The 57,671-nt window shown below is 68.8% G+C and carries 38 protein-coding genes and 2 pseudogenes (1 of these 40 running past the window's edge); 26 read left to right on the plus strand and 14 right to left on the minus strand.

Features of this window, described 5'->3' with window-relative positions:
• The 3 genes and pseudogenes from R5H19_RS16830 to R5H19_RS16840 all read left to right on the plus strand — a co-directional run.
• A pseudogene (locus R5H19_RS16830) lies at positions 1–303 on the plus strand (AAA family ATPase); the annotation flags it as partial.
• Positions 303–1,610 carry a DUF58 domain-containing protein gene (locus tag R5H19_RS16835; RefSeq protein WP_318160215.1) on the plus strand — a complete coding sequence of 436 codons (1,308 nt, stop codon included), beginning with the start codon at positions 303–305 and terminating at the stop codon, positions 1,608–1,610. The pseudogene R5H19_RS16830 and the gene R5H19_RS16835, both read left to right, overlap by 1 nt.
• Positions 1,611–1,866: 256 nt before the next feature.
• A complete protein-coding gene (locus R5H19_RS16840; protein WP_318160216.1) occupies positions 1,867–2,919 on the plus strand; it encodes a RelA/SpoT domain-containing protein in 1,053 nt (350 codons plus the stop codon).
• Between the two features lie 692 nt (positions 2,920–3,611).
• Here the strand turns inward: R5H19_RS16840 and R5H19_RS16845 are convergent.
• Both R5H19_RS16845 and fusA read right to left on the minus strand, forming a co-directional pair.
• Entirely contained in the window at positions 3,612–4,166 is a 555-nt protein-coding gene (locus R5H19_RS16845) for a DUF6438 domain-containing protein (protein WP_318160217.1), read from the minus strand.
• Positions 4,167–4,213: 47 nt separating this feature from the next.
• Positions 4,214–6,253: an elongation factor G gene (fusA, locus tag R5H19_RS16850; protein ID WP_318160218.1), complete on the minus strand. Its 2,040-nt coding sequence runs from the start codon at positions 6,251–6,253 to the stop codon at positions 4,214–4,216.
• 279 nt (positions 6,254–6,532) lie between these two features.
• Here fusA and R5H19_RS16855 point away from each other — a divergent pair, with 279 nt between their 5' ends.
• The 4 genes from R5H19_RS16855 (at position 6,533) to R5H19_RS16870 (ending at position 11,152) form a co-directional block, all read left to right on the plus strand.
• Positions 6,533–7,549, plus strand: coding sequence for a hypothetical protein (locus tag R5H19_RS16855; protein WP_318160219.1), 1,017 nt, complete (start codon positions 6,533–6,535; stop codon positions 7,547–7,549).
• A 41-nt stretch (positions 7,550–7,590) separates the two neighbouring features.
• The gene (locus R5H19_RS16860; protein WP_318160220.1) at positions 7,591–9,555 is read left to right on the plus strand and encodes a hypothetical protein; all 1,965 of its coding nucleotides are present in this window, start codon (positions 7,591–7,593) and stop codon (positions 9,553–9,555) included.
• A gap of 99 nt (positions 9,556–9,654) precedes the next feature.
• Positions 9,655–10,485 (plus strand): hypothetical protein, encoded by an 831-nt coding sequence (locus R5H19_RS16865; RefSeq protein ID WP_318160221.1) that lies wholly within the window; start codon positions 9,655–9,657, stop codon positions 10,483–10,485.
• A 241-nt stretch (positions 10,486–10,726) separates the two neighbouring features.
• Entirely contained in the window at positions 10,727–11,152 is a 426-nt protein-coding gene (locus R5H19_RS16870) for an MAPEG family protein (RefSeq protein WP_318160222.1), read from the plus strand.
• A 129-nt stretch (positions 11,153–11,281) separates the two neighbouring features.
• Here R5H19_RS16870 and R5H19_RS16875 read toward each other — a convergent pair whose 3' ends face one another.
• The 5 genes from R5H19_RS16875 to R5H19_RS16895 form a co-directional block, all read right to left on the minus strand.
• Entirely contained in the window at positions 11,282–13,534 is a 2,253-nt protein-coding gene (locus R5H19_RS16875; RefSeq protein ID WP_318160223.1) for a molybdopterin cofactor-binding domain-containing protein, read from the minus strand.
• Entirely contained in the window at positions 13,531–14,067 is a 537-nt protein-coding gene (locus tag R5H19_RS16880) for a (2Fe-2S)-binding protein (protein ID WP_318160224.1), read from the minus strand. Before R5H19_RS16880 ends, R5H19_RS16875 begins: the two co-directional genes overlap by 4 nt.
• Before the next feature lie 51 nt (positions 14,068–14,118).
• Positions 14,119–15,438 carry an amino acid permease gene (locus R5H19_RS16885; RefSeq protein WP_318160225.1) on the minus strand — a complete coding sequence of 440 codons (1,320 nt, stop codon included), beginning with the start codon at positions 15,436–15,438 and terminating at the stop codon, positions 14,119–14,121.
• An 82-nt stretch (positions 15,439–15,520) separates the two neighbouring features.
• Entirely contained in the window at positions 15,521–16,402 is an 882-nt protein-coding gene (locus R5H19_RS16890; protein WP_318160226.1) for a PhzF family phenazine biosynthesis protein, read from the minus strand.
• 165 nt (positions 16,403–16,567) lie between these two features.
• Entirely contained in the window at positions 16,568–18,472 is a 1,905-nt protein-coding gene (locus R5H19_RS16895; protein ID WP_318160227.1) for a S53 family peptidase, read from the minus strand.
• Between the two features lie 382 nt (positions 18,473–18,854).
• Here R5H19_RS16895 and R5H19_RS16900 point away from each other — a divergent pair, with 382 nt between their 5' ends.
• The 7 genes and pseudogenes from R5H19_RS16900 to R5H19_RS16930 form a co-directional block, all read left to right on the plus strand.
• A complete protein-coding gene (locus R5H19_RS16900; RefSeq protein WP_318160228.1) occupies positions 18,855–20,372 on the plus strand; it encodes a fumarate hydratase in 1,518 nt (505 codons plus the stop codon).
• Positions 20,373–20,993: 621 nt separating this feature from the next.
• Positions 20,994–23,609 (plus strand): bifunctional aspartate kinase/diaminopimelate decarboxylase, encoded by a 2,616-nt coding sequence (locus tag R5H19_RS16905; RefSeq protein WP_318160229.1) that lies wholly within the window; start codon positions 20,994–20,996, stop codon positions 23,607–23,609.
• A 110-nt stretch (positions 23,610–23,719) separates the two neighbouring features.
• The gene (murL, locus tag R5H19_RS16910) at positions 23,720–25,063 is read left to right on the plus strand and encodes a UDP-N-acetyl-alpha-D-muramoyl-L-alanyl-L-glutamate epimerase (RefSeq protein ID WP_318160230.1); all 1,344 of its coding nucleotides are present in this window, start codon (positions 23,720–23,722) and stop codon (positions 25,061–25,063) included.
• Between the two features lie 105 nt (positions 25,064–25,168).
• A complete protein-coding gene (gene murD / locus R5H19_RS16915; RefSeq protein ID WP_318160231.1) occupies positions 25,169–26,524 on the plus strand; it encodes a UDP-N-acetylmuramoyl-L-alanine--D-glutamate ligase in 1,356 nt (451 codons plus the stop codon).
• 164 nt (positions 26,525–26,688) lie between these two features.
• Positions 26,689–27,210, plus strand: coding sequence for a DUF6795 domain-containing protein (locus R5H19_RS16920; protein WP_318160233.1), 522 nt, complete (start codon positions 26,689–26,691; stop codon positions 27,208–27,210).
• Positions 27,211–27,231: 21 nt separating this feature from the next.
• Entirely contained in the window at positions 27,232–28,401 is a 1,170-nt protein-coding gene (locus tag R5H19_RS16925) for a lipase family protein (RefSeq protein ID WP_318160234.1), read from the plus strand.
• A gap of 167 nt (positions 28,402–28,568) precedes the next feature.
• Positions 28,569–28,829, plus strand: a pseudogene (locus R5H19_RS16930) (class I SAM-dependent methyltransferase); the annotation flags it as partial.
• A gap of 246 nt (positions 28,830–29,075) precedes the next feature.
• Here the strand turns inward: R5H19_RS16930 and R5H19_RS16935 are convergent.
• Both R5H19_RS16935 and R5H19_RS16940 read right to left on the minus strand, forming a co-directional pair.
• Positions 29,076–29,504 carry a type II toxin-antitoxin system death-on-curing family toxin gene (locus tag R5H19_RS16935; protein ID WP_318160235.1) on the minus strand — a complete coding sequence of 143 codons (429 nt, stop codon included), beginning with the start codon at positions 29,502–29,504 and terminating at the stop codon, positions 29,076–29,078.
• A gap of 9 nt (positions 29,505–29,513) precedes the next feature.
• On the minus strand, positions 29,514–29,735 hold the full coding sequence (locus R5H19_RS16940; RefSeq protein ID WP_056390071.1) for an AbrB/MazE/SpoVT family DNA-binding domain-containing protein: 222 nt from the start codon (positions 29,733–29,735) through the stop codon (positions 29,514–29,516).
• Positions 29,736–29,861: 126 nt separating this feature from the next.
• Here R5H19_RS16940 and R5H19_RS16945 point away from each other — a divergent pair, with 126 nt between their 5' ends.
• A complete protein-coding gene (locus R5H19_RS16945) occupies positions 29,862–30,293 on the plus strand; it encodes a DUF1801 domain-containing protein (RefSeq protein ID WP_318160236.1) in 432 nt (143 codons plus the stop codon).
• A 104-nt stretch (positions 30,294–30,397) separates the two neighbouring features.
• Here R5H19_RS16945 and R5H19_RS16950 read toward each other — a convergent pair whose 3' ends face one another.
• From R5H19_RS16950 to R5H19_RS16965, 4 genes are all read right to left on the minus strand, one after another.
• Complete coding sequence (locus R5H19_RS16950; protein WP_318160237.1) at positions 30,398–32,449, minus strand: M13 family metallopeptidase; 2,052 nt, start codon at positions 32,447–32,449, stop codon at positions 30,398–30,400.
• A 90-nt stretch (positions 32,450–32,539) separates the two neighbouring features.
• Positions 32,540–36,289 (minus strand): translocation/assembly module TamB domain-containing protein, encoded by a 3,750-nt coding sequence (locus tag R5H19_RS16955; RefSeq protein ID WP_318160238.1) that lies wholly within the window; start codon positions 36,287–36,289, stop codon positions 32,540–32,542.
• A 129-nt stretch (positions 36,290–36,418) separates the two neighbouring features.
• Positions 36,419–38,191, minus strand: a complete 1,773-nt coding sequence (locus R5H19_RS16960) for an autotransporter assembly complex family protein (RefSeq protein WP_318160239.1) — start codon at positions 38,189–38,191, stop codon at positions 36,419–36,421.
• A 100-nt stretch (positions 38,192–38,291) separates the two neighbouring features.
• The gene (locus tag R5H19_RS16965) at positions 38,292–40,892 is read right to left on the minus strand and encodes a glycosyltransferase family 2 protein (RefSeq protein ID WP_318160240.1); all 2,601 of its coding nucleotides are present in this window, start codon (positions 40,890–40,892) and stop codon (positions 38,292–38,294) included.
• 486 nt (positions 40,893–41,378) lie between these two features.
• Here R5H19_RS16965 and R5H19_RS16970 point away from each other — a divergent pair, with 486 nt between their 5' ends.
• The 6 genes from R5H19_RS16970 to R5H19_RS16995 all read left to right on the plus strand — a co-directional run bounded on the left by R5H19_RS16970 (position 41,379) and on the right by R5H19_RS16995 (position 46,859).
• On the plus strand, positions 41,379–42,653 hold the full coding sequence (locus R5H19_RS16970; protein WP_318160241.1) for an HlyD family efflux transporter periplasmic adaptor subunit: 1,275 nt from the start codon (positions 41,379–41,381) through the stop codon (positions 42,651–42,653).
• On the plus strand, positions 42,646–44,829 hold the full coding sequence (locus R5H19_RS16975; RefSeq protein ID WP_318160242.1) for a peptidase domain-containing ABC transporter: 2,184 nt from the start codon (positions 42,646–42,648) through the stop codon (positions 44,827–44,829). The genes R5H19_RS16970 and R5H19_RS16975 overlap by 8 nt, the downstream gene beginning before the upstream one ends.
• A gap of 354 nt (positions 44,830–45,183) precedes the next feature.
• The gene (locus R5H19_RS16980; protein WP_318160243.1) at positions 45,184–45,375 is read left to right on the plus strand and encodes a hypothetical protein; all 192 of its coding nucleotides are present in this window, start codon (positions 45,184–45,186) and stop codon (positions 45,373–45,375) included.
• A 76-nt stretch (positions 45,376–45,451) separates the two neighbouring features.
• Entirely contained in the window at positions 45,452–45,622 is a 171-nt protein-coding gene (locus R5H19_RS16985) for a hypothetical protein (RefSeq protein ID WP_318160244.1), read from the plus strand.
• Between the two features lie 92 nt (positions 45,623–45,714).
• The gene (locus tag R5H19_RS16990) at positions 45,715–46,560 is read left to right on the plus strand and encodes a hypothetical protein (protein WP_318160245.1); all 846 of its coding nucleotides are present in this window, start codon (positions 45,715–45,717) and stop codon (positions 46,558–46,560) included.
• Positions 46,557–46,859, plus strand: a complete 303-nt coding sequence (locus R5H19_RS16995) for a hypothetical protein (protein WP_318160246.1) — start codon at positions 46,557–46,559, stop codon at positions 46,857–46,859. Before R5H19_RS16990 ends, R5H19_RS16995 begins: the two co-directional genes overlap by 4 nt.
• 171 nt (positions 46,860–47,030) lie before the next feature.
• On the opposite strand, the gene R5H19_RS17000 is transcribed toward R5H19_RS16995, so the two are convergent.
• Positions 47,031–47,498: a Dps family protein gene (locus tag R5H19_RS17000; protein WP_318160247.1), complete on the minus strand. Its 468-nt coding sequence runs from the start codon at positions 47,496–47,498 to the stop codon at positions 47,031–47,033.
• A gap of 138 nt (positions 47,499–47,636) precedes the next feature.
• On the opposite strand from R5H19_RS17000, the gene hrpA reads away from it, so the two are divergent.
• From hrpA to mrcB, 5 genes are all read left to right on the plus strand, one after another.
• Positions 47,637–51,797 carry an ATP-dependent RNA helicase HrpA gene (hrpA, locus tag R5H19_RS17005; protein ID WP_318160248.1) on the plus strand — a complete coding sequence of 1,387 codons (4,161 nt, stop codon included), beginning with the start codon at positions 47,637–47,639 and terminating at the stop codon, positions 51,795–51,797.
• Between the two features lie 67 nt (positions 51,798–51,864).
• Entirely contained in the window at positions 51,865–53,997 is a 2,133-nt protein-coding gene (locus R5H19_RS17010) for a bifunctional (p)ppGpp synthetase/guanosine-3',5'-bis(diphosphate) 3'-pyrophosphohydrolase (protein WP_318160249.1), read from the plus strand.
• 86 nt (positions 53,998–54,083) lie between these two features.
• The gene (locus R5H19_RS17015) at positions 54,084–55,775 is read left to right on the plus strand and encodes a tetratricopeptide repeat protein (RefSeq protein ID WP_318160250.1); all 1,692 of its coding nucleotides are present in this window, start codon (positions 54,084–54,086) and stop codon (positions 55,773–55,775) included.
• Positions 55,776–55,782: 7 nt separating this feature from the next.
• Positions 55,783–56,622: an NAD-dependent epimerase/dehydratase family protein gene (locus tag R5H19_RS17020; protein WP_318160251.1), complete on the plus strand. Its 840-nt coding sequence runs from the start codon at positions 55,783–55,785 to the stop codon at positions 56,620–56,622.
• A 108-nt stretch (positions 56,623–56,730) separates the two neighbouring features.
• Positions 56,731–57,671, plus strand: partial view of a penicillin-binding protein 1B gene (mrcB, locus tag R5H19_RS17025; protein WP_318160252.1) — the start only. The gene runs 1,393 nt beyond the window's last position; 941 of the gene's 2,334 nt are visible here — the first part of the coding sequence; the start codon lies at positions 56,731–56,733; the stop codon falls past the right edge of the window.

Raw genomic sequence — 57,671 nt, forward strand, 5'->3', positions numbered from 1 at the left:
CGGCGATCCGCATGGACGCGGCAGTGATCGACTACGCCGTGCGCATCGCGCGCACCACGCGCGAGTGGCCGGGCGTGATCGGCGGCGCCGGCCCGCGCGGCGGCCTGGCGCTGGCGCGGCTGGCGCGCGCGCAGGCCGCGGTTGACGGCCGCGACTTCGTCACCCCCCGACGACGTGCGCGCGGTCGCGCTGCCGGCGCTGCGCCATCGCCTGCTGCTGGCGCCGGAGGCGCTGCTCGAACGCCAGCATCCCGACGACGTGCTCAAGGCGCTGCTGCACAAGGTGCCGGCGCCGCGCCAGTGATGCGACCCGCGCCCGCGCTGCTGTGGCTGCTGCTCGGCTGGAGCGCGCTCGGCGTGCTGGCCAGCCTCGGTCGGCTGCCGCTCGCGGTGTGGCTGGCCGGCGGCGGCGCGATCGCGCTGCTGGCGCTGCTCGACAGCTGGCGCCTGCGCCGACTGCCGTCGCCCACCGTGCAGCGCGAGCTGGCGCCGGTGCTGCCGCTGGGCCCGGAGGCGCGCGTGGGCCTGCGCCTGCGCGCCGCCGCGCGGCGGCCGCAGCGGCTGCGCCTGCATGACCTGCATCCCGGCGGCTGGGCGGTGCGCGGCATGCCGCGCCGGCTGACGCTGCCGCCGGGCGGCGAGCTGACGCTCGACTACGCGGTCACCCCCGACGCGCGCGGCCAGTTCACGTTCGACGGCTGCCACGTGCAGTTGCGTTCGCCGTGGCATTGCTGGACCGCGCGCCGCGTGCTCGGCGGCGTCTCCACGGTGAAGGTGTACCCGAACTTCGCCGCGCTGGCCGAGCTGGCCGGGCTCAGCGTGGAACTGGCCTCGCGCAGCGTGGGCGCGCGCCTGCAGCGCCGCCGCGGCGAAGGCACCGAGTTCCAGGAACTGCGCGACTACCGCCTCGGCGACAGCCTGCGCAAGGTCGACTGGAAGGCCACCGCGCGCAGCAGCCGGCTGATCTCGCGCGAGTACCGCGACGAGCGCAACCAGCAGGTGGTGCTGATGCTCGACTGCGGCCGCCGCCTCCTGGCGCAGGACGACCAGCTGGCCCACTTCGACCACGTGCTGAACGCCTCGCTGGCGCTGGCCAGCATCGCGCTGCGCCAGGGCGACGCGGTCGGCCTGCTCGCCTGCACCGGCCAGCAGCAGCGCTGGCTGCCGCCGCAGCAGGGCAGCGGCGGCATGGACATGCTGCTCGGCGCCGGCTACGACCTGCAGCCGATGCCGCTGGCCACCGACTACCTCGCCGCCGCCAGCGCGCTGCAGGCGCGCCAGCGGCGCCGCGCACTGGTGGTGCTGGTCACCAACGTGCGCGACGAGGACGACGCCGAACTGCGCGCCGCAGTGAACCTGTTGTCGAAGCGCCACCTGGTGATGCTGGTCAGCCTGCGCGAGCTGGCGCTCGACCGCGCCGCTGCCGAACCCGGCGACGAACTGGAAGGCAGCATCCGCAGTGCCGCCGCGCTGCACTACCTGGCCGAACGCGAGCGCGTGCACGAGGCGCTGCGGCGGGAAGGCGTGAACACGCTCGACGTGCGCTGCAGCGAGTTGTCCGGCGCGCTGATCGAGCGGTATCTGGCGATCAAGCGGGGGAGTCGGTTATAGCGCAGGTGGGTTGGCGCGAGGACGCGGCAGTCCGTGCTTGCCGCTGCGGACCCTGGGTGGGAGGATCGCCGTTGGGGTTGGCGCCAGCGGGAAAGACTGCGGGATTAGACGGCGGGATCAGGCGGCACGATTTGGGGGACTCGTTGATTCGGATGGAAGGCTCCCGTTGATCGCACCCCGATTTGTCGGGTTAGGCTGCGCGATTAGGCTTCATTCAACAACCGAATTTAAGTTGGACAACTCTGAGGAAGCGCAGGTGAGCGACGTCACTTTTCCCGGCGGGTCGAAGTCACGCGTAACGAAGGCGGGGGAACGCATACGGGATGAGTGCGCAACGGCCGAGGATCTGGAGGTGGTGGAGGAGTGGCGCGCTGCGCACCGCGGAGTCCTGAACACCTTCCAAGCTATTCTGCGGAACCGGACCCGCGGGACGAAGGTTACGGTTGCCCAGCGGCACAAGCGTAAGCTAACCATCTTCGACAAGCTCAAGCGCTTGCCGAAGATGAAGCTTGCGCGAATGGATGATGTAGCGGGATGTCGGCTGATCTTTCGTTCGGTCAAGGATCTCTATGCATTCCGGGCGAAGTTTCACGGGGCGCGCTTCAATCACACCCTGCGCAACGAGCCAGGTAAATACGACTACATCAAACACCCGAAGCCGACGGGCTACCGAGGCATACACGACGTTTACGAGTACAACGTCAACTCTGAAGCGGGCAAGGCGCTTCAAGGACTCTACATCGAGATTCAGTACCGCACCTTGGTGCAACATGCGTGGGCGACAGCTGTTGAAGTTGTGGGATTCATTACGCAAAGCCAGCCCAAGTTTCAGCGTGGCGACAATCGGTATGAGAAGGCCATGGCCCTCGCGAGCGAGCTATTGGCAAGAGCGCATGAGCAGCTCAAGGGCCCCTTCCCTGAACTATCGGACCAGGAAGTGCTCGACCAGTTTCTCGCCATGGACAAAGAGCTTCATCTGCTGCAGACACTGCGTGGGCTGAACAGCGCAAAGAGCGATCTGACTGACAAGCGGAACACCATCCTGATCTTTAGCAAAGAGGGCAACCTTCAAGCGCGCAATTTTCGGGACGCTACCGACGCCCTTCGGGCCCTGTTCGAGCTTGAGAAGGAAATGCCAGACCAAGACATCGTTCTGGTACGAGCGGATACAAGCGAGGACGTCCGACTTGCGTTCAGAAATTACTTCACGGACGCGCGGGAGTTCGTACGGCTGGTTGATGGTGCGTGCACAAAGCTCAGCGGCCGGCGTGTCCTGCACAGGCAGTCACCTCGGAGACTTCCTGGGTGAGTCGTCCAACTATGCGTTCAAGCCGACCGCTGGGGAGGCACTTAAAGGCACTTACTTACAGCTCCGTAAAGGGGACGGAGGTAATTAGGTAAAGGGGACGGAGATAATTAAATCTGGATAATTACCTCCGTCCCCTTTGTGCACAAAGCAATCATGGAGAAATGGAATGAAGATTTGCGCAGTGGCTGTTTGTCTCGTCTTCCTTGCGGGCTGTGGCAGCTCTGGATCGGACCAAGGAACTGCATCAGCGAGTGCTCCGCCAAGCACTGACTATACGGATGCGACGAAGCTCTGTGACGCGATGATACAAAGTGGTGCGTCAAGTTGTGAGCCAAAGGCCTTCTCTTTGTCAATCGACGCAACAATTCGCACCGATGTGGACAACGCGAAGCAAATTTGCGCGGGAGTCTCATCGCAAATCGCTAAGTATGCTCACTTCGATAAACTTAAGACGTTGAACATCTACTATCCAAATACGACAAATCCTATGGCCTCATGTCGCCTCCCATAGCAAATCATCCGGGTGCGCCACCTCTGACGGCTGCTCAAAATGCATACCGTAAAGGGGACGGAGGTAATTAAATCGGGATCATTACCTCCGTTCCCTTTGTGTGCCTTACCGTGAAGCGCAGCAGCCGGCCGTAGCGGACACTCCCGGTGCGCGCCCGCGGGAGGCCGCCTTTGGTACGGATTCAACGATCGGCTCTTTCGACCGCGCCCGGTGCGGTCGGCTGGCCGATCCAGCGTGTGGTATCCAGTTGCCGGTCGATGCTCCTGGCCAGCGCTTCGATCCGCTGGCGCACCGCGTCGGTGGTGGCGCCGCTGCAGCCGAGGTAGAAGTCCACCGTCTTGCTGCCGCTGCTGTCGGTGACGGTGATGGTGATGCCGGGCTGGTCGCTCAGCACCATGTCGCAGCCATCGTCGCGCGAGACGTAGCTGTCGCGCATCGAGCGCAGCCCGGCCTGCTCCAGCGCTGCGGCGATCGCCGCGAGCTGGGCCGGCGTGGCCTGGCCGCTGGCCTGGCGAGTCTGCACGTGGGCGTGGCCGGTGAAGCTGATCCGGCCGTCCGCGGCGACCGTCACGACATAGGCCGGGCAGTTGCCGAAACAGGTGCTGCGTTGCAGGGTGATGGTGGCGTCGTGACGCAGCCGGTCCGGCGCGGCATCGGCACGCACCGCGCAGGCGCCGAGCAGCAGCACGCCGCCGGCGAACAGGCCACGGGCGAGCATGATGCGTACTGGATTCATCGGGGTGTTCCGGGGTGGGCAACGAGGGCTTGCAGCATATCGCGGCCTCAGTCCTCCTCCGCATGCGGTTTCCACGCCGCGCTGAGCTGCCTCTGCACGGCGGGCGGCACGGCTTCGTAGTGGCTGAGGTCGAGGCTGTAGCGGCCGCGGCCGCCGGTCATGGACTTCAGTTCGGTGGGGTAGTCGGTCAGTTCGGCCAGCGGGGCCTGCGCCTTGATCACCAGCTCGCCGCCGCGCTGGGTGTCGGTGCCCAGGATGCGCGCGCGCTTGCCGGCAAGGCCGCCGGTGACGTCGCCCACGCTGCTCTCGGGGATCGCCACCTCGACGTTGACGATCGGCTCCAGCACGATCGGCTGCGCCTTGCCGACGGCATCGAGGAAGGCCTTCTTGCCGGCGCTAATGAAGGCGACTTCCTTCGAGTCGACCGGGTGGTACTTGCCGTCGTAGACGGTCACGCGCAGATCCTGCAACGGGTAGCCGGCCACCGCGCCGCGCTCCATCGCCTGGTGCACGCCCTTCTCGATCGCGGGCAGGAACTGGCCGGGGATCACGCCGCCCTTCACCGCGTCGACGAACTCGAAGCCGGCGCCGCGCTCCAGCGGCTCCACGCGCAGGAACACCTCGCCGAACTGGCCGGCGCCGCCGGTCTGCTTCTTGTGCCGGTGGTGGCCCTCGGCCTGGCCGGCGATGGTCTCGCGGTAGGCGATCCGCGGCGGATGCGCTTCCACCTCGACGCCGTAGCGCTCGCGCATGCGTTCCAGCATCACCTTCAGGTGCAGGTCGGACAGCCCGCGCACCACCGTCTCATTGAGTTCCTTGTGGTGCTCGACGCGCAGGCACGGGTCTTCCTCGGCCAGCCGCGCCAGCGCGTTGGAGAGCTTCTGCTCCTGGCCCTTGTGTTTCGGTTCCAGCGCCAGGCCGAACATTGGCGCGGGGAAGGCCGGCGGTGCCAGCGCGATCAGGTCCTCGTCGTGCGAGTCGTGCAGCACGGCGTCGAAATGGATCTCCTCGATCTTGGACACGGCGGCGAGGTCGCCGGGGATTGCCGTCTCGATTTCCACGTAGTTGCGGCCCTGCGGGCGCAGCAGGTGGCCGACCTTGAACGGCTTGCGGCCGTCGTCGACCAGCAGCTGGCCGTCGCGGCTTACCGTGCCCTGCCACACGCGGAACACGCCGAGCTTGCCCACGAACGGGTCGTTGACGATCTTGAACACGTCGGCGATCACGTGGGCGGCGGGGTCGGGGCGCACTTCCAGCGGCGTGCCGTCGCCGCGCACGAACGGCGGCGGGTTGCCCTCGGCCGGGTTCGGCAGCAACCGCGCCGCCACGTCCAGCAGTTCGGCCACGCCCGCGCCGGTGCGTGCGCTGGCGAAACAGATCGGCACCAGGTGGCCTTCGCGCAGGCACTGCTCGAAGGCGTCGTGCAGTTGCTGCGGGGTCAGCGCGCCTTCGCCGGCGTCGAGGTAGGTGTCCATCAGCTTCTCGCTGACTTCCACCACCTGGTCGAGGATGCGCTGGTGCGCCTCGGCCAGCGAGGAGAAATCGGTGGCGCCGTCGGCGTGGAAGAAGCAGTCCAGCACGCGGCTGCCGCGCCCGGCCGGCAGGTTCACCGGCAGGCATTCGGGGCCGAATTCCTCGCGCAATGCGTCCACCAGCGCGGCCAGCTTGGCGCCGTCGTAGTCGATCTTGTTGATCACCAGCATGCGCGCCAGGCCGCGCGCCTTGGCATGCGCCATCATGCGGCGGGTACCGTGCTCGATGCCGTTGACCGCGTTGACCACCACCGCCACGGTCTCCACCGCGGCCAGTGCCGACAGCGTGCCACCGCGGAAGTCGGCGTAGCCGGCGGTGTCGATCAGGTTGATGTGGCAGCCGGCGTGCTCGACGCCGGCGATGCAGCTGTCGATGGAGTGGACGCGCGCCTTCTCCTGGCTGTCGCTGTCCGAGACCGTGTTGCCGCGCTCGACCGAGCCGATCGCCTGGATCGCGCCGCCGGCGTGCAGCAGCGCTTCGAACAGCGTGGTCTTGCCCACGCCGGCGTGTCCGGCGAGCGCGATGTTGCGGATGCTTTCCGTGGTGTGCGACACGAGGCGACCCTCCCATGCAGGGCACGGCCTCGCGGCATGAACGGCGCCGCACGAGGCTGCGCGTTGGCGGCTGACGATGGCGGGCCGTCATGGTCGTCTTGCACTTGTGCAGCGCGTGGCGTGCACCGGGCAAGGGCGGTCATGGCGGAGAGACGGCGCGTGGCGCCGTCCGGCTAGCCTTGAGCGAACCGCCGGCACGGTCAAGCTGCAGTGCGGGGAACCGGCGCCGCGCCGCGGCGGTCTACTCTGCCGCCGTGGCGCCGCCGGCCGCCGTCCGGCGTGGGTTCAAGCGCCATCGGCCATGCTGTCGGCCGTCATCACCCGCGAGGCACCATCATCGTCCGTTCACAGCAGCTTGCCCGGCATTGCCCGCCGCCGGACCCGACGCCCGACCGGCCGCCAGGTCGTGGGCTGGTCCCGCTGGCTGGCACGGCGCAGGCACGGCTGCAGCAACGGCGCTGGCGCGAGCCGCGGCGCGAGCGTGGCCAACGCTGGCTGGCGCTGGCGGTGGCCGGCCTGCTGCACGTGCTGTTCGCGCTGGCGGTCTGGCAGCAGATGCAGGCGCCGATCATCCGCCGCATGGCGCCCGCGACGCCGGTCGACGTGCTGAAGGTGCGTTTCATCATGCGCATGGCGAGTGTCGCTCCCGTGCCGCATCCACCGGCCGCCCCGGTGTCGCCGCGGCGGCGCACGCCACCGCGCGTGCACGAGCCGCCGGCGCCGGGCGCGATGACCCTGCAGGCGCCATCGCCGGCAGCGGCCGCGCCGCGCCTGTACGACGAACAGGGCCAGCCGCTGTTGCCGGCGGCCGCGGCCAGCGCACCCGTGCCCGACTACGTGCAGCGCCTGCCGCAGGGCGACCCGGGAATCATGCAGCACCGCAGCCCGGTCACCTATCGGGCCACCCGCTTCGAGAAGGACTGGAACAGCAACGCCAACGCGATCGACAGCGCGCTGCAGAAGCTGGTGGACAAGACCACGCTGAAGAAGACCGTCCGCCTGCCTGGCGGCGTGCGTATCCATTGCGGCGTTTCGCTGGCCATGCTGGCCGGCGGCTGCGGCGGCGAACCGCCGCCACCGCCATCGGCGAAGAGCGGCGACGAGCGCCTCAACATGGCACCGGCAAAGCCGCTGGCCGGCGACGCGCATGCGCCGCCGAAACCCAGCGAGCAGGCGTGCATCGCGATGTACCGTGCCGGCAAACCGCTGGCCTGGGGTTGCCCGGTCGATACGCCGAATCGTTCGGTCGACGCCGAGCTGCGCGAGCGCGCCGCGGAAGCCGCCAGGCAACACTGAGCGTCATGCGGGTGCGAGGCCGTGCCGGCTACACTGGCCGCATGCCCCTGCCACCCCCGGATCAACCCGTTGCCGGCCGCCCCGTCAATCCTGCGCGGGTGATGCTGAGTTCGCCGCTGGCGGCAGCCACCCGGGCCAGGATCTATCACCAGCGTACCCGTCCGCGCCCGCGCGAACGCGGCCTGCGCATCTTCGCCATGGTCGGCACGTTGCTGGTGCATCTGGTGTTCCTGTTCGGCTTCGTGCTCGGCCCGGCGTTCCCGGTGGTGCCGCCGCCGGAGCCGCGGCAGCAACTCCTGCAGGTGCGCCTGATCGAGCCGCCCGAACCGCCGCCGCCACCACCGGTACGCGGCACCCCGCCGAAGGAACGTGGCCCGCGCCACCAGGGGCGCAGCAGCCGGCCCGCACCGAGCAGCGAGCGCAGCGCGAACACCACCGCGGTGGCGGCGGAAAAGCCGGCGGCCACCGCGCCGCCGGTGATCGCGCAGGCCGCGAAGCCGCGCGCGCCGGCGCCGAAGCCGGCCGCGGCACCGCCGGCACCGGTGAGCCTGCCGCAACCGGCGCCGACGCCGGAGCTGCAGCCGATTCCGCTGGCCGGCGAGCCACCGACGGTGAGCCTGCCGACGCCAGTCGTGCAGGCGCCGGTGCCGCCGAAGTTCCAGCCCGAAGCGGTGCGCAAACCGCAGCTGGAGGGCAACCGCCCGCTGCCGCCACCGCCGTCGCTGGCGCTGCCCGAGCTGCCGCCGCAGGCGGCGCCGCCGATCACCGTATCCAGCATCGCGCTGACTGCCGAAGTGCCGAAATCCACCGCGCCCGCCAGCGTGACGCCGGCCCGCGCGCAGCTTCCCGCCGCGCCGCCGGTGCCCGAACTGCAGCCCGTGCCGCTGCCCGCGCAACCTGCGCCGAGCGTGAACGTGCAGGTGCAGCTGAGCGTGCCGACGCCGACCGTGCCGAACGAGAAGCCGCAGCTGCAGGCACCGTCAATCGAGGTGGCCGAGGCGCAGCTCGAAGCGGTGCCGCTGGCGCCGACAGCGCCGGCGCAGATCGCGCCGCCGGTGCCGAGCGCGAAGATCGAGGTGGCCGAGGCGGCGCAGCCGACGGCTGTCCAGCCGTCCATCGAGCGGCCGCAGTTGAGCGTGTCGCCCGCGGTCGTTGCCGCCGCCACGCCGGCCCCGCCAGCCACCAGTCCGCCGGCGGCCGCGCCGTCGCCCGCGACCGCCGAACAGATCCCGTCCAGCACGGCGGAAAGCAGCAGCGGGCGCGACGTCAGCCGTGCCCCGGACGCCACGCCGCAGGGCAGCGACCTGGCTACGCCGGGCACGCCCGAAGGCGTGGTCGCTGCGCCGGAAAGCACCAGCACCGCCACCGTGACGCCTGCGCCGCGCCAGGGCAGCGGGCAGGGTCGCAGCGGCCCGTCGCCGGGTAAAGGCCAGCCTGGCGGCAACCAGCCCGGTGCGGACGAGGGCAAGCCGCAGGGTGCGCTGAGCAGCTACGTGCAGCTGAAGCCGCGCGGCGACACCGAGATCATGGGCCACGGCACGCCGAACATCGGCTACCGGCCGACCCGCTTCGAAAAGGACTGGGCGCCCGAAGGCGAAAGCTCGATCGACACCGCATTGCGTCGCGCGGTGGAGAAGACCACGGTCAACCACACCTTCCACCTGCCGCGCGGCGTGCGCGTGGAGTGCTCGATCAAGCCGCTGCTGCCGATCGCCCTGCTCGGCTGCGCCAACCCCGACCCGCCCGCGAAGCCGGTCGACGACAAAGTCTACGAACGTCTGCGCCTGGCGCCGGCCAACCCGGTGGCAACGCCTGCCCCGGCGGCCAGCAGCGTTGCCCCCGCGCCGATGGTCAAGTTCGACAACAGCGCCGAATGCGCCGCCGCCCGCGTCGCCGGCGGGCCGCCGCCGCCCGGCTGCGAGGGCATCACGCTGCCGGTGAAGCCTGCCGTGCCGGCGCCGGCGTCGTCCACCTCGTGGGTGCCGGCGAGCGATCAGTTTCACTAGCTTCAGCGCGGCTGGCGGCGGCGTTGCAGGCCATCGGCAAAAACGCGATGCTTGCCGTTCGCCAACGCGTGGGTCGGAGTGACCCGGGAGAGCGCAGTGATGCCTGAGCATCTGGATACCTGGACGGCAGCGGACCTTCTTTCCTACGAGAAGTACATCGAGTCCAGCAGCGGACTCGAACGCTTGAGCCGGGTCGCAACCGCGAACGAGGAGTGGGTCGTCAGCGACTGGGACGGCGAGCTCTACACCATCCGCTTCGACAAGAACTTCTCGAAGAAGCACCTGGCCACTTTCTCCAAGGATCGCGAACGCACCGAGAAGGAGGCTTATTTCGAGTGGCTGAACTCGGGCAAGACCCGCGATGCCGGGGAGAACTGGCAGCGCGCCGAGCACAAGTTCATGAACGAGAAGATGAAGACGACCGCGGACAACCGAAATGTCGCCAACGCCTGCGGATGCGGCCATCTCTTCAACCGCCACCCCGGCGGCAATGCCTGCAACCAGCCCGGCTGTGGCTGCGCGAAATTCGTCACCACTTTCGCCGCCAGTCGGATCGCCGCCGGCAAGCCCACCGAGGACCCGCTGGCCGGGATGAAGACGGCGAGAACCACCTTCATCGTGCTGAACTGGGTGCCGAAGGCCGAGTTCGAAAGCGTGGTGGTGCAGTCGATCCAGGCGCACGAGAAGCCGACGGGCTGGAAGCGCGGCGACCCGTTGGCCAAGGCGGTCAACGACGAAGCCGTGCTGAAGTGGGACTTCGGCGCTGCCCGCCTCGGTGCCGTGGTGCAGGCCCAGGCCGGCACCGATCCCGCCACCTGGACCAGGAAGCAGGGTTGCTACATCAAGGCGAAGAAGATCGCCACCGACTGGGGGCGGCAGACCTGGCAGGTCTTCCACATGGAGAGTAGCCCGCCGCACGCGGCGTTCTGAACCATGCCCGGCGGCGTTTCCGGTCGCCAGGAGAGTGGCCGGAAGCGAGGGGGGAAGAATCGACTTCCCGGCGCTTTGCATGCACGAGAGTGCGCGCCGCCTCTTGCTTCTCGGCTCCACCCCGGGGCACATCGGTGTGCCCCGGGCGCCATTCCGATCTCCCTTGTTCGCGTGAGGGCATTGCAGCAAGATCGGCGGGAGTTTTTTCCACTGCCTCGTTCAGATGGCAAAAGGGGAGTTCATGAGTCCGGCACAACATCTCGTTGCGGCTTGCACGACGTTGGTGGCGCTCACCTTCGTTGTTGGCCTGCGCATGTTCTTCGTCCGCATCTCGGAGATGCGGGCCAAGCGGATCCATCCGCAATCCGTCGCACTTTCGGCTCAGCGATCACAAAAGCTGGAAGACGCCCGTGCATCGGACAACTACAACCATCTGTTCGAGCTTCCGGTCGTCTTCTATGTCCTTTGTGTTGTGGCAATTGCCGCAAGCCACATTCCGGCCTGGCTACCGGCGCTCGCCTGGCTGTTCGTCGCCTTGCGCATTGTCCACAGCGCGATCCAGTGCACCTATAACAAGGTAGTGCACCGGTTTTCGGTTTTCCTGGCGGGTTTCTTTCTGGTGTTCGCCATGTGGGCGGCGTATGCCATTTCATATGTTGCCGCCTGACTGTTCCACACGGGCAACCAGGCTGGTCGAGCCGCGGTATTGACCGTTGCCGCACGCAGTACCCCGGGTTCCAGGCCGCGTCGCCACTCAAGGCAGGGCTGTTGCATGAAAGCCGCTCGAGCCCGGCGATCACAGCAACCGCAGCAGCTCCTTCATCAGCGGCAGCCGGCGCACGCGCACGGCGCTGGCGCGGAACACCGCGTTGGCCAGCGCCGGGGCGGCGGTGGGCATGGCGAGGAAACTGGCGCCGGCCGGCGCGCGGTCGTCGGCGACGGTGATCACTTCGACGTCGTTCGGCAGCTGCGCCATGCCGGCCAGCGGGTAGTCCTTGTAGCTGCGCTGCTGCACCTTGCCGCCCTTGATGGTGATCGCCGCGTTCAGCGCGATGGACAGCGCGTCCAGCGTGGCGCCGGCCACCTGGCCCTGCAGCCCCAGCGGGTTGATCACGCGGCCGACGTCGACCGCGCAGACGACGCGCTCGATGACCAGCGTCTCGCCCTGCATCGCCGCCTCCACCGCGTGGGCCACGTAGGCGCCGTCGACGTGCCAGCAGGCGATGCCGAGGCCGTTGACGGTGCGCAGCCAGTTCTTCCACTCGATGCGCTCGGCGACCAGCTTGAGCACGTTGGCCAGGCGACCGGTGTCCAGCGTGGCGCCGCTGCCTAGCGGCAGCTGGCGCGGTTCGCCGAGGATGCGCAGGCGGGTCTTCAGCGGGTCCTCGCGCATCTGGTGCGCGATCTCGTCGATGAAGCTTTCCACCGCGAACGCGTTGGCGAGATGCGGCATGCCGCGCATCGGGCCGCGCGGCGTCGTCGACTCCAACGCGTACCAGTCGCTGCGGTAGTTCGGCACCAGCGCGGCGGGCAACTGGTCGGCCTGCAGTTCGGAGCTCCACAGGCGGTCGCCCGGCGCGCCGCGGCGCACGAGGGCGGAGGGACTGGCCATGCGCTGGTGCCAGGCCAGCAGTTGGCGCTTGTGGTCGACGATCGCGCTGATCCGGTGCACGCTGCCGGCGCGGTAGTAGTCGTGGGTGAAATCCTCGTCGCGCGTCCACAGCAGGCGTACCGGCTTGTTGACGGCCTTGGCCAGCAGCACCGCCTCGGCGACGAAATCGTGGTCGAGCCGGCGGCCGTAGCCGCCGCCGACGCGCGGCACGCGGATCTCGATGCGGTCGGGCGCCAGGCCGGTCAGGCGCTGCACCACGGCCCAGGCCTTCTGCGGCGCCTGGGTCGGCACGACCAGGCTGGCGCGGTCCTTGTCCAGCCGCACCAGGCAGTTCATCGGCTCGGCGGTGGCGTGCGCCAGCCACGGCTGCACGTAGGTGGCGTCGAGGCGGCGCGCGGCCTTCTTGCCGGCGGCGACGACGTCGCCGTCGTTGCGCACGCGGCTGGTGGGTTCGGTGTCGCCGGCGAGCCGGTCCAGCGCCTGCTGCTCCAGTGCGGCGCTGTTTTCGCCGGCGCTGGCGCCGGGTTTCCAGTCGAGCTTGAGCTTGCTGCGGCCCTGCAGCGCGGCCCAGGTGTCATCGGCCAGCACCGCCACGGCCGGGGCGATCACCGTGTTGCCCAGCGGCTGGCCGGACTCGGGTTTCAGCTGCACCACTTTCCGTACGCCCGGCACGGCGAGCGTGTCGGTGGTGTCGATGCGCGCCAGCGTGCCGTCCGGCCACGGGCAGTGCGCCAGCACGGCGACCAGGGCGTCGCCGTAGTGGTGGTCGATGGCGTAGCGGGCCTGGCCGGTGACGATGGCGCGCGCGTCGACGTCGCCGGTGCTCTGGCCGATCAGCTTGTAGTCGGTCGCGCTTTTCAGCGGCGGCAGGTTGGCGGGCAGGGCGATCTTGCTGGCGTCCGCAGCCAGGCTGCCGTAGCCGAAGCGGCGGCCGTCCGGCGCGATCACCGTGCCGGCGTCGCAACGCAGGCGGCTGGCCGGTACGCCAAGCCGGCGTGCCGCCGCCTGCAGGAGCAGCCAGCGCGCCACCGCGCCGGCCTGGCGCAGGTCGTTCCAGGCGGCGGGGATCGAGCCGCCGCTGCCGCCGAGCTGGCGGCCGTAGGTCCAGCGGGGCTGGCCCTTGTTGTCCTCCACGCCGAGGCCGAGCGCGACCACTTCGACGCTCTTCCAGTCGGCATCGAGTTCGTCGGCGATGATGCGCGGCAGCGCGGTGGCCACGCCGGTGCCGGAGTCCGGGTCGCGTGCGCCGATCAGCACCTTGCCGTCGGTGTCGATGCGCACGTAGGCGCCAAGGTGGTAGAAATTGTCGCCGAACAGGGCCGGCGGCAGCGGCGCGTCGACGGCCTCGGCGGTGCGGATACCGACGACCAGCGCGCCGGCCGTGCCGGCCAGCACCTGCAGGAAGCGTCGGCGCGAGAGCCGGATGCCGCCGCTCACGGCTGCCCCGCCTTGCCGGCGGCGGCGCGCTTGATCGCGCGGCGCACGCGGCTCTGGCAGCCGCAGCGGCACAGGTTGGGCAGCTGGTCGATGTCGCCGTCGTCGGGGTGGGGCTTGCGCCTGAGCAGGTCGACCCCGGCGATCAGCCAGCCCGGCGTGCAGTAGCCGCAGCCGATCGCGTCCTCGTCGATGAAGGCCTGCTGCAGCGGGTGCAGGCTGCCGTCGGCGGCGGCCAGCCCTTCGACGGTGACCACCGCCTTGCCGGCCAGCTTCGCCATCGGCGTGTCGATCGCGGGGCTCGCCTTGCCGTCGAGCAACACCAGGTCGGCGCCGTTGCCGCCGTGCTCGTCGCCGTACTTGGTGCCGGTCAGCCGCAGCACGTCGCGCAGGTACCACAGCAGCGGCATCTGCGGGTCGCCGGTGTGGCGGTAGTGCTCGCCGTTGACCTCGAGCTCGATGCCGTCGCGCACCTTCTCGGCCGCGATGCCGCTTTCCGGGCCGGTCGGCAGGGCCTGGGCTTGCACGGGCGCCATCCATCATCTCCTTGAGGTCGATCCGCACATTGTGGCATTGCTGCCGCCCGCTTAGGGCAGCGTGCGGCTGAACAGGCGGCGCCAGACCGCGTACACCGGCACACCGGCGGCCATGATCAGCAGGCCGATGCCGGTGTTGCGCGGGTTGTCGCGCAGCGACAGCAGCACCACCACGGTCACCGCGGCGATGAACAGCAGCGGCAGCCACGGGTAGCCGGGCACGCGGAAGCCGCCGGAGGTGTGGTCGTGGCGGCGGTACCAGAACAGCGTGCCCACGCCGATCGCGCAGGCCAGCCAGTCGCCGAAGGTGGCGTAGTCCAGCAACTGGCCGTAGCTGCCCGACAGCGCCAGCACGATCGCCCAGCCGGAGAGCAGCAACAGCGCGGTATTCGGCGTGCGCCAGCGCGGGTGCAGCCGTGCCACCGCGCGGAAGAACAGCCCGTCCTCGCCCATCACCTGCAGCACCCGCGCACCGGCGACCAGGGTGATGTTGCAGAAGCCGAGGGTGGAGATCGCCACGCCGAGCGCGATCACCTTCGCGCCGACCGGGCCGGCCACTTGCTGCATCACGTCCGCCGCCGGCGCGCTGCTGGCGGCCAGTCCGGTGTGGCCGAGCACGGCCAGGTAAGCCACGTTGACCAGCAGGTAGGCGGCGATCACCAGCGCCATGCCCAGGGTCAGCGCGCGCGGCAGCGTGCGCTGTGGGTCGCGCACCTCGCCGGCCAGGTTGTTGAGGTAGGTGAAGCCGGAGTACGCGAACAGCACCGGCAGCGCCGCGCCCATGAAGCCGACCCCGTGGCGTGCCGGGTCGGCGGCCAGCACCTGGCCGTGGCCGGCGCCGGCGAGGAACAGCCCGCACACCACCAGCACCGCCACCGCCAGCAGCTTGAGCAGGGCGAACAGGTTCTGGATCTGCGCACCGAGACGGATGCCGGACAGGTTGATGCCGCCGACGAAGACCAGTGCGCCGACGGTCAGCGGCAGCGCCCAGCCCGGCGACAACCCGAACAGCGAAGTGGCGTAGCTGGCGAAGATCGTCGCCACCGCCGCGCTGGAGCCGGAGTAGATCACCAGCAGCATGGTCCAGCCGAACAGGAAACCGGCCAGCGGCCCGAACGCCTCGCGCAGGTAGACGTAGCTGCCGCCGGCGCGCGGCCGTCGCGCGCCGAGCTCGGCGTAGCACAGCGCGCCGACCAGGGTGAGCAGCCCCGCGCCCACCCACATCAGCAGCAGCGCCAGCCCCGACTCGGTGCGCTGCGCCACGATGCCGGGGTTGAGGAAGATGCCGCCGCCGATGATGCCGCCGACCACGATCAGGGCGGCGTCCCACGGGCGCAGGCTGCGCACGTAGCCGGGAGAGGTGTCGTTCATGCAGGGGAGGTCGCTGGCGGAAGGAGCCGTAGCTTGGCGGGCGTCGCCTGGACGGGCAAGCGTTCGGAGACGCCAGGTTCTCTCAGCCCAGCTGAAGCTCGCCGCGGATGCCCACGGCGCAGGCGCCGCCGATGCTGATGCTGCCGTCCAGCGCGTCGCGCACCACCTCGACGCAGCCGTCGCGGCCCACCTCGCGCCCCTGGCTGGCGCGATAGCGCAGGCCGTAACCGTCTGGGTCGCCGATGTCGGCTAGGAAGGCCATGATCGCGGCGTTGGCACTGCCGGTGACCGGATCCTCGGGAATGCCGTCGGCCGGGCAGAACGCGCGCACCGCCATGCTCGCCTCGCCCGCGCGCTGCCGACCGAACACGCTGACGCCGACCGCGCCGGTGTCCTGGCATAGCGCGCCGATCGTGGCCAGGTCGGGTTGCAGCTGGCGCACGGCGGCCTCCTCGCGCAGGTCGCAGACGAACCACAGCGGCCCGTTGTCGACCAGGCGCAGCTGGCTTTCCGCGAGCTCGGCGCGCACGGCCTGGCCGAGCAGGGCGCGCTGCTGCGCCGCCACGGCCCGCAGTTTGGCCTGCGGCGCCTGCACGTGGACGACCCGCCCGCTGCCGCTGCCTTCGACGCGCACCGGCAGCAGCCCGGCCGCGCACTCCTGCAGCAGTTGCTGCTTGCCCGGTGGCACCAGTCCGGACTCGATCGCGGCGTACGCACTGCCCACGCTGGGGTGGCCGGCGAACGGCAGTTCCTGGCGCGGGGTGAAGATGCGCACGCGGTAGTCCGCCGCGGCGCTGGTCGGCGGCAGCAGGAAGGTGGTTTCGGAAAGGTTGGTCCAGCGCGCGAATGCCTGCATCGTGGCGTCGTCGAGGCCGTCGCCGTCGATCACCACGGCCAGCGGATTGCCCAGCAGCGGCCTGGCGGAGAACACGTCGAGCTGGATGAAGCGGCGGCTGCGCGGCATGGCGGTTTCCGTTCGGGCAAGGGCCGGACGATCGCACCGGCGGGCGGCCCCGGCAAGTGGCCGGAGCGCGTGGGCAGCAGCGCCACCGCTGAAAGCGGAAAGCCGACACCTCGCGGCATCGGCTTTCCGTGCAGCGCGCCCGCAAGCGCGATCAGAGCAGGCCGATCAGAACACGCCGAGGAACACGGCCAGATTGCTCACGTTGAGCGTGCCGATGCCGGCACCCGGCTCGTAGCCGGGCTTGCCGACGTAGAACCAGTTGTCACCCGAGCGGATGTCGTTGAAGGCCGAGAAGGGGCCGTAGCCGAAGATGTTCTGCAGCGCGTAGACCTGCGGATTCCAGAAACCGACGCGCTCGTGGCTCGACTGCCTCAGCAGCGCGCTGATGCCGTTGAGCTGGGGTGCGACGAAACTGGTGCCGCCGAAAAACGTCTGCAGGCCCGGGCCATCCAGCGACGAGACCAGGCTGTAGCCGGTTTCCGGGTCGGCGTTCAGCGAAACGTCGGGCTCGTTGCGGCCACGGTAGTTCGCCGGCAGCGTGTAGTTGATGCCGAACGGCGGGAACAGCAGGGTCTGGTTCTTCTCGCTCCTGCGGATGCCGCCGGTGAACTGCTGGTAGCGCGGCAATTGCCAGAACACGCTGACGCCGCCACCGCCGCCGACCGAGAACACCTGATCGGTGATGTCCACGCCGAAATGGGTCTGGAAATAGCTGGCGATGTAATCCCAGCCCCAGACGCTTTCCTTGGTGAGCGATGCCGTCGGCCCGCCGCTGAAGCTGTAGGAGAACGGCACGGTGGTGCCGCCCGCAGTGGTGATGAACGGGTCGGAGCCGGGGGCGTCGGCGGTAAGCGGCGGCGGCACGGGATCGGTGAGCAGGCCGCCAAGCGAACGCACCGTGTCGTAGGCGCCGGAGTCGCCCGAAGTGGCGAACATCGAGATGCCCTGCGCGGCCGCCTCCAGGAACACCTGGTGGAATGCGCGCAGTTCGTCGGTGAAGTCGACGCCGCCGTTGAGCTGCGGGAAGTAGAAGATTTCCGGCGAGCCCCAGCTCACCGACAGACTGTCGACCTTGTTGTCGGACACCGCGCGGTTGAACACGTCGAAGAAGCCGGCGTCGGTATTCGGCGCGTCGTACACGATGATGTCCGCCCACGGCGCCACGCCGCCGGACTGCTCGACGTCGAGCGACGTCTCGCCCGAGCCGGCAGGGCCGCTGAGCGGGCCGCCGCCGTCCACGTGCACCTGGGTGATCCGGTTGGGTTTCACGGGCAGGCCGATCGCGTTCCAGTACGCGTACGCATCGCCGGGGATGAAGTCGGCCAGGGTGGCGATGCCGACGGTGGAGCCCTTGCCGTTCACGCCGAGCCTGTACAGCGGGTTGATGTTGTAGCGGTTGGCCACGTCACCCACGGTGAACTCGCCGGGCGTGCAGGTGGCGGTGGGGTTGCCGATACACGCCGCGGCGGGTGCCGCGCCCCTGGCCAGGGCGTTGGCGCTGGGGCCGGGCTGCGGCGGCAGGATCGCCTTGACGTGGTGCGGGTGGTAGCGCGCCTCGCTGCTCAGGCCCGAGGCCACCACCAGCGTGCCGGCCAGCGCGGCGGGGACGGTGGGCGTCACGTTCGGCTGATGGAAGGTCGAGCCGTCGCTGGCGCGGTAATCATGGATCGAGGTGTGGAAGGCGGCGTTGAACTGGCCGATCGTGCCGCTGACCTTGATGGCCAGGTGGTTCGGCAGCAGTTCGACCTGGGTCAACCCCTGCCGCTTGAGGAAGGCCTGGACGCCGGCGATCTCGCCGGCGGTGGCGCCATAGCGGTCCGCGAACTGCGCAGTAGTGAGGAAGCGATGGAACGAGGGGCTGCCGCGGGTGACGGTGCCGTAGATGAATTGCTCCAGGGCATTCTGGTTGTGCAGTCCGAGCACCAGCGTGACGCTTACCGTCTGGCCCGGATTGCTTGCCCCGAGGTCGGTGGGAGCCGAGCCACCGGCAGCGAAGCTGAGGGTGCTGAAGCCACAAAGCAGCAGCGCCACCGAAGTCGCGAGCGACGTGCGATGCAATTTCTTGAGCATGTCTTTATCTCCAAGGGTAGAGGCGGCGGTTGCCGCTCGGCGGGCGCTGGCATCGATGCTTGGCGTCACGTCTCGTGGCAGGCCGTTGGCCATGTATCGAGTCGATCCCAACATCCAGGCGCGGCCCCTGAAGACAATCCGCGCCGGGGGGTCGAGCCTAGACCCGTGCGTCGGAGACGGGAAGTGTCAGGACGACGAAATATCTTGCGAACCCATGCGGCCAGCGAGCACCGGAAGTGCGGCGCAGGTCCGGGCGGGCGACGCGCGCGTGGCATCAGGGGGGGGAGTTTTCGGCTTGCCGGCCGATTGCGGCACAATAAGAGGGTTGTGCGTCGCCGGGACCCGTTCGCGACGCGGCATTTTCACGAAGCGAAGCCACCTCATGACCGTCATCAAGCAAGCCGACCTGATCCAGTCCGTCGCCGACGCGCTGCAGTACATCAGCTACTACCATCCGGTCGACTACATCAAGAGCCTTGCCGCGGCGTACGAACGCGAAGAAAGTCCCGCCGCAAAGGATGCGATGGCGCAGATCCTGATCAACTCGCGGATGGCCGCCGAGGGCCACCGGCCGCTGTGCCAGGACACCGGCATCGTCACCGTGTTCCTGAAAGTGGGCATGAACGTGCGCTGGGACGACGCCACCATGTCGCTGGAGGACATGGCCAACGAAGGCGTGCGCCGCGCGTACATGAACCCCGACAACAAGCTGCGCGCCAGCGTGCTGGCCGACCCGGCCGGAAAACGCATCAACACCAAGGACAACACGCCGTCGGTGGTCAACATGACCATCGTGCCGGGCGACACCGTCGAGGTGATCGTGGCGGCCAAGGGCGGCGGCTCCGAGGCGAAGTCGAAGTTCGCCATGCTCAATCCGTCCGACTCGATCGTCGACTGGGTGCTGAAGACCGTGCCCACCATGGGCGCCGGCTGGTGTCCGCCGGGCATGCTCGGCATCGGCATCGGCGGCACCGCCGAGAAGGCGATGCTGATGGCGAAGGAAGCGCTGATGGAGTCGATCGACATCCAGGAGCTGATCGCGCGCGGCCCGGCCAACCGCGCCGAGGAGCTGCGCATCGAGCTGTTCGAGAAGGTCAACGCGTTGGGGATAGGCGCGCAGGGCCTGGGCGGCCTGACCACCGTGCTCGACGTCAAGGTGAAGGATTTCCCGACCCACGCGGCGAACCTGCCGGTGGCGATGATCCCGAACTGCGCCGCCACCCGCCATGCGCATTTCGTACTCGACGGCAGCGGTCCGGTGATGCTCGACCCGCCGTCACTGGAAGACTGGCCGAAACTCACCTACGACGCGTCCAAGGGCCGCCGGGTGAACCTGGACACCGTGACCCGCGACGAGGTCGCCAGCTGGAAGCCGGGCGAAACCCTGCTGCTCAGCGGCAAGCTGCTCACCGGCCGCGACGCCGCGCACAAGCGCATGGTCGAGATGCTCAACCGGGGCGAGCCGCTGCCGGTCGATTTCAACGGCCGCTTCATCTACTACGTCGGCCCGGTCGATCCGGTGCGCGAGGAAGTGGTGGGCCCGGCCGGCCCGACCACTGCCACGCGGATGGACAAGTTCACCGAACAGGTCCTGGCGCAGACCGGACTGCTCGGCATGGTCGGCAAGGCCGAGCGCGGCCCCGCGGCGATCGAGGCGATCAAGAAGCACCGCTCGGTATACCTGATGGCGGTGGGCGGCGCGGCGTATCTGGTCTCCAAGGCGATCAAGGCCTCGCGTGTGGTGGGCTTCGCCGACCTTGGCATGGAGGCGATCTACGAATTCACCGTCGAGGACATGCCGGTGACCGTGGCGGTCGATGCCGGCGGCAGCTCGGTGCACCAGACCGGTCCGCGCGAATGGCAGGCAAGGATCGGAAAAATCCCCCTGTTTATTCAATAACGATGTGCGCGAAGCGCACACCATCGCCGCCTCCCCTCCCAGGGGAGGATTGAGGAGGGGTAGCGCAGGGTCACCGCAAGCTCGACAAGCGAGAACGCCTTTGCCGGCACGAGCCCAGGGCAAAAGCACCCCACCCCAGCCCTCCCCTGCAAGCAGGGGAGGGAGCAAGGCGTGGGCTTTCGCCTCCTCCCCTGCAAGCAGGGGAGGGAGCAAGGCGTGGGGCTTTCGCCTCCTCCCCTGCTTGCAGGGGAGGATTGAGGAGGGGTAGCGCAGGGTCACCGCAAGCTCGACAAGCGAGGACGTCTTTGCCGGCACGAGCCCAGGGCAAAAGCACCCCACCCCAGCCCTCCCCTGCAAGCAGGGGAGGGAGCAAGGCGCGGGGCTTTCGCCTCATCCCCTGCAAGCAGGGGAGGGAGCAAGGCGTGGGCTTTCGCCTCCTCCCCTGCAAGCAGGGGAGGGCAAGGCTTGGACTTTCGCCTCCTCCCCTGCTTGCGGGGTGAGGTGGGAAGGCTTTCATTCGGACGTCCATACGTCCAAACGCAGCCGTCGGAAAAACCATTTGCAATTCCGATGCCGCAGCGCAACACTGGTTGGATGTCCATCATCCTGTAGCGAACCCCCGTGACCCCGCCCAATCCCGCACCGCTTCCCGCGGACGCTCCCTGGATCGTGATGAAGTTCGGCGGCACCAGCGTCGCCACGCTGCCGCGCTGGCAGAACATCCGCGAACTGGTCGCCAGCCGCCGTGCCGAAGGCGCGCGCGTGCTGATCGTCGTTTCCGCCTTGACCGGGATCACCGACGCGCTGAAACAGCTGTGCGGCGAGGGCGATCAGGGCAAGCGCAAGGCGGCGGCCGGCGCGATCGCGCAACGCCACTACGATCTGCTGGAGCACATGCAGCTGGCCTTGCCGGACACGCTCGGCGAGCGGCTGGGTGAATTGGTGCGGCTGGCCGAGGACGGCCCCGCGGCGCGCGGCGAGCTGGCCTGGCAAGCGCAGGTGCAGGCGCAGGGCGAGCTGATGTCCAGCGCGCTCGGCGCCGCCTTCCTCAGCCACAGCGGTCTGCCCACGCAATGGCTGGATGCGCGCGACTGCCTGGCGGCGGCGGCGCTGCCGAACCAGAACGAGCGTACCCGGCTGCTGTCGGCGATGGTCGAGGCGAAGCCCGACCCGGCCTTGAACGCGCGGCTGGCCGCGCTGGGCGAGGTGTTGATCACCCAGGGCTTCATCGCCCGCGACGGGCAAGGCCGCACCGTGCTGCTCGGTCGCGGCGGCTCGGATACTTCCGCGGCGTACTTCGGTGCCTTGCTGAAGGCAGCGCGGGTGGAAACCTGGACCGACGTGGCCGGCATGTTCACCGCCAATCCGCGCCAGGTGCCGGGCGCGCGCCTGCTGCAGCGGCTGGACTACGAGGAAGCGCAGGAAATCGCCTCGACTGGGGCCAAGGTGCTGCATCCGCGCTGCCTGTCGCCGCTGCGCGAACCGCGCGTGCCGCTGTTGATCAAGGACACCAACCACCCCGAACTGGAAGGCACGGTGATCGGTCCCGAGGTGCGCGCGCACGCGCCCAGCGTGAAGGCGATCAGCGCGCGCAAGGGGATCACCCTGGTCTCGATGGAATCGGTGGGCATGTGGCAGCAGGTCGGCTTCCTCGCCGACGTGTTCGCCCATTTCAAGACGCACGGCCTGTCGGTGGATCTGATCGGTTCGGCCGAGACCAATGTCACCGTGTCGCTGGACCCCACCGAGAACCTGCTCGACTCCGACGCGATCGCCGCCTTGGCCAGCGACCTGGCCAAGGTGTGCCGGGTCAAGGTGATCGCGCCGTGCGCGGCGATCACCCTGGTCGGGCGCGGCATGCGTTCGCTGCTGCACACCTTGTCCGGCGTGCTGGCCGAGTTCGGCCAGTTGCGCGTGCACATGATTTCGCAGTCGTCGAACAACCTGAACCTCACCTTCGTGGTGGACGAGGAAGTGGTCGACCGGCTGCTGCCTCACCTGCACGACCTGCTGATCGGCGCCGGCGCCCTGCGCACCGACGACAGCGCGCTGTTCGGTCCCAGCTGGCAGATGCTGTATGGCGGCGGCGAAGTCGTTCCCGCGGTGCCGGCATGGTGGCGCGTGGCGCAGCGTCCGCGCCTGCTGGAACTGGCCGCCGAGGCCACGCCGCGCTACGTCTACCACCTGCCCACGGTGCGCCAGCAGGCGCGCGAGCTGAAGTCGCTGGCGGCGGTGGACCGGTTGCACTACGCGGTGAAGGCGAACACCCACCCGGCGATCCTGCGCGCGCTGGCGGCGGAGGGGTTTGCGTTCGAGTGCGTGTCGCCGGGTGAATTGAAGGCGGTTGGCGCGGTGGTGGCGGCGTCGGTGCCGCTGCTGTTCACGCCGAATTTCGCGCCGCGCAAGGATTACGTCCACGCACTCGCCACCCGTGCCACCGTCACGCTCGACGCGCTGCATCCGCTGCAACACTGGGGCGAGCTGTTCCGCGGCCGCGAAATCGTGCTGCGGGTGGACCTGGGCCGCGGACTGGGCCACCACGAGAAGGTGCGCACCGGCGGCAGCACCAGCAAGTTCGGCCTGCCGCTGGACCAGCTGTCGGCATTCCTGCAGCTGGCCGAAACGCATGGTGCGGTCGTGCGTGGCCTGCATGCGCACCTGGGCTCGGGCGTGCTCGACGCCGGCCACTGGGGCGAGGTCTACGCGCAACTGGCCAGCCTGGCCGAACGCATCGCCAGCGTGGTGTTCCTCAACATCGGCGGCGGGCTCGGCGTGCCGGCGCATCCGGGCGAAGCGCCGCTGGACATCGCCGCACTCGACCGCGCGCTGCGCGAGGTCAAGGCGGTCTATCCGCAGTTCCAGTTGTGGATGGAGCCGGGCCGCTACCTGGTGGCCGACGCCGGGGTGCTGCTGACCCGGGTGACCCAGCAGAAGGACAAGGGCGGCTTCCGCTACCTCGGCGTGGACACCGGCATGAACAGCCTGATCCGCCCGGCGCTGTACGACGCCTGGCACAAGATCGTCAACCTGAGCCGGCTCGGCGAACCGGCCAGCGCGCTGTACCAGGTGGTCGGCCCGATCTGCGAGTCCGGCGACGTGCTGGGCAGCGACCGCCGCCTGCAGGAAGCGCAGGAGGGCGACGTGGTCCTGATCGCCCAGGCCGGCGCCTACGGCAAGGTGATGTCCTCGCACTACAACCTGCGCGACGAGGCCGACGAGGTGGTGATCGACGACTGATCCGGCGCGCGCCTGTCCAGCCTTTTGCCCGCCGAAAGCCGTCGAACGGACACCGCGCGAAGCTAGAATCAGCCTGTTCGCTCCCGACGATGCGGGCGATGGAGAAAGATGTGAGCAACACGATGCAACCCCGCCTCACCCGGGTTTTCCGCTTCGTGCGTTCGAACTACGCCGATGGCGTGGCCGAGCTGGCGTATGCGTTCGACGACGGCGAGGAACTGGTCGAGCGGATCCGTTTTCCGCAGGCGCCGGCGGTTCCGGCTGAGCGGCGCGCGGCGTTCGCTGCCGCGCTGAAGCTGCTGCACCTGGTGGCCGGCGTCAGCTACTACAAGGCCGGCGTGCCGCCGCGGCTCGAGCTGGCCGAGGGCCCGCTCGACGACGCCACCGCGGAGCTGCTGGACCAGTTGTACCTGCACGGCCTGGCCGAGTTCGCCTATCGCAACGGGCTGGACCTGCGTGGGCGGATTTCGTTCCCGCGTGGCGGTGTGACGCCCGCGGTCGGCGCGCTGGATTTGCCGAAGCGCACCTTGGTGCCGATCGGCGGCGGCAAGGATTCGCTGGTGGCGGTGGAGGCGATCAAGGCGATCGGCGGCGAGGCCACCGCGGTATGGGTCGGCAGTTCCGCCCTGATCGCGGCCTGCGCCGAACGCACCGGCCTGCCCACCTTGAACATCCAGCGCGAACTGGCGCCAGGCCTGTTCGAGCTGAACCGGCTGGGCGCGTGGAACGGACACATCCCGGTGACCGCGGTGAACTCGGCGATCCTCGCCGTCGCGGCGATCCTCTACGGCTACGATTCGATCGCGTTCGCCAACGAGCGCTCGGCGTCCGTCGCCACACTGGAATACGACGGCCAGCAGGTGAACCACCAGTGGAGCAAGAGCCTCGCGTTCGAGCGCCTGCTCGGCGACTGGCTGCACAGCCACGTGGCCGCCGACCTCGACTACTGCTCGCTGCTGCGGCCGTACTCGGAGTTGGCGATCACCCGCGCGTTCGCGAAGCTGACGCCGTACTTCGACGTGTTCTCCAGCTGCAACCGCAACTTCAAGCTGCTCGGCCCGAAGCCGGTCGACCGCTGGTGCGGGCAATGCCCGAAATGCCACTTCGTGTTCCTCGCGCTGGCGCCGTTCCTGCCCAAGCCGCGGCTGCTGGCGATCTTCGGGCGCAACCTGCTCGACGACGAGAACCAGGCCGCCGGCTTCGACGCGCTGCTGGAGTACCAGGACCACAAGCCGTTCGAGTGCGTGGGCGAGGGCGCCGAAGCGCGCGCGGCAATGGTCGCGCTGAGCCAACGGCCGGAGTGGCAGGAAGACGCCCTGGTCACGCGCTTCCGCAGCGAGATCCTGCCCCAGCTCGACGTGGCGCAGCTCGCGCTGGAGCCGTGGCTGCAGCCGTCCGCGGAACATCGCGTGCCGCTGCGCTTGCAACCCGCACTGGCGGCGATCGGCGGATGAACCACGGCATGTTTTCCGTAGGAGCCCGCTCGCGGGCAATGCTCTTTCGAGCCAAACAGGAGCCAGGAGCATCGCCCGCGAGCGGGCCCCTACAAGGGAGCTTCGATGCGCATCGCTGAACTGGCGGGGCGCCGCGTGGCGATCTGGGGCTTCGGCCGCGAAGGCCACGCGGTAATCAAGGCCTTGCGCACACGCCTGCCGACGCAGGCGCTGACCCTGTTCTGCAGCGCCGCCGAAGTCGACGCCGCGCGCGCGTTCGACGCGGCGCTGGACATCGTACCCGGCGAGCTGGATGCGGTGGCACTGGCCCGGTTCGATGTGGTGGTGAAGTCGCCCGGCATCTCGGCGTACAAGCCGGCCCTGCTGGCCGCGCAGGCGCACGGCACGCAGTTCACCTCGGGCACGGCGCTGTGGTTCGGCGAGAACCCCGACGCGCGCGTCATCGCGGTCACCGGCACCAAGGGCAAGAGCACTACCAGCGCGCTGATCGCGCATCTGTCGCGCGCGCTCGGCGTGCGCACTGCGCTGGCCGGCAATATCGGCCTGCCGCTGCTGGAACTGCTCGGCCAGCGTGCCGAGCTGTGGGTGATCGAGCTGTCCAGCTTCCAGACCGGCGAGGCCGGGCCGCTGGAACTGGGCGTGGTCACCAGCCTGTACGAGGAACACCTGGACTGGCACGGCTCGCGCGAACGCTACGTCGCCGACAAGCTGAAGCTGGCCGACGCCGCGCACACGCTGCTGGTCAACGGCCAGCAGCCGGGCCTGCTGGAACGCACCGCCGCCCATCCGCATCGCCTCAAGTTCGGCACGCCGGAAGGCTGGCACGTGCGCGATGGCATGATCTGCCGCGGCGCGCAGGTCGTGTTCGACAGCGCCGCGCTGGCGGCGCCCGGCCTGCACAATGCGCTCAACGCCTGCGCCGCGCTGACCGCGCTGGACACGCTGGGCCTCGACGCGATCGCGGCGGCACCCGCGCTGGCGACGTTCCGCCCGCTGCCGCACCGCCTGCAGCCGCTGGGCGAACACGACGGCTGGCACTGGGTCAACGATTCGATCAGCACCACGCCGCTGGCCACGCTGGCCGCGCTGGAAAGCCTGCATGGCCGTACGGTGACGGTGCTGGTCGGCGGCCACGACCGCGGCCTGGACTGGACGCCGTTCGTCGCGGCGATGCGCAGCGCGCCCGCGCACGCGATCGTCTGTATGGGCGCCAACGGCGCGCGCATCGAGGCGGCGCTGCGTGAGGCGGAAATACGTTGTCCGATCTTGCCCGTCGACGACCTCGCCGGCGCCGTGGCCGAGGCGAAGGCGCACACCCCGCGTGGTGGCGTGATCCTGCTCTCTCCCGGCGCACCGAGCTTCGACCAGTTCAAGGACTACGCCGAGCGTGGTCGCCGCTTCGCCGCGCTCGCTGGTTTCGATGTCGCCATCATCGGCATCGAGGGCCTGGGTGTCGGCTGAGTCGATCCACGGATCGTGTGGCGTGTCGCGAAGGATGACGGACGGCAAGGCGCCGGCCGACTTGTTGCGTCTGCGGGGGTCTGCTATTCAACCCGCTGCGCACGTTCCATTGATGACCTGCGCGGGGGACACCAATGAAAAGGGGCAGGAACGGGGGATTCGCGATGGCCAGCCGTGGCACGCCGAACGCACGCGAGGTGGCGCCATCGTGGGGCCCGCAGCGCGGCTGGCTGAAGCCGATGGCGGCATTCGGGCTTGCGCTCCTGACGACAACCACAGCTTGCGAGGCATATGCGATGGGACGGATGTGTCTGTTTTCCGCCGTGAAAGGGGTGGTGCTCGATCATGGCAAGCCGGTCGAAGGAGCAACCATCGAACGCAGCTACAAATGGGCATGGAAGGATCGCTCGGGAAGCGACAGTGCGACGACCGATGTGCAGGGCGCGTTCTCCCTGCCAGCGATCTGGGGACGTTCGCTGCTGGGTTCGATTTTGCCGCATGAGCCGTTCGTGACCCAGACGATCCTCATCAAATACAAAGGCAAGAGCTACGAGGCCTGGCTTTCCGACAAGCGTGGTTACGAGGAAAACGACGAACTTGATGGCCGGCCGATTTCGCTGATGTGTCGACTGGAGGCCGAGCCGGCACGCCATGGCAAGGTTTTCGGTATCTGCGAACCGCAGTAAAAAATTTCCAAGGATGGATGCATGAACACACTCACACCAGATCAGGCAGCAGCAATTGCCAGTGGCGTTTACTTCCTGCGTGAAAGTACGGTCAGCGAATCCGTTTCGCGTAATCGTGTGTTGGGCAGCGAGGGCCTGTTCAATGTCACCGATAGCTCCCGTTTTGAAGGATTCTCGGGCGGGCTTTACGGGTTCAAGATCCTCAGCGGCTTCGGCTATATCGCCGAGGGCATCGGGAAGCATCAAGGCGAAATTCTTGTAGCCACGCGCGGCACCGCGATCGCGATTGACTGGTTGACCAATGCCAGCGTCGGGTTGCAGCGCGGTCCCGGTGGCGAACTGGTGCACGTTGGCTTCCATGAGGCATGGAAATCCATGGCTCCCGACATCAGCCGTTTTCTGCGTGGACGCCACCCTTCCGTCATCCACTGCGTGGGCCACAGCCTCGGCGGTGCACTCGCCACGCTCAGCGCCGATTACTTCTCCGGCATCCGCGCCGGCACGGTCAAGCTGTACACCTTCGGCTCGCCGCGCGTGGGCACGTCGATGTTTGCGCAAAGCCTGGACCACCGCATCGGTGCGGCAAACATGCATCGGACATTCCATTGTGCCGATGTGGTGCCGATGGTTCCGCTGTTTCCGTTCTTCCACGTGCCGGCAGCGACGTCGGGGTATCAGCTGGGCAACGGATCGAGGGGACTGGTCAGTTCGCAGGCGCATGACATGGAAAAGAGCTACATAGCCGGCGTTTCCGGCCAAAGCTGGACGGCGCTGCGCAACCGTGATCTGGGCAACGACCACAAGATGAACGTGCAGCTCTGGCTGGAGCAGGTCAGCGTGGGCAGCGCCGGGATCGTGATGGGCAGCACGTGGGTGCTCGCGATGATCTGCAGGGCGCTTACCTGGCTGCTGGACAAGGCAGCGCTGCTGGTGTTTTCGGGGTTGAGCGCCGGCATCACGGCGAGCCTGACCGTGCTGGATCAACTGGCCTTGCTGCTGGCCAGAGGCGCTGCGCTGTCCAGCGAGATTTCCACTCACCTCGCGATCATCATCGCGGCCATCTTTCGTTTTCTCGGCCGCTCCATGGTGGCGGGTGCGTCGATGACGGTGAGCTTCATCCGCTGGGTACTCGAGCTGTTCTACCACTGGGTCGCCACGGTCGCTGGTCGCGCGCTTTCCGCCTTGCGTTGAGCCGTCATCCAGGCGTTGCGTGTTTGCTACGCTCGGATTGTCATGCGAATGGGTCGACGGAAATCCCGTGAAGATCCGTGAGAGCGGCATGCCCGACGAAGCCCGGTGGGTCGGCTTCTTCGACTGCAAGGCGGCCATCGTGAAGCTGTTCGGTGCGGCGCAAGTGCATGGGCGACGTGATCGAGTTTGGCTGCGGCTACGGCTCGTTCACGGTGCCGGCCGCGCAGCGCACCTACGGGCTGGTCACTGCGCTGGATATCGAGCCGGCGATGATCGCTGCCGTGCGCGGGAAGGCCGCTGGCCTCGGGCTGCACAACGTCCGGGCCGAACTGCGTGATTTCGTGGCGGACGGCGCGGGCGTTGCTGCCGGCTCGCAGGCGCAGGCGATGATCTTCAACTTGTTGCACCCGGCGCAGCCAGTGGCGTTGCTGCGGGAGGCTCGCCGGAGCCTGCAGGATGGCGGAGTGCTTCCGGTGATGCACTGTGGCGCAGCGACATCCCGACTCCGCGCGGGCCGTCGCTGGAAATACGTCCGACGTCGCCGTGCCGGTAACGGATGGCCGACGCCGGGTTCCGCGCCATCGAGTACGTCGAACTGCAGGAGGCGTGCCCGTTTCACTTCGGGCTGGTGGGCCGGCGCTGATGCGCGGGAAACGATCGCGTCTTGCCCAATTTCAGCGCGCGTAGCGCGCCCGCGGCTCGTTGACCCGTTTCTTCGCATCGGTCCGGATGTGCTGGCGCAGCCAGGCGGCAAACTCGGCCTCGGAGAGGCTGCCTTCGGCGAGGGCGATCATGCTGACGTACTTGTCTTCGTCGCTGGCGACGAGGTCGGCGCCGTTGAGTGCGAGGAAGACGCGATAGCAGACATGCGCGGTGCGCTTGTTGCCATCGACGAAAGGATGGTTGCGGGCCAGGCCGAAGGCCAGGCTGGCGGCAAGGTCGGCAAGATCGGGCGGCGGATCGCCGTAGGCGTGTGCCTGTTGCGGGCGGGCGAGTGCCGAATCCAGCAGGTTCTCGTCGCGCACGCCGCTGCCGCCGCCATGCTCGGCCAACTGACGTTCGTGGATGGCGATGGCGAGCGGTCGTTCGATCCAGATGATCATGGCCGCTGCCTATTGCGCCAGTTTGCGCAGGACGTTGCGATCCTTGCGCATGACTTCCTCGGCCACCTCCATCTGTTTGGCCAGGGTGGGATCGTAGGTGGTGAGGCGGATGCCGTCGGGGGTTTCCAGCGCGAATAGCTCGTCGCCTTTTTCCAGGCGCAGGCGGGCCAGCAGTTCGCGCGGCAGGATGACGCCGGCGGAGTTGCCGATGGTGGTGATCTTCAGCTTCATGGCGGCCTCCGGAGTTTGTTATAACGCATGTTATACATGACGATGGCCTGGGCGCAATGTCGTGATGTCGCGGGTTATGCTCACCGGCCCGCGCAGCGGCGGCCGGTGAAAAGGAAGGAGGAGAACATGACATCGACAGATCGTCCGGATGACGGCATGGCGGCCGTGCACATCACCCAGCGGATCGAGGAACTGGGCGATTGGCGGGGCGCCATGCTCGCACGCGTCCGCCAGCTCATCCACGAGGCCGACCCCGCGATCCAGGAAGAGTGGAAATGGGTCAAGCCCGGCTCGGGCGGTACGCCGGTGTGGTCGCATGACGGCATCGTCTGCACCGGCGAGTCGTACAAGGACAAGGTGAAGCTCACCTTCGCCCGCGGCGCGTCCGTCAGCGACCCGAAGAAACTGTTCAATGCCAGCCTGGAGGGAAACGCGCGGCGTGCGATCGACCTGCGCGAAGGAGACAAGCTCGACGAGACGGCGTTCAGGCGACTGGTCAGCACCGCGGTGGCGGCCAACGGCGCAGCGCTGGCGCAACGAGCGGCCAGGAGGAAGTAGGCCCGGGTTTCCGACGGGACCGATCCGCCGCCGCAACCGTCATGGTTCCAGGCAAAAAGGGCCGCATTTGCATGCGGCCCTTCGTTTTCAGTGCAGGGAAACGCCTACCAGATTTTCACCCGCTGCTCCGGCGCCAGGTACAGTTTTTCGCCCGCCTTGACGTCGAACGCGGGATACCACTGGTCGAGGTTGCGTACGGTCTGCGCGCGGAAGTCGCCGGGGGCGTGCACGTCGGTGGCGAGGCGCTGGCGCAGGGCGGCGTCGCGGATCTTGCCGCGCCAGGCCTGGCCGTAGGCGAGGAAGAAGCGCTGGTCGCCGGTCAGGCCGTCGATCACCGGCGCCGGCTTGCCGCCGAGCGATTTCTGGTAGGCCAGGTAGGCGATGGTCAGGCCGGAAACGTCGGCGATGTTTTCGCCCAGTGTCTGTTCGCCGTTGACGTGCAGGCCGGGCAGCGCCTCGTACTGGTCGAACTGCTTCGCCAGCCGCTTGCCGGCGGCCTTGAAGTGGGCCAGGTCTTCCGGCGTCCACCAGTTCGCCAGGCGGCCTTCGGCGTCGAACTCGGCGCCCATGTTGTCGAAGCTGTGGCTGATCTCGTGGCCGATCACCGAGCCGATCGCGCCGTAGTTCGCGGCGGCATCGGCGTTCGGGTCGAAGAACGGCGGCTGCAGGATCGCGGCGGGGAAGTTCAGCGCGTTCTGCAGCGGCAGGTTCACCGCGTTGACGGTCTGCGGAGTCATCCACCACTCGGCGCGGTCCACCGGCTGGCCGAGCTTGGCGCGCTGGTGTTCGTACTCGAATTTCTCGGCGCGGCGCTGGTTGCCGAGCGCGTCGTCGGCACGGATCTCCAGCGCGGCGTAATCACGCCAGGTATCCGGATAGCCGACGCCCACGCGCACCGTGGCGAGCTTGGCCTTGGCCTTTGCACGCGTGGCCGGGGTCATCCAGCTCAGCGTGTCGATGCGCTCGTCGAACGCGGCGAGCAGGTTCTGCACCAACTGCTCCACTTCCGCCCTGGACGAGGCCGGGAAGTAATGCTTCACGTAGAGCTGGCCCACGGCGTCGCCGAGGTCGGTGCTGGTGGCGCCCACCGCGCGCTTCCAGCGCGGCCGCTGCTCGGGCGTGCCCTGCAGGGTGCGGCCGTGGAAGTCGAAGCCGAGGTCGGCAAAGGCCTTGGGCAACAGGTTGGCGCTCTGGTCCAGGGTGTGGAAGAGCAGCAGGTCCTTCCATGCTTGCAGCGGTTCGCTGGCGGTCAGCGCGGACAGCCCGGTGATTGCGCCCGGCTGCCATACGTCGATCCGCGGCTGGCCGTCCAGGCCGGCGGCCTTGAAATACGCGGCCCAGTCCAGTCCCGGCGCCTTGTGCGCGAAGTCGGCCATGCGCCACGGATTGTTCGCCTTGTGCACGTCCTCGCTGTCGAGCAGGCTGGCCTGCGCCCTGGCGATCTTCGTTTCCAGCTCGAGGATGGTGTTTGCCTTTGCCTCTGCGTCGGCGATGCCGGCCTGTTTCAGCAACGCACCGATGTAGGTCCGGTACTTGGCCCGGGTGGCGACCATGTGCGCGTCGTCGGACAGGTAGTACTCGCGGCTGGGCATCACCAGGCCGCCCTGCAGCAGGTAGGCGATGTTGTGCGAGGGATCTTCCAGCCCCTGCGTCACGAACAGGCCGAACAGGTTCGTGGTGTGGTAGTTGGTGGCGTTCATCGGATCGACGTCGGCGCGCAGGCGGCTGCCCAGCACGCGGGCCAGGTCGGCGCGCGAGGCGATCGCGTCGATCTGCGCCAGCTCCGGCTTGAGCGGGGCCAGGCCGTGTCGCTCGATCGCGGCGGTGTCCATCCAGGCGGCGTAGTAGTCGGCGATCCTGCGTGCGTTGCTGCCCGCGGCGGGCTGGCTGGCGCCGGCGTTGCGGATCAGCTCGGCGGTGTTCTTCTCGGCCTGCTCGAACACCTTGAGGAAGGTGCCGGTGCTGGAGCGGTCGGCAGGAATCTGCGCGGTCTTCAGCCACTGGCCGTTGGCGTAGCGGAAGAAGTCGTCGCCCGGCTTCACGTCGTGGTCGATGCCGGCCAGATCGATGCCGGAAGGCTGGCCTGCCGGCATCGCTGCCCATGCCGCGGGGCTGCACAGGATTGCTGCCGCGAGTATCCATCGCATGCGTTGCATGGTCGTTCCTCTGCCTTGGGAGAGCATCCACGATAATCCGCCGGGGCGGCCTTGTGGGCATGACCTGTGGGCTACGCCGACGGTCGGCGGCTACTTCTCGATGCGGTAGTTGAGGCTGGCGCGGCTGAACTCGGTGGCCTGCTGCGCCTCGAAATTCCAGCGCTGGCTGAGCCGGTAGCGCAGGGTGATCACCTGGCCGGGCTCGAACAGGCCCACGCCGTAGCTGAGGTACAGCCGTGGCGACAGGTATTTGCCCACGGAGAACGCCGAGCTGCCGCCCAGCGCCGCGTTGCTGGACACGCCGATATCGTCCACGCCCAGCTGTGCGCCGATGCTCCTGGCCAGCAGGTCGCCGGCGGCCGAGCCGAGCGCCTGTGCGGCGGCGCCGACCATGTCGCCTTCGCCGCCCTTCACCTGCGACAGCGGTTTGCCGGTGACCAGGTAGGACAACGCGTCGGACTGCTCCATCACCGGATTGGAGAACACGGTGAGGATCGGCCGCTGTGCCGTGCCGGAAACCAGCAGGCCTACCTCCTGGCCTTCGTCGATGGTGGCGTTGGGATTGAGCTTGCGCACCGCGCGGATGTTCAGTCCCGGGTTGTCGATCGGTGTGCTGGCGAACAGCAGCTGGCCGCGCTGGATCTGCAGGTTCTGGCCATAGGCCTTGTAGGTGCCGTTGACGGCGAGCTGGCCCTGGCCGGTGGTGGCGCGACCGGGGCGCTCGGCCACGGTGAGCGTGCCGCTGACGCGGCCGTCCAGGCCCATGCCGACGACGTGCGTCCGGCGACCGAGGTCGACCTTGACCAGGCCGCTGATCGGCAACTTGCCGGCGGCCTGTTGCTGATGCTCTTCGTCGACTACCACCACATCGGGCGAGGCCTGGGTGGCTCCGGCGCCGGGCAGCTTGTCGGCGTTCACCTCGGCGCTGTCGATACCGAGCGCGCCGCCGACAACGATGCCTTTGGCGTCCTGCTTCACGGTAAGGTCGGGCGAGACCACCACCCTGGCGGCGGGAATGTCGGCGGCGGTGAACTGGCTGCCCTTGAGCGTCAGCGCGGTTTCTGCACCGGCGCCGAGGCCGGCGTTGCCGGCGATGGCGAGCGTGCCGGCGCCCGACTTCACCTGGCCATGGATCAGCAACTGCCGCGCATCGGTGGTGCTCAGCGTGAGCTGGCCCTCGCTGAGCCTGAGCCCGGCCGAGGGGATTTCGGCAGCGAAGCCGCGCAACTGGGCCTGGCCGGTGAGCGCCGGTTGGTCGAGCGTGCCGGCGAAGCGGAAATTGCCGTCGGCGCCGCCCTTGACGCTGGCCAGCTCACTGGTGAACAGCTCGATGAAGGCGAGCTTGTTCAGACGCAGATCGAGTTGTCCGCCAAGTGCCTGCCGGGCGCCGCTGATCGTGAGCTGGCCGTCCAGGCGGCCGCCGTCGTCGAGGTCGCCATGCACTTCGATGCGCTGGCCGGCGGGCGTGAGATCGGCGTCCAGGTGCAACTGGCTGTAATGCAGCAAGGGCTCGTCGGCGCGATCGGTATAGCTGATCGTGCCTCGCGCGGAGCTGATCGCGGCGTTGCCGCTGAGCGCGCCGGCGGCGCTGCGGCGAAGCTTGCCGCTGCCTTCGATGGTGCCGTCGGCGCGCATCGGCAGGTCGGCGTTGCCGCTGGCGTTCAGCAGCAGCGCCAGCGGCAACGCCTGCAGCCGGAAATTGGCGTCGAGGTTGCCGGGCTTGTCCCGCCTCGCGGTCACGCATAGCTGCGGATCGCCGGCGCTCAGGCACAGTTCGGACAGGCTCATCGCGCCGTCGTTGTAGCCGAGCTGCGAGGGATGCAGCAGGCGCCAGCCGGGCATGCCCTGCGGTTCCAGGTCGAGCGTGGAGAGCGTGCCGTTCCATGCCGACCCTTTCAGCGCGCCGCGCAGGACGAGCGAGCCGGAGAGCTGGCTGCCGCGGGCGTCCAGGCTGAGGCGATGGCTGCCCTCGCTGCCTTCGGCGAGCAGGTGCAGCTGCCGGAACAGCAGGCCTTGCAGGGCGGCGTTGCCGGTCTGCAGCTCCAGTTTTCCCGCCAGGCGGCTGGTATCGGGGAGACCGACGATCAGGCGCAGCGTGTCGATCCGCTGTTGCCGCCAGGCCAGCGACTGCCCATGCAGCTGGCCGTTGATGCCCAGCTTCGGCAACTTGCCGCGGAGGCTGAAATGGCCGTCCAGACGTCCGCTCGCATTCGGCAACCAATCGCCCAGCGAGGCGATGGCCAACTGCAGGTCGGCATCGTTGCTGGTGCCGGGGCGGGCCGTCAGCTCGATGCTGCTGCCAGCCGAGGCCAGCCGGAGCTGGCCGTCCACCACTTCATCCGCTGACAGGTGCAACTTGCCGCTGCCGGCGAGGGCGCGTTCGCGCAGTTTGCCGGCCAGTCGGCGGATGTCCAGGCTGGCCTCGGGGCCGTTCTTCGTCAGGCTGCCGCGGCTGGCGATGTCGAAATCCAGTGCACCGTTCCAGCCGGCAAACAACTGGCCGGGGTCGAGCTTGTCGGCGCTGGCCTCGGCCTGCCATGCCAGCATCGGTTGCAGGGTCAGCGTGCCGTGTGCCTGCAGGCCGCCGCGCGCCTGTTTCAGTTGCAGCGTGTGCAGGGTGACGAGCCGGGCCGTGCCATCCAGATTCAGCGCCAGCTTCGCGGGTTTGCCCGGCGGACCGATGTCGACATCGCCTTCAGCGTGGTACGCATCGGCGCTGCCGCTGGCCTTGAGCGAGCCGCGGCTGGCCAGCGCCTGGCCGACCCGGCCCGCCGGCAGCAGCAGGTCGTTCCAACGGATATCCAGTGCGGCGCTGATCGGCTTGGCGGCCAGTTGCACGGTACCGCTGGCTTCCAGGCTGCCCCTGACCTGCGGCGAGCCGAGCTTGAGCTGCTGCAGGCTCAGCGTGGCGAAGTCGTGGCTGAACTGCGCGCGCAGCGGTTGCAGCAACAGCTGGTAGTCATTGAGATCGAATCGGCCGTCGAGCGTGCCGCTGTAGCGGTCGCCATGGCCTTGCACGGCGATCGCCAGCGCCTTCAGCGAACTGTCGCCGAGCAGCGGTTTCGGGTCGAAGCGCGGCGCGTCGAGCTGGCCGGTCCAGGCATAGTCGCCGGACTGGACCAGGTCCACTTGCAGTCGGGCCACGGCCGGCGCGGTGAGCCTGAGGTCAAGCTGCGCCCGCTTGCCGTCGCTGTGCGCATCGAGGCTGCCGGCATAGCCGGTGTCGCCGATTTTCCAGGCGAAGGCGGCCTTGCCCTTGCCCTGGTAACGCATGCCGATCGCCAACGTGCCATCCAGATTGGCGTGGCCGTCGGGCGCCTGCAGAACGAGCCGGCGCAGTTCGATGCCGTGGTCGGTCCAGCTGCCGGCGAGGTCGAGCCGATCGGAGGCGAACAGCGGTTGATTATCCCGCATCACTTTCAGCGTGCCCACGTGTGCGCGGTCGAGGGTCAGTTCGATCGGTGGCTGCAACGAGAAGCTGGCGGAGCGGGCGGTGTCGTTCGGTGAGGATTTGGGCAGGGTCACCTCGACGCCGTCGACGTCCAGCGCGAGCACGTGCAGGCGTCTGGCCAGCAGCGGCCAGAAGCGCAGGTCCAGATGCGCCTTCGCCACGGTCGCCACGGTGCCCTTGCCGTCGTCGTAGCGGATGCCGGCCAGGTCGAGCGGACCGAGCAGGCGGCCCTGCGCTTGTTGCACATGCAGCGCGCCGCCGGTGGCGGCCTGCGCCCGGGCGAGTGTGAAGCGCAGGCCGGAGCCGGTGCCGAGCAGCCACCATAGCGCCGCCGCCGCGAGCAGCAGCAACGCGGTGAATGCGATGGCGATGCGCTTGAACCATTTCATGCCGTCAGCTTGCTCCATCCGTCGCTTTTGCCAGGATCGTTTCAGGTTTGGCGAAGAGCGACCCCTCCCCAGCCCTCCCCTGCTGCGCAGGGGAGGGCGAAAGGTAGGTGCAGGTCGGTACTCTCTTCATCACAGGTCCGGCCCGATCACCAGATGCAACTGGATGCCGTGCGCGCGATCGTCGTGGATCGGCGTGCCCAGGTCGACGCGGATCATGCCCACCGGCGAGCGCCAGCGCAGGCCGAGGCCGGCGCCGATCTTCGGCCGGTAGTCGGTGCCGCTGAACGCGTTGCCGGCATCGACGAACGCCGCCATGCCCCAGTTGCGCGTGAAGTAATGCTCGACCTCGCTGCTGGCGACCAGCAGGTTCTTGCCGCCGATCACGCGGTCGGCGCTGTTGCGCGGGCCGATCGACTGGTAGCCGTAGCCGCGCACCGAGCGGTCGCCGCCGGCGAAGAAGCGCAGCTGCGGCGGCAACGCGGCGAAGTCGTTGGTCCAGGCCACGCCGGCGCTGCCGCGCAGGATCAGCCGGTTGCGGGCGCGCGCGCCGAACGCACGTATCCACTTCGCGTCGGCGGTCAGTTCGCTGAAGCTGGCGTCGGACAGCAGTGTGCCTGCGGTGCTGCGCGCGGCCACGCTGAGCAGCCAGCCGCGGTGCACGAAGTCGGGGTTGTCGGCGCGCTTGCGCGTCAGCGCGGCCTCGGCGAACACCAGCGTGCTGTGTCCGTGCTCGATGCCGGGCGCGTTGTCCGCTTCGCCACCGCGCTTGCCCACGGTGAACGTGCCGGACAGCACGTGCACGCCCATGCTGCGGGTCCATCCATGCCACTGCCGGGTTTCGTTGCCGACCAGTTCCAGCGTGCGCGATTGCGAGGTGGAGGTGTTGGCGTCGCGGAAGTTCGCACCGACGTTGTAGCTGCGCTGGTTGTCGCCGGGCAGCGGGATCGAGTACAGCGTGGACAGCGTCTTCAGCCTCTGCGCCACCACCAGTTCGTTCTTCCACTTGTGTCCACGCCGGTTGACCCAGCGCCGCTCCATTCCGCCGCGCACCCCGAAGCCGGTGTCGGTGCCGATGAACGGGCCGCCGGTGTAGATCGAGCGTTTGGCCGGCGCCAGTTGCACGGTGACGTCGACCGTGCCGTTCTTCGCCGTGTCCACGTCCGGTTGTACGTTGACCACCGCGAAATAGTCCGCGCCGTTCAGCGCCTGCTGCAGTTCCAGCAACTGGTCCTGCGAAAAGTAGTCGCCGGATTTGAACGGCACGTAGCGGTCGAGGAAGCCGTCGTCGAACTGCGAACCCTCGAAATGCACCTGGCCGTAGCGATAGCGCGGGCCGGCTTGCCACGCCAGCTTGATTGCCGCGCTGTGGTTGGCGCGGGTGACTTCGACCCGGTGGGTGAGCAGGCGGGCGTCGAGGAAGCCGTTGGCGGTGAGCTGCGCGCTCAGCGCGTCGCGCGCGGCGTCGTAGGCGCCGTGGTCCAGCGGCTTGCCCTTGAGCCGCTCGAGCGCGCGCTTCGCGTGGCGAACGGCGGGGATGTCCGACGCTTCCTGCTCCAGCTGCACGTCGACCGCGGTGACCTTGACCGGTTCGCCCGGCTGCACGTGCAGGGTCACCCGCCAATCCTTGCCGACCTGCCGCAGCTCGCCGGTGACGCTGGCGTCGTAGTAGCCGTACGGTCGCAGCGCGGACTGCACCTGGCCGGGTGCGCGCTCGTACAGCCGCCGCACCTGGGCGTCGCTGACATCGCGGTTGGCGTACTGCGACAATTCCACGCCGGCGACCGCCGCCGCTTTCAGCGGGTCGGCGACGCCATCCACCACCAGTTGCACTCCGGCATGCGCCCGTGACGCCAGCAGCAACAACGGCAGTAGGAAGCTAAGGCGTCGGCGGGGGCGGCGCATGCGTGGGGTTCCGTCCTCGTGGCGTGCTCGGATGCAGGGAGCTTACCCAACTTCATGTGGGCTTCGTATGAAGCCCTGGTGCTGCCCGATCGGGACAACGTCAACCGACCTTGTCACCCGACCTGTGCGCGATCCACGCGCCGATCACCGCCGAGACGTATGGAATCGACTGCGCGGCGAGGATGAACATCCACAAGGTGCCTTCGATGTAGCGTGTGCCGTAGCCCAGCGCCATGCCGGCGATGCACAGCATCAGCGCCAGCGCCATCAGCAGCTCCTCGCGCACCGGCGCGAACGCGGCGAAGCTGGAGCCGCCCATGCGTCGGCTCTTGGCGGTCACCACGAACGAGGTCTTCTGCCGGGTCAGCCCGTGCAGGATGCCGCGCGCGATGGCGTGGCTGAGGCCCATGCTGGCCAGCGAGGCCATCAGGGTGTCGTACCAGCCGCAGGGCACGCGCGCGCGGTACAGCACGATGCCGAAGATCGCCTTGGCGAAGAAGAAGCCGATCACCGGGATCAGGAACAGCTGCATCGGCAGGCTGAAGTACTGCGGGAAGGCGACCATGCCGGCGGTCCAGAACAGCGCCATCAGGGTGAACACCAGGTGCAGCGCGTCGGCGAACCAGCTGAACCAGCCGGTGAGGAAGTGGAAACGCTGGCCGGCCGAGAGCGGCCCCTTCTGCGTCATCCAGCTCCAGCGGCCCTTGAGGATCTGCATGGCACCGAACGCCCAGCGGTAGCGCTGGCTCTTGTATGCCTTGAAGTCGGCCGGGGTGAGACCCTTGCCCATCAGCTCGTCGACGTAGACCAGCTCGTAGCCGGCGTGCATCAGGCGCAGGCCCAGCTCGGCGTCCTCGCAGATGGTCCACTCCGACCAGCCGCCGGTGCCTTCCAGCGCCGAGCGCCGCACCATGGTCATGGTGCCGTGCTGGATGATCGCGTTGCGCTCGTTGCGATGGTGCATGCCGATGCGGAAGAAGCCGTCGAACTCCCACGCGGTCATGCGGCGGAAGCGGTTGTGCCCGAAGTCGCGGTGCGCCTGCGGGCACTGCACCACCGCCACCTTCGGGTCGTGGAAGTGACCGGTGAGGGTGGCCAGCCAGTCCGGGCGCACCACGTAGTCGGCGTCGATCACCGCCACCACCTCGGCCTCGGGCGCGGTTTCCTTCAGGCCGAAGTTCAGCGCGCCGGCCTTGAAGCCGGGCCACGGCTCCAGGTGGAAGAAGCGGAAGCGCTTGCCCAGCTTCTCGCAGTACTCCTTCACCGGACCCCACACCGCCGGGTCCTTGGTGTTGTTGTCGATCACCAGCACTTCGAAGTTGGCGTAGTCCAGTTCCGCCAGCGAATCCAGCGTGACCTGCACCATCTCCGGCGGCTCGTTGTAGCAGGCCAGGTGGATCGAGACGAACGGCTGCTTCTCGGGCGGGTCGGGGTGCAGCATGCCGGCTTCGCGCATCCACCGGCGCCGCCACAGCACCTCGGTGAACTCGAAGCCGTTGATCAGCAGGATCGCCAGGATCGCGATCTGCGCCGGGAACAGCAGCGTGAGCATGGTCCAGTCGACCCAGCTCAGGTAGAAGTTGAACGGCAATGTGGCCGACCATACGATCAGCCCGCAGGCCAGCTGGATCAGCATGCAGAAGAACAGCCGGCCCATCAGCTTGAAGCGGCTGAAGCGGCGCGCGAAGAAGATCATCGGCAGTAGCGCCAGCAGGCTCGCCGCCAGCGCCTTCCACGGCCACGAGGTGTCCTCGACCACCGGGCCGGTCAGCGGGAACTTCAGCTGGCGATCGGCGTTGAACATGCCCCAGTACGCGCCGGTGCGGCCCTCGCCGAGGTTTTCCTTCCACGGCTGGTCGAACGCCTCCAGCAGGTAGTAGTCGATGTGCGCGAGCTTCGCCTTGTTCATCCAGTCGCGGATGAAGATCGCCTCGTTGGAGACGGAGGGATCGGCGTACTCGTGGCGGTCGCCGTTCGACGGCCAGCCGATTTCGCCGACCACCACCGGCTTGCCCGGGTAGCGCTGCGCGATCGACTGGTAGGCGCCATAGGCGGCGTCCACCGCGTCGTGGCGTGGCACGCCGTTCCAGAACGGGAACAGGTGGATGGTGATGAAGTCGACGTGCTGGACCAGCTCGGGGTACTTCAGCCAGATGTAGTCCGGTTCGGCGATCGACACCGGCTGGTGCACGGCGGCGCGCACGCGGTCCAGGTAGGCCATCATCTGTTCGGGCGTGAGGTCGTTGCGGAACAGCACCTCGTTGCCGACGATGATGCGGGTGATCGTGTCCGGATACGCGCGCGCCTTGGCGATCAGCAGTTCGATCTCGCGCTCGTTGTTGTCCAGGCGCTTGTCGATCTCGGCGCCGGCCATCACCTTCAGGCCCTCCTTCTGCGCCAGCCGGTACAGCTGCGGATTCTGCTGCATCGTGTAGGTACGGATACGGTCCGTGTACCGGTGCAGCAGCTTGAGGTCGGAAGCTATCTCGTCGTCGCTGGGATAGTCCTGCTTGAACGGGCTCTGGTAGCGCTGGAACACCGACACGGCGTAGCCGCCGATCTTGCCGTGCCAATCCTCCGGGCCGCGCGGCAGGTTGCCGTACCACCACAGCCCGATGTTCATGGCCGCCACGAGCAGGGCGAGCACGATCGCCGTGAGCAGCGGATACCGGCTGTTGTGGGTTGCTGCGGTGGCGCTCAAAAAAGTCCCCGGAGGAAGCCTGCGCAACAGGCGGTAGAGCCGCAAGAGCTTACCGAATGTGCGGCTGGCGGCCAATAAACCCGCGGGAAGCCGGTCAGCGCAAGGTCAGGCCCGACCTTGTGCGCGCTTCGGCGCAAGGGATGCCTGCCGGGTGTCGCTGGCGTCGTCGCCCGTCCGTTGCCGCCGGTGTTGGTGCGCATCGTTTTCGCGCACTGCCGGGTGCTTGCCCTGGATCGCGGGTCCGCGTTTCTGTCGCCGGGATTTTCTGGCATGCGTGGTGCCGTTCGATCCTGCTCGCGACATGGCGCCGATGAGGGCTTTCCGGCGCACGCCGACCGTCGGCATTTCCTCCGGGTCCGGATGTTTTAGGAAATGTTCCTATGGATTCCGCATGCCTGCTTGCGAACAATCGCCGCCTTCCGACGCCGGCCGAAGTGCCGGGGCGTCGACTGGATAGTCCACCGGATCAGCAGGGAGCGCACGGGTTTGTCACAGGGATTGTTCCGCCAGGAAGTCCTCGACGCCAAACGCGGCGAGTGGCTGGGTTCGATCATCGTCGCCGCGCCGCTGTCGCGCTGGCTGCTGACGTCGCTGGCGCTGGTGGTGGCGGCCAGCATCCTGCTGTTCCTGTTCCTTGGTCACTACACGCGGCGCGAGACAGTCACCGGACAACTGGTGCCGAGTGCGGGCCTGCTCAACGTGGCAGCGCCCGGCGCCGGCACCGTCACCCGCCTGCTGGTGCGCGACGGCCAGACGGTGAGGGCCGGCGACGTGCTGTTGAGCATTTCCAGCGAGCAGGACAGCGCCTCGCTGGGCGACACCCACGCGCTGGTCGGGCAGCAACTGGCGGCGCAGCGCGAGCGGCTGCAGGACGACCTGTCCAACCAAACACAATTGTCGCGGCAGCAGGCTGGCGCGCTGCAGGCCAAGGCGGTCCTGCTGCGCGCGCAACTCGCGCAGATCGCGGGGCAGATGGACATCCAGCGGCAGCAGGTCGAGAGCAACCGGCGGATGCTGGAACGCATCGAGCCGCTGGCCGGCAAGGGCTACGTGTCGGCGGTGCAGGTGCAGCAGCAGAAGGCCGCCCTGCTGGAGGCGCAGACGCAGTACAAGACGCTGGTGCGCCAGCAGCTCGATACCCGCCAGCAGCTCGACGCGACGCAGCAGCAACTGGCCCAGTTGCCGCTGGACGACGCCGTCCGGCGCAACGACACCGAGCGCCAGCTCGCCAGCGTCGCCCAGTCGATGGCGCAGAACGAAATGCAGCGCGCGGTGGTGCTGCGCGCGCCGCGCGACGGGGTGGTGTCCACGGTGCTGTCGAAGGAAGGGCAAATGGTCGGCGCGGGCCAGCCGCTGCTGTCCATCCTGCCGGCGGGCGCCGTTCTGCAGGCGCAGTTGCTGGTGCCCAGCCGGGCAATCGGTTTCATCGAGCCGGGCAGCCGGGTGGTGCTTCGCTACCAGGCGTTCGCCTACCAGAAGTTCGGCCAGCAGTACGGGCGCGTCGCCGATGTTTCGCGCAGCGCGCTGACTCCCACCGAAGTCAACGCGCTGGTGGGACAGCAGCCGCGCGAGCCGGTGTACCAGGTGAAGGTGACGCTGGACAGCCAGCAGGTGCTGGCCTATGGCAAACCCGAGCCGGTCAAGCCGGGCATGGCGCTGGATGCCGACATCCTGATGGAGCGCCGGCGGCTGATCGAGTGGGTGTTCGAGCCGCTGTACGGCATGGCGCAACGCATGGCGGGAGGGGCGGCGCATGGCTGACGGCATCCGGAAGGATCGGCTCGCCGGCTCCCTGCGGAGCCATCGCGTGCCGTTGCAGTTCGGCTGGCGCCGTCGCCTGCCGATGATGCTGCAGACCGAAGGCGCCGAGTGCGGCGTGGCCTGCCTGGCGATGGTGGCCAACTTCCACGGCCACGACCTCGACCTCGCGGGCTTGCGCCGGCGTTTCTCCACTTCGCTCAAGGGCGCCACGCTGGCGCGGCTGATGGCGATGGCGGCGCAGCTGGGCTTTGCCTGCCGCCCCCTGAAGCTGGACATGGACGACCTGGTGCAGCTCAAGACGCCGTGCGTGCTGCATTGGAACCTCAACCATTTCGTGGTGCTCAGGCGCGCCGGTCCGCGCGGCATCGTCATCCACGATCCGGCACGCGGCATCCGCAAGCTGAGCCTGAAAGAAGCCTCGGACCACTTCACCGGCGTGGCGCTGGAGCTGAGCCCCGCAGTCGATTTCGCCCCGGTGCGCGAGCGCCAGGCGGTCTCCCTGCGCGCGCTGACCGGGCGCGTGCGTGGGCTGGTGCCGGCACTGGTGCAGATCCTGCTGCTGGCGCTGGCGCTGGAGGTGTTCACGCTGGCCGCGCCGTTCTACCTGCAGTGGGTGATGGACCAGGTACTGGTGTCGGCCGACCACGACCTGCTCACCCTGCTCGGCTTCGGCTTCATCGGCATCGCGGTCTTCTCGGCGACGATCACCGCGGCGCGCTCGTGGGCCGTCACCTGGCTGGGCGCCACGTTGAACGTGCAGTGGGCCAGCAACCTGTTCGGCCATCTCATGCGGCTGCCGCTGGACTGGTTCGAGAAGCGCCACGTGGGCGACGTGGTGTCGCGTTTCGGCTCGATCCAGAGCATCCAGCGCACGCTGACCACGCAGTTCGTCGGCTCGCTGCTGGACGGCGCGATGTCGCTGGTGACCCTGGCGGTAATGGCGCTCTACAGTGCCTGGCTCACCGCGCTGGTGGTCGGCCTGTTCGCCGGCTACGGGCTGATCCGCTGGGTGTTCTTCAACCCGCTGCGCCGCGCCAACGAAGAACAGATCGTCCATGCCGCACGCCAGCAGAGCGAGCTGCTCGAATCCATCCGTGGCGTCATGCCGGTCAAGCTGGCCAACAAGCAGGGCGAGCGGCTGTCGCGCTACGCCAACGCCACCGTGTCCACCGCGAACCGCGACATCGGCATCCAGCGCCTGAGTATCGCCTTTGCCCTGAGCAACCAGCTGGTGTTCGGCATCGGCCGGGTGGCGATGATCTGGATCGCCGCCACGCTGGCGCTGGAAAACCGCTTCTCCGCCGGCATGCTGGTCGCCTTCATCGCCTACGCCGACCAGTTCACCACCCGCGCCACGGGCCTGGTCGACAAGTGGGTGGAATTCAGCATGCTCAAGCTGCATGCGGAGCGGGTGGCGGACATCGCGCTGACCGAACCGGAGAAGGCGGCCGACGTCGCGTGGGACGGCCCGGCGCCCGAAGCCAGCATCGAGCTGCGCAACGTCAGCTTCCGCTACGCGGAAGGCGAACCGTGGATTCTCAGGAACTGCAGCCTGCGCGTCGAGGTCGGCGAATCGGTGGCCATTGTCGGCCCCAGCGGTTGCGGCAAGAGCACGCTGGCGAAGATCGTGCTGGGCCTGCTGGAACCCACCGAGGGTGCGGTGTGCTTTGGGGGCATCGATATCCGCAAGCTGGGCCTGGACAGCTATCGCCAGTGGCTCGGCGCCGTCATGCAGGACGATCAGCTCTTCGCCGGGTCCGTCGCGGACAACATCGGCTTTTTCGATCCCGAGGCCACTTCGGCGAAAGTCGAGGCGGCTGCGCGGCTCGCGGCCGTGCACGACGACATCGCGGCGATGCCGATGGGCTATCAGAGCCTGGTGGGCGACATGGGTTCCAGCCTGTCCGGGGGGCAGAAGCAGCGGGTGATCCTGGCGCGGGCGCTGTACCGGCAGCCGAAGCTGCTGGTGCTGGACGAAGCCACCAGCCATCTGGATATCCAGCGGGAGCGATGGGTGAACGCCGCCGTGCAGCGGCTGAAGATCACCCGGATCGTCATCGCCCATCGGCCGGAGACGATCGCAAGTGCGGACAAGGCCATCGTCCTGCACGGCGGCGTTGCGACCCTGCTGGTCAGCGATACCACGACGATGCGGGCCGAAGCCGGAGCGGCCTGAATTTCCGCTAGTGCGATCGAGGGGCAATGAGGGGGCGGCTCGGGCAATTCCGGATCCAGGCGGCTGGATTGCCTGGGGGACAGGTACGGGGCCTGTTCGTGGCGGCCGGGGCCGGCCTGTGCGATCCGGTGGATATCGGGGGGATTCGCAGGGGATGGGGTATGCCGTCCGGTGCGCGGACGGGCTCGCGAGTTTTGAAGCCGCGCGGCCGCGGGCTGCGCCGTGCGGGGGAAGTGTGGCCGGCAGGGGGCTGCTGTTCCCCCGGCCAGGCGAAGTCTTTGGAAGCGGCACGCGGCCGTTTCCCACCATGGCCGGGCGATACCGCTTCGGTCTTCAACCAAGAGGAAGGAAGTCATGCAGACGTTGAGTTTTGAGGACATCGAGCAAGTTTCTGGCGGCATGATCAACGCTTGTCAGGGAATCCTGATCGGCTCGTTCGCGCTCGAGGGTTTTCTTCTTTCGGGTGGCAATCCTGCCGGTGCCTGGGTCGGCGCCGCCGCCGGGCATTGGATCGGCGACGCGATCGGCGGCGGCTGCGCCGGCTGACGACGTGGTTTCGGCTGCGCAATAACCGGGTTCGGCAAGATTTTTGCCGAGTTCATCGAATTCGAATGGAGCATCTATGCGCGAGATAAGTCTGGAAGAAATCGAGAGCGTTTCCGGCGCCGTACTCTCCTGCAGCGACAAGTGGGAGATCGGCGGGGGCATCGTTGGTGGGATCGTCGGCGGCTGGGCAGGGGCAGCGGCCGGTATTGCGCTGGGTGGCATAGGTTCCCACGTGTTCGGCTGCTGATGGATAGTGGCGGCGTGCCTGACGTGCACGTCGCCACTACCGCGATGGGAGGTGATATGTATTCGTGGGCGGACGCTGTATCTGCGGGATGCTTGTCGACCGTTTTCTTCATTTCGGCTTACAAGAAAGTCTCGGACCGCAAATCGATCGTGCTTTGGGTGGCCAACAAGGCGGGTATTCCGCTGCAGCGGTCGCTGTGGCTCCTGGCCGCCATGGTTCTTGTGGATATTTCCCTGGGTGGAGCGGCCCTGCTGTGGGGCCCCTCGAACCGGTGGGTGCTCTGCGGCCTGGGCGTGCTCCTGCTGGCCATGCTTTTCGCGGGCAGGCTCCTGTTTGCGCGCTCAGGGTGCCCCTGCTTCGGCGTGGCGTCGATGGTGGACGGGCGCACCAACACGACGATGGTTGCCACCGTCCTTGGCCTGTCGGCACTGGTCGCGGGAGTCGGGGCGCTGGGCGTGACCACTTCCTGCCTGACGCTGCTTTCGGCCCTGCTGGTCCTGTGCGGCTTCAGGATGGGCGCGAGCCTTTCCAGGGCCGGCTACGCGGGCCTGCGGGCGAAGGACGTGAGCGGGATCCTGCCGGCGATCGATGGAGTGGAAGCCGAAGGCAAGACGACGGCGCTGGTCTTCGTTTCCATCAAGTGCCCGGTGTGCATGGTGTTCTTGAAGTACCTCGAAAAGGTGTCGATGTTGCTCGGCGGCACGTTCAATCTCATCGTCCTTGCCGAAGGCATGAACCTGGAGGAGCCGTGCAGGTTCGGCGGCGGTTTCATATGCGGTGGGCGGGATGATCTTCGGCAGGCGCTCAAGGTCCGGCTTTCGCCGGCGCTGGTGATCGCGTCGAAGGGTCACTCGGTAAGGTATTCCGGTATCGATGCGTGCAATCTCGGGGTGGGCAAGATGCTGGTGGCGGCGTTCAACGGAGGTGCCAAGGCATGAGAGGCGAGCTTTTCGTCAAGGACATGGTCGAGCTGCAGGGACTGGACCGGGCCCAGAGGAAAAAAGTCGGGAAGCTGCTGTTCTGGCTGGCCCTGGGGCACTGGCTGACGTGGGTCGGGGTCGTGACCATGGCCGTCCTGATAGCGGTTGTCTATCAGGCCTCCCATTACAACATCCTGGCCTTGGCGGTCGCTTCGCTCATACTTGGTATCGGGTGCAACAAGCTCGCCATTTTCGTCTTGCGCCGGAAATACAGCGACGACCTGCACCGGCTGTGCAGCCAGTACGCGCCTAAATAGCCGGGGTTCCCGGCCGGATTTCGCCGGCAGCGGAAACGGGCTCCTGCCGCCGGGCCTGCCTGCCTCCCCGGCCGGGCGAGCCGGACAGTGGCGCCGGGCGTTGGGGCGGTGCCCGGCGAGGTGCCGGGAGTGCCGTGCGCGTCGCCTTGCCGGCGACGCGCCGGCGTTTGCTTACCTGAGCAGCGAGCGCAGCATCCAGGCGGTCTTTTCGTGCTCCTTCAGGCGCCCGGTGACCATGTCGGCGGTGCCGTCGTCGCCGGCCGCGTTGGCGGCCTTGAGTACGTCGCGCGCGGTGGCGGCGGCGACCTCGTGGCCTTCGACCAGCTGACCCACCATCTCCTTCCATTCCGGCACGCCGGACTCTTCCTTGATCGAGCTCAGCTTGGCGAACTGGCTGTAGGAGCCGGGGGCGAACACGTCCAGGGTGCGGATGCGCTCGGCGACTTCGTCGGCGGCCAGCCACAGTTCGTTGTACTGGGTCTCGAACATGGCGTGCAGGCTGTTGAACTGCGGGCCGGTGACGTTCCAGTGGAAGCTGTGGGTCTTCAGGTACAGCGAGTAGGTATCGGCCAGCAGCTTGGACAGGTGCCTGGCGACCGCCTCGCGGTCTTTCTTGGCGATGCCGATGGAAATGGCCATGTGCTGCTCCTTCTAGTGATGAGTCGATGGATCAACGGTAACGGCTCGACGGCCGCGATTGAAATGAATCCTTCGGATGCCGCCGATAGCCTGCGGCTATCAGATTGAAGCGCGCCAACGGCTATCATGTGCGGTCCGATGAGCGACCTCCACCCGACCGCCGATGATTCCGCCGCCGCCTCCGGCCTGCGCACGCTGCGCCGGCAACTGGAGGCGGTGTGCAGCCGCGATTTCGGTCGCCTGCTGGGGCGCTGGCGCACGCTGTCGCGCCGTCCCGACGAGAACAAGATCGGGGCGCTGGCCGCCGATATCGAGCGCTCCGCGGCCAAACGCCGCGCCCGCGCCGCGGCCAGGCCGCCGATCCGGCTGGACGAGTCGCTGCCGATCAGCGCGCGCGCCGACGACATCGTCAAGCTGATCCGCGAGCACCAGGTGGTGGTGGTCGCCGGCGAGACCGGCTCGGGCAAGACCACCCAGTTGCCCAAGCTGTGCCTGGCCGCCGGCCGCGGCGAGGCCGGCATGATCGGCTGCACCCAGCCGCGCCGGCTGGCCGCCCGCTCGGTGGCGCGGCGCGTGGCCGAGGAGCTGGGCACGCCGCTGGGCGAGGTGGTGGGTTTCCAGGTGCGCTTCAACGACCAGGTATCCGAGCGCAGCCTGGTCAAGTTCATGACCGACGGCATTTTGCTCGCCGAGACCCAGGGCGACCCGTGGCTCTCCGCCTACGACACCTTGATCATCGACGAAGCCCACGAGCGCAGCCTCAACATCGACTTCCTGCTCGGCTACCTCAAGCGTCTGGCGCTGAAGCGGCCCGAGCTGAAGATCATCGTCACCTCGGCGACGATCGACACCGCACGCTTCGCCGAGCACTTCGGCGGTGCGCCGGTGGTGGCGGTGGAAGGGCGCGCGTACCCGGTGGAGCTGCGCTGGCGGCCGGTGGGAAAAGGGGGTCAGAGTCACTTTTCGGCAGAGGGAGTGTCCAGCGCACCGTCGCGCCGGCCGAAAAGTGACTCTGACCCCCTTTTCCAGCAGGGCAGCGCCGAGCACATCGCCGCGGTGCTCGACGAGATCAGCCACGACGACCCGCGCGGCGACGTGCTGGTGTTCCTGCCCGGCGAGCGCGAGATCCGCGACGCGCACCAGCTGCTGTCGCGCCGGCAGTACCGCGAGACCGAGATCCTGCCGCTGTACGCGCGGTTGTCCGCCGGCGATCAGGACCGCGTGTTCAAGCCCGGCGTGAAGCGCCGCGTGGTGCTGGCCACCAACGTGGCCGAGACCTCGCTCACGGTGCCGCGCATCCGCTACGTGATCGACACCGGCACGGCGCGGGTGAAGCGTTACAGCCAGCGCAGCCAGCTCGAACGGCTGCACGTGGAGCCGGTCTCGCAGGCGGCAGCCGACCAGCGCAAGGGTCGCTGCGGCCGCGTCGGGCCGGGCATCTGCTACCGCCTGTACGACGAGGCCGACTTCGCCGGCCGCGCCGCGTTCACCGATCCCGAACTGCTGCGCTCCTCGCTGGCCAACGTGATCCTGCGCATGCTGGCGCTGAAGCTGGGCGAGGTGGACGACTTCCCGTTCCTGGACGCGCCCGACCCGCGCGTGATTGCCGACGGCTTCCGTCGGCTCACCGAAATCTCCGCGATCGACGACGCGCGCAGGCTCACGCCGATCGGCCGCACGCTGGCCCGCCTGCCGATCGACGTGCAGCTGGCGCGCATGCTGGTCGAGGGCGAGAAACTGCATGCCTTGCGCGAGTTGCTCGTCATCGTCGCCTTCCTCAGCATCCAGGACCCGCGCGAGCGTCCCGGCGACGCACGCCAGCAGGCCGACGCCGCGCACGCCGTGTTCGCCGACCCGAGGTCCGACTTCAGCGGCGTGCTGAATTTGTGGCGCGCCTACCAAGGGGCGCACGAGGAACTGACCCAGTCGAAGCTGCGCGACTGGTGCTCGCGGCACTTCCTCAGCTTCATGCGCATGCGCGAGTGGCGCGAGCTGCATCGGCAGTTGCTGCTGGTGGTGGAGGAACTGGGGTGGAGGCTGGATGGACCGCCGCAAGCTGCGCGCTCTGCTCCTCCCCCTGCGCGCAGGGGGAGGCTGGGAGGGGGTGAGGCTTTTCGCGTCGCGGCACAAGATCAAAACCGAACCCCACCCCAACCCTCCCCTGCGACCGAAGGAAGTCCCTTTGGGACGAGCAGGGGAGGGGGCGAGAGCGTCGACGCTGAGCGGTTGTACGAATCGGTGCATCGCGCTTTGCTTGCCGGCCTGCCGACCCAGGTCGGCCGCAAGGACGAGAAGGGCGTCTACCAGAGCACGCGCGAGCGCAAGTTCCAGGTGTTCCCCGGTTCGGCCTTGGCCAAATCGCCGCCGAACTGGATCTTCTCCGCGCAGATCCTCGACGTGGGCGGGCGCGTGTGGGGCATGATGAATGCGCGCGTCGAGCCGCCGTGGATCGAGCAGCAGGCGGCGCATCTGTTGCGCACGCATTGCCGCGATGCGCACTGGTCGAAGAAGCGTGGCTGCGTGGTGGCGTACGAGCAGGTCAGCCTGTTCGGCCTGGTGCTGGTGGAGAAGCGGCCGGTCACGTTCCAGGCGCAGGACCCGGCGCTGGCCCACGCGATCTTCCTGCGCGAGGCGCTGGTGCGCGGCGACATCGAGAGCGCCGACCATGGACGGTCAAGTGCCGCGGGCGCAGGACGCGCAAGAGCGGCCGCGGATTTCGTACGCGCGAACCAGCGCGTGCTGGAGGAGGCGCTTGGCATCGAGGCGAAGCAGCGCCGCGAAGGCCTGATCCGCCACGAGGACGAGCTGGTCGCGTTCTTCGAGGGCAAGCTGCCCGAGGAGATCGCCAGCAGCCGCGCGCTGGACGCGTGGTACCGCAAGGCGCGTCCCGCCGAACAGGCTGCGCTGCATTGGTCGTTGGGCGACGTGATGGTCGGCGGCACGGGGCTGGACGCGAAGGCGTTCCCGGCGGCGATCGAGGTGGCGGCACAGAAGTACAAGCTCGAATACCGCTTCGTCCCCGGCGACGAGGCCGATGGCGTCACCCTGCAGCTGCCGCTGGCGATGCTGAACGCGCTGCCGGCGGCGCGCTGCGAATGGCTGGTGCCCGGCCTGCTCGTCGACAAGGTGGCCGAGCTGATCCGCGGCTTGCCGAAAGCCCTGCGCCGCAATTTCGTGCCCGCGCCGGATTTCGCGCGGGCCTTCGTCGAGGCCGAGCCGCCACGCGACGAAGCATTGGCGAAGGTGCTGGCCGCATTCCTGAAACGCACCACCGGCGTCGACATCGCCGCCGGCGAATTTGCCGCCGTCGCGCTGCCGCCGCACTTCCTGATGCGCTATCGCCTGCACGACGAACGCGGCCAGACGCTGGCCAGCAGTCGCGATCTGGCCGCGTTGCGCAGGCAGTGGGAAGGCCAGGCACGCGAGGCGTTCTCGCGCAAGACGGATCTCGAGCTGACCCGCGAGGACGTGACCAGCTGGGACTTCGAGGAGATCCCGGCGCAGGTGCGTTCCGACGGCGGCCTCGCCGCCTTCCCGGCGCTGGTCGACTTGGGCGAGACGGTGGCGCTGCGCGTGTTCGAGCGCAGCGACGAGGCACGCGCGGCGCACCGGCAGGGCGTCGTGCGGCTGCTGCGCAACGCGCTGGCCAGCGAAGCGAAGCAGGCGCGCCGGCGCCTGCCGATCGGCAATGCGCTGGCCTTGAAATACGCACCGCTCGGTGGCGTGGACGGGTTGCGCGAAGACCTGCTCGAAGGCGGCTTCGCCGACCTGCTCGGACGCCACGAGCTGGACGTGCGCACCGCCGGCACGTTCGAGGCGCTGCGCACGCAGTGTGCGCGCGAGCTGTTCGGCGCCGGCGTCGAGCGGCTGAAGCTGGCCGAACCCGTGATCGAGGCGCAGGCCGATCTCAAGCCGTGGCTGCAGCCGCCGCTGCTGGGTTTCGCCCGCGCCAGCTACGACGACCTGCGCGAACAGTTCGATGCGCTGCTCGCGCCGGGTTTCCTGCGCGACTTGGCGCCGGCGCGGCTGGCGCATTACCCGCGCTACCTGAAGGCGATGCGCCTGCGCGGCGAACGCCTGCGTCAGGACCCGGCGAAGGACCAGCAGCGCCTGCTGCAGGTGCTGCCGTACTGGCGCGCGTACCTGCAGCATCGCGCCGCCGGTGCCGATGCGGCGAAGCTCGCCGAGCTGCGCTGGTTGATCGAGGAATGGCGCGTATCGCTGTTCGCGCAGGAACTGAAGACCGCCGAACCGGTCTCGGCGAAGCGGCTGGCGAAGGCGCTCGCCGCATTGGGCTGAACCGCGCCCGCCGGGGCGTTTCGCCGGTACTGCGGCTAACATGAGCGTCGGTAACGGACATCCGCGCATGGCACCCATCGCCCAATCCAGCAGTCTGCAGTCATGGCGCGAACGCGCCGGCGTGCTGCCGCCGCTGCTGGCCGACGCGCTGCAGGCCTGCACCACCCGCGCGGTCAACCAGGCCGAGTGCGCCGACGTGCTGGATCTGCTGGGCATGCTCGGCTGCGACGCGCAGACCCAGGCAGCGGCGTTGTGGTTCGAGCTGGCCCGGGTCGAACCCGCGCTGTGGGCGCAGCACCGCGTTACATTGCCGGCCGAGCTGCAACGGCTGGTGGACGGCCAGCAGGCGGCCGAGCAGGTGTGGGCGCTGCACGCGCAGCGGCCGCCGCAGGGCGCCGCCGAGGGGCTGCGCCGGTTGCTGCTGGCGATCGTGCGCGACCTGCGCGTGGTGTTCGTGCTGCTGGCGCGGCAGCTGGCGCGCATGCGCGCGGCGCCGGCGCTGGCCGAGGGCGAGCGGCAGGCGCTGGCGCGGCTGACCCGCGACATCCACGCGCCGCTGGCGAACCGGCTCGGCATCTGGCAGCTGAAGTGGGAACTGGAAGACCTCGCCTTCCGCTACCTGCAGCCGGACACCTACCGCCGCATCGCCAACCTGCTCGACGAGCGCCGCGCCGACCGCGAGGCGTTCATCCGCCAGTCGCTGGACGAACTGCAGCGCGCGCTGGCCGCGGCCGGCATCCACGCCGAGCTGGCTGGGCGGCCGAAACACATCTATTCGATCTGGAAGAAGATGCAGCGCAAGTCGCTGGACTTCTCCGACCTCTACGACATCCGCGCGGTGCGCGTGCTGGTCGACAGCATCACCGACTGCTACGCCGCGCTGGGCGTGGTGCACGCGCTGTGGCCGCACCTGCCGGGCGAGTTCGACGACTACATCGCGCGGCCCAAGGCCAACGGCTACCAGTCGCTGCACACCGCGGTGATCGGGCCGCAGGGCAAGACGCTGGAGGTGCAGATCCGCACTCACGCCATGCACCGCGCCAACGAGCTGGGCGTGGCCGCGCACTGGCGCTACAAGGAGGGCGGCAGCGGCGACGCCGAGTTCGAGGCGAAGATCGCCTGGATGCGCAAGCTGCTGGAGCCGCGCGGCGAGGACGACAGCACGCTGGCCGCCGAGCTGCAGACCGAATTGCTGGAAGACCGCGTCTACCTGCTGACCCCGAAGGGCGAGGTGTTCGACCTGGCACGCGGCGCCACCGTGCTGGACTTCGCCTACCTGGTGCACACCGAGGTGGGCCACCGCTGCCGCGGTGCCAAGGTCAACGGCCGCATCGTGCCGCTGACCTTCCAGCCACAGAGCGGCGATCGCGTGGAGATCCTCACCGGCAAGCTGGCCGAGCCCAGCCGTGACTGGCTGTCGCCGCACCACGGCTACCTCAACACGGCGCGCGCGAAGGAAAAGGTGCGCGCGTGGTTCCGCAAGATCGCCCACGACGCCAACCTCGCGGTGGGCCGCGGCATGTTCGAGCGCGAGCTGAAGCGCCTGGCGCTGAGCAGTGCGGACGTGACGAAGCTGCCGGCGCACTTCCACCTGAAGAACCACGACGAGCTGCTGATCGCGCTGGCGCTGGGCGAGGTCACCCCCGGCCAGGTCGCCCGCGTGCTGCAGGAGGCGGCGCAACCGCCGGAGGCGGAGGTTACCCAGTCCGGCGCGCCGGTAGCCTCGCGCCACGCCACGCTCGATCACAGCGCGCTGCGCATCGAGGGCATCGGCAACCTGCTGACCACGCTGGCGCGTTGCTGCCAGCCGCTGCCCGGCGACCCGGTGCGCGGCTTCGTCACCAAGGGTCGCGGCGTGTCCGTGCACCGCACCGACTGCGGCAGCCTGGCGCGGCTCGCCGCGCGCGATCCGGACCGGGTGATCGAGGTGAGCTGGGGCAGTGCCGCGGCGCAGGCGTACGAGGTCGACATCGAACTGCGCGGCTACGACCGCAAGGGCCTGCAGAAAGACGTCACCAGCGTCGTCAGCAACGCCGGCACGCACATCATCGCCTCGTCCAGCCGGCTGTTCGTGCACACCGGCGAGGTGGAAATGCGCTTCACCCTGCGCGTGCGCGATTTCGAGCAGCTGTCCACCCTGCTCGGCAAGCTGCAGGCGCTGCCGAACGTGCTCGACGTGCGCCGCGTCGGCACCGGCTGAATGACCGCGCAATGCCGGCAGGCGGGCAGAACGGCAGCTGGTGGCCCGATGTTAAGCTGCAGCGACAACCTCCACAGTCACGAACCATGAGCGGACGCAGGGACCAGCACGACGAACATCCACCGGTGCGCACCGAGCCCACCCTGGGCGATCTCGATCGGCTGGATGCCCCGCGCACGCCGGCGGTGGACGGCCTGCCGCAGGTTTCGGTCGAGCCGCGCCGCCCGCACGGCCGGGCAGCCGTCGCGCCGCGCCGCAAGCGCCGCCGTGGCGGGATCGTCCTGCTGTCGCTGCTGGCGATCATCGCGGTGGCCTGCGGCCTCTGGCTCAACCAGAACCGCCTGCGCGGCATGGTGCCGCGCACCGACTTCAACACGGTGCTGGCGCAGGCGCAGCAGGCCCTGCAGGATGGCCGTCTGGACGGCCAGGACGGCACCAGTGCGCGCGAGCTGTTCCAGGCCGCGGCGGCGCTGGAACCGGACAACGACCGTGCCCGCGACGGCCTGCGCCAGGTCGGCCAGGCCATGCTGGCGCAGGGCGATGCCGCGCTGCAGGCGGGCCAGCTGGCGCAGGCGGCACAGCAGGCGGCGGTCGCCCGCGAGTTGCTCGGCGGCGGCAGCGACATCGACCGGCTCGATCGCGCGATCGCCGCTGCCCGCGCCGCGCAGGTGCACACGACGGACCTGGTCGACCAGGCGCAACAGGCGCTGGCCGCCGGCAAGCTGGACGGTCCCGAGGGAGCCGGCGCGCTGTACCAGCGCGTGCTGCGCGCCGACCCCGGCAACGCGGTGGCCGCGCATGGGCTGGACCAGGTCGGCTACGCGCTGGCGGTGCAAGCCCGTGCGGCACTGGACGCGAAGGACAACACGACGGCCGACGCGCGCATCGAGCAGTTGGCCGCGCTGCAGCCGAACAACGGCGCGCTGCCGGCGCTGCGTGCGCTGCAGGCGCAGACGCGCAGGCAGGACAACGACGCACTGGCGGTGGCACTGAAGGCCGGTCAGGAGGCGCTGCGCACCGGCCGCATCGTCGGCGATGGCGACGACACCGCGCTGGCCCGCTTCCAGGCTGCGCTGAAGCTCGATCCGGACAACGCCCAGGCGCACGCCGGTCTCGGCAAGGTGGCGCAGGCGCTGACCGTGCAGGCAAGCGCCGCGCTCGACGACGGCGACACCGCGCAGGCGGCGAAGCTGCTCGACCAGGCAGCCGAGCTGGCGCCGAAATCGGCCGACCTCGCCGCGGCGCGTGCGCGGTTGGAGCGGGCGTCGGCGGCGCCGGCTGCGCCCGCCGCCGCGGACAATGCGTCGATGCCGGTCGCCCCGCCCAGCGTGACGCCGCAGCAGAGTGCGGCGGTGGCGCGGCTGGTGCAGCGTGCGCAGGTGGCCACGCGCAACGGCGACATCATGATGCCGCCCGGCGACAGCGCGTACGACCTGTACCGCAGCGCGCTGGCGATCGACGGCAACAGCGCGGCGGCGCTGCAGGGCCTGCAGGCCTTGCCGCGCCAGGTCGAGTCGCAGTTCAACCAGGCGCTCGCCGCCGGCAACCTGGGCAAGGCCGGCGACATGCTGGCCAACCTGGCCGAGCTGGCGCCGGGCGATGCCGCGCAGGGCGCGCTAAGCAACCGGCTGGCCGGCGCATGGCTGGACCAGGCCGAGCAGCAACTGGCGCGCGGCGACCGCATCGGCGCCGGCCAGTCGCTGGAACGCGCGCGCAAGCTGGCGCCTTCCAGTCCGCGCGTGCTCGACCTTGGCGCCCGCCTGCAGGGCGGCGGGTGAGCGCGGCATGACGGTACTGGTGTTCGGCGGCAGCAGCCAGATCGGCCACTTCCTGTTGCCGCGCCTGCTCGCCAGCGGCGAGCCGGTGCTGGCCTTGAGCCGGCAGCCGCGGCCGGCGCAAGCCGGTGTGGAGTGGCTGCAGGGAACCTTGCCCGACCGCGTGCCGGCGCTGCCGCCGCTGTCGGCGATCATCAGTTTCGGCCCGCTGCAGGGGCTGGCCGACTGGCTGGCGCAGGCTACCCTTGCCGATGCCCCGCGGGTGATCGCCACCAGTTCGATGAGTGCCGAGACCAAGCGCGATTCCAGCGTGCCGGCCGAGCGCAACCTGGCGCGCCAGTTGCGCGACGGCGAAGCCGCGCTGGCGGCCGCCTGCGAGCAGCACGGCTGCGCGTGGACCGTGCTGCGGCCGACCCTGGTCTACGGCGCCGGCCTGGACAAGAGCCTCACCCCGATCGCCCGTCGCGCGATGCGGCTGCGGCTGTTTCCGCTGCCGGCCGGGCGCGGCCTGCGCCAGCCGGTGCACGCCGACGACATCGCCCAGGCGGTGCTGGCCGCGCTGGAGTGCCCGGCGGCGGCCGGGCGGATCGTGCCGATCGGCGGTGGCGAGCGGCTGCGTGCCGGCGAGATGTTCGCGCGGGTGCGCCGCAGCCTGCCGGGAGCCACCCTGCCGCTGCCGCTGCCGGCCTGGCTGCTGCGGCTGGGCCAGCGTGCGCTGCCGCCGCTGCGCGGCCCGCTGAGCCGGCTGGACAGCGACCTGGTCGCCGACAACGGCGAACTCGAGCGCCTGCTTGGCGTCCGCCCCCGCCCGTTCCGCCTCGAGGCGGCGATGTGGCGGCCGCCACGCTGACGGCACGTCGCTTGCCCGCGTTTCGCCCGCAAACCGCCCGCCGCATTCATATGCCCGCCGGGTAGCAGGCCCTATGATCGAACCATTCGATAGCCGGATTTCCCCGCGTTGGCCTTCTTGACCCGTACTCGCGCGTTGGCGCGCCGCAGCTGGCCGTGGTTGCGCATCCCGTTCTGGATCGGCATGGGCCTGCTGTTCGGCTTCGTGCTGCCGTACACGCTGGTGTTGAACAAGCGGGTGCAGGACCGCTTCAACGAGCTGGTGTTCGCGGTGCCCACCAAGGTCTACGCGCGGCCCTTGCCGCTGGCGGCCGGTACGCCGATGACGAGCGCGGCGCTGGAGCTGGAGCTGACCTTCGCCGGCTACAGCAGCGACGGCAAGGGCCAGGTCGCCGGCAGCTGGGCGAAGCAGGGCGCGCGCTACACCATCGCCTCGCGCGGTTACGCCGGCCCGGACGGCGGCGAGCTGCCCAAGCGCATCCGCGTCACGCTGGGCGGCGGCGAGGTGCGCTCGGTGCAGGACGCGGCCAGCGGCAAGCCGATCGCGCTGACCCACCTCGACCCGGCGCGCATCGCCACGCTGTACGGCGCCAGCCAGGAAGAGCGCCGCTTCGTGCGCCTGGGCGACGTGCCGCCGCTGCTGGTCAGCGGCCTGCAGGCGGTCGAGGACCGCGACTTCAACCATCACATCGGCATCGACGTCAGCGCGATCGCGCGCGCCGCGTTCGCCAACCTGCGCGCCGGGCACACCGTGCAGGGCGGCTCCACGCTGACCCAGCAGCTGGTGCGCAACCTGTTCCTCAGCCGCGACCAGAACCTCACGCGCAAGATCAACGAGGCGCTGATGTCGCTGCTGCTGGAGGCGCACTACAGCAAGGGACGCATCCTCGAGGCCTACGTCAACGACGTCTTCCTCGGCCAGCAGGGCGGCCAGGCGGTGCACGGTTTCGCGGCGGCGTCGGAGTTCTATTTCGGGCGCCGGCTGGAGGACCTGCGGCCGCAGGAGATCGCGCTGCTGGTGGGCATGGTGAAGGGGCCGAGCTACTACGA

Origin of the sequence: Rhodanobacter sp. KK11, from assembly GCF_033345435.1 — a bacterium.
GTDB lineage: Bacteria > Pseudomonadota > Gammaproteobacteria > Xanthomonadales > Rhodanobacteraceae > Rhodanobacter.

Bases quoted from the DNA above. Each gene is read 5' to 3' on its own strand.
- R5H19_RS16835 (WP_318160215.1), top strand. From the start codon at position 303: ATGCGACCCGCGCCCGCGCTGCTGTGGCTGCTGCTCGGCTGGAGCGCG.
- R5H19_RS16845 (WP_318160217.1), bottom strand. From the start codon at position 4,166: ATGAATCCAGTACGCATCATGCTCGCCCGTGGCCTGTTCGCCGGCGGC.
- R5H19_RS16860 (WP_318160220.1), top strand. From the start codon at position 7,591: ATGCCCCTGCCACCCCCGGATCAACCCGTTGCCGGCCGCCCCGTCAAT.
- R5H19_RS16865 (WP_318160221.1), top strand. From the start codon at position 9,655: ATGCCTGAGCATCTGGATACCTGGACGGCAGCGGACCTTCTTTCCTAC.
- R5H19_RS16870 (WP_318160222.1), top strand. From the start codon at position 10,727: ATGAGTCCGGCACAACATCTCGTTGCGGCTTGCACGACGTTGGTGGCG.
- R5H19_RS16880 (WP_318160224.1), bottom strand. From the start codon at position 14,067: ATGGCGCCCGTGCAAGCCCAGGCCCTGCCGACCGGCCCGGAAAGCGGC.
- R5H19_RS16885 (WP_318160225.1), bottom strand. From the start codon at position 15,438: ATGAACGACACCTCTCCCGGCTACGTGCGCAGCCTGCGCCCGTGGGAC.
- R5H19_RS16890 (WP_318160226.1), bottom strand. From the start codon at position 16,402: ATGCCGCGCAGCCGCCGCTTCATCCAGCTCGACGTGTTCTCCGCCAGG.
- R5H19_RS16895 (WP_318160227.1), bottom strand. From the start codon at position 18,472: ATGCTCAAGAAATTGCATCGCACGTCGCTCGCGACTTCGGTGGCGCTG.
- R5H19_RS16900 (WP_318160228.1), top strand. From the start codon at position 18,855: ATGACCGTCATCAAGCAAGCCGACCTGATCCAGTCCGTCGCCGACGCG.
- murD (WP_318160231.1), top strand. From the start codon at position 25,169: ATGCGCATCGCTGAACTGGCGGGGCGCCGCGTGGCGATCTGGGGCTTC.
- R5H19_RS16920 (WP_318160233.1), top strand. From the start codon at position 26,689: ATGGCCAGCCGTGGCACGCCGAACGCACGCGAGGTGGCGCCATCGTGG.
- R5H19_RS16925 (WP_318160234.1), top strand. From the start codon at position 27,232: ATGAACACACTCACACCAGATCAGGCAGCAGCAATTGCCAGTGGCGTT.
- R5H19_RS16935 (WP_318160235.1), bottom strand. From the start codon at position 29,504: ATGATCATCTGGATCGAACGACCGCTCGCCATCGCCATCCACGAACGT.
- R5H19_RS16940 (WP_056390071.1), bottom strand. From the start codon at position 29,735: ATGAAGCTGAAGATCACCACCATCGGCAACTCCGCCGGCGTCATCCTG.
- R5H19_RS16945 (WP_318160236.1), top strand. From the start codon at position 29,862: ATGACATCGACAGATCGTCCGGATGACGGCATGGCGGCCGTGCACATC.
- R5H19_RS16950 (WP_318160237.1), bottom strand. From the start codon at position 32,449: ATGCAACGCATGCGATGGATACTCGCGGCAGCAATCCTGTGCAGCCCC.
- R5H19_RS16955 (WP_318160238.1), bottom strand. From the start codon at position 36,289: ATGAAATGGTTCAAGCGCATCGCCATCGCATTCACCGCGTTGCTGCTG.
- R5H19_RS16960 (WP_318160239.1), bottom strand. From the start codon at position 38,191: ATGCGCCGCCCCCGCCGACGCCTTAGCTTCCTACTGCCGTTGTTGCTG.
- R5H19_RS16975 (WP_318160242.1), top strand. From the start codon at position 42,646: ATGGCTGACGGCATCCGGAAGGATCGGCTCGCCGGCTCCCTGCGGAGC.
- R5H19_RS16980 (WP_318160243.1), top strand. From the start codon at position 45,184: ATGCAGACGTTGAGTTTTGAGGACATCGAGCAAGTTTCTGGCGGCATG.
- R5H19_RS16985 (WP_318160244.1), top strand. From the start codon at position 45,452: ATGCGCGAGATAAGTCTGGAAGAAATCGAGAGCGTTTCCGGCGCCGTA.
- R5H19_RS16995 (WP_318160246.1), top strand. From the start codon at position 46,557: ATGAGAGGCGAGCTTTTCGTCAAGGACATGGTCGAGCTGCAGGGACTG.
- R5H19_RS17000 (WP_318160247.1), bottom strand. From the start codon at position 47,498: ATGGCCATTTCCATCGGCATCGCCAAGAAAGACCGCGAGGCGGTCGCC.
- hrpA (WP_318160248.1), top strand. From the start codon at position 47,637: ATGAGCGACCTCCACCCGACCGCCGATGATTCCGCCGCCGCCTCCGGC.
- R5H19_RS17010 (WP_318160249.1), top strand. From the start codon at position 51,865: ATGGCACCCATCGCCCAATCCAGCAGTCTGCAGTCATGGCGCGAACGC.
- R5H19_RS17015 (WP_318160250.1), top strand. From the start codon at position 54,084: ATGAGCGGACGCAGGGACCAGCACGACGAACATCCACCGGTGCGCACC.
- R5H19_RS17020 (WP_318160251.1), top strand. From the start codon at position 55,783: ATGACGGTACTGGTGTTCGGCGGCAGCAGCCAGATCGGCCACTTCCTG.